At 58.8% G+C, this 56,015-nt stretch carries 54 protein-coding genes and 3 pseudogenes (2 of these 57 running past the window's edge); 27 read left to right on the top strand and 30 right to left on the bottom strand.

Going from position 1 to position 56,015, the window contains the following annotated elements; translation table 11 throughout:
* Positions 1-116: the 5' portion of a type II toxin-antitoxin system RelE/ParE family toxin gene (locus tag AMC88_RS32885; RefSeq protein WP_037113455.1), read on the bottom strand. It extends 166 nt beyond the left edge of the window; the window shows 116 of its 282 coding nt (coding positions 1-116); the start codon lies at positions 114-116; its stop codon lies off the left edge, out of view.
* Between the two features lie 508 nt (positions 117-624).
* Here AMC88_RS32885 and AMC88_RS31130 point away from each other — a divergent pair.
* Positions 625-915, top strand: a complete 291-nt coding sequence (locus AMC88_RS31130) for a hypothetical protein (protein WP_037113457.1) — start codon at positions 625-627, stop codon at positions 913-915.
* 471 nt (positions 916-1,386) lie between these two features.
* Here the strand turns inward: AMC88_RS31130 and AMC88_RS31125 are convergent, their stop codons facing one another.
* On the bottom strand, positions 1,387-1,854 hold the full coding sequence (locus AMC88_RS31125; RefSeq protein ID WP_004670133.1) for an Lrp/AsnC family transcriptional regulator: 468 nt from the start codon (positions 1,852-1,854) through the stop codon (positions 1,387-1,389).
* Positions 1,855-2,087: 233 nt separating this feature from the next.
* On the opposite strand from AMC88_RS31125, the gene AMC88_RS31120 reads away from it, so the two are divergent.
* From AMC88_RS31120 to AMC88_RS31075, 10 genes are all read left to right on the top strand, one after another.
* The gene (locus AMC88_RS31120; protein ID WP_064820401.1) at positions 2,088-3,152 is read left to right on the top strand and encodes a homoserine dehydrogenase; all 1,065 of its coding nucleotides are present in this window, start codon (positions 2,088-2,090) and stop codon (positions 3,150-3,152) included.
* Positions 3,149-4,558 carry an aldehyde dehydrogenase family protein gene (locus AMC88_RS31115; RefSeq protein WP_064820400.1) on the top strand — a complete coding sequence of 470 codons (1,410 nt, stop codon included), beginning with the start codon at positions 3,149-3,151 and terminating at the stop codon, positions 4,556-4,558. Before AMC88_RS31120 ends, AMC88_RS31115 begins: the two co-directional genes overlap by 4 nt.
* Before the next feature lie 135 nt (positions 4,559-4,693).
* Positions 4,694-5,473 (top strand): ABC transporter ATP-binding protein, encoded by a 780-nt coding sequence (locus tag AMC88_RS31110; protein ID WP_004670142.1) that lies wholly within the window; start codon positions 4,694-4,696, stop codon positions 5,471-5,473.
* A 29-nt stretch (positions 5,474-5,502) separates the two neighbouring features.
* Positions 5,503-6,279 carry a transporter substrate-binding domain-containing protein gene (locus AMC88_RS31105; RefSeq protein ID WP_004670144.1) on the top strand — a complete coding sequence of 259 codons (777 nt, stop codon included), beginning with the start codon at positions 5,503-5,505 and terminating at the stop codon, positions 6,277-6,279.
* 104 nt (positions 6,280-6,383) lie between these two features.
* Entirely contained in the window at positions 6,384-7,106 is a 723-nt protein-coding gene (locus tag AMC88_RS31100; RefSeq protein WP_064820399.1) for an ABC transporter permease, read from the top strand.
* Between the two features lie 10 nt (positions 7,107-7,116).
* On the top strand, positions 7,117-7,806 hold the full coding sequence (locus AMC88_RS31095; RefSeq protein WP_064820578.1) for an ABC transporter permease: 690 nt from the start codon (positions 7,117-7,119) through the stop codon (positions 7,804-7,806).
* Positions 7,807-7,995: 189 nt separating this feature from the next.
* Positions 7,996-9,267, top strand: a complete 1,272-nt coding sequence (locus AMC88_RS31090; RefSeq protein ID WP_064820398.1) for a trans-sulfuration enzyme family protein — start codon at positions 7,996-7,998, stop codon at positions 9,265-9,267.
* Positions 9,268-9,291: 24 nt separating this feature from the next.
* A complete protein-coding gene (locus AMC88_RS31085; protein WP_037113458.1) occupies positions 9,292-10,701 on the top strand; it encodes an aspartate ammonia-lyase in 1,410 nt (469 codons plus the stop codon).
* A 13-nt stretch (positions 10,702-10,714) separates the two neighbouring features.
* Positions 10,715-11,509 carry a phosphotransferase gene (locus AMC88_RS31080; RefSeq protein WP_037113459.1) on the top strand — a complete coding sequence of 265 codons (795 nt, stop codon included), beginning with the start codon at positions 10,715-10,717 and terminating at the stop codon, positions 11,507-11,509.
* Positions 11,506-11,949, top strand: coding sequence for an Lrp/AsnC family transcriptional regulator (locus AMC88_RS31075; protein ID WP_004670157.1), 444 nt, complete (start codon positions 11,506-11,508; stop codon positions 11,947-11,949). The genes AMC88_RS31080 and AMC88_RS31075 overlap by 4 nt, the downstream gene beginning before the upstream one ends.
* 266 nt (positions 11,950-12,215) lie before the next feature.
* On the opposite strand, the gene AMC88_RS31070 is transcribed toward AMC88_RS31075, so the two are convergent.
* The 14 genes from AMC88_RS31070 to AMC88_RS31005 form a co-directional block, all read right to left on the bottom strand.
* Positions 12,216-14,435, bottom strand: coding sequence for a methyl-accepting chemotaxis protein (locus tag AMC88_RS31070; protein WP_004670160.1), 2,220 nt, complete (start codon positions 14,433-14,435; stop codon positions 12,216-12,218).
* Positions 14,436-14,646: 211 nt separating this feature from the next.
* Positions 14,647-15,555: an alpha/beta hydrolase gene (locus AMC88_RS31065; protein WP_037113460.1), complete on the bottom strand. Its 909-nt coding sequence runs from the start codon at positions 15,553-15,555 to the stop codon at positions 14,647-14,649.
* 53 nt (positions 15,556-15,608) lie between these two features.
* Positions 15,609-16,541, bottom strand: a complete 933-nt coding sequence (locus tag AMC88_RS31060; RefSeq protein WP_037113461.1) for an electron transfer flavoprotein subunit alpha/FixB family protein — start codon at positions 16,539-16,541, stop codon at positions 15,609-15,611.
* Between the two features lie 22 nt (positions 16,542-16,563).
* Positions 16,564-17,325, bottom strand: coding sequence for an electron transfer flavoprotein subunit beta/FixA family protein (locus AMC88_RS31055; RefSeq protein WP_037113462.1), 762 nt, complete (start codon positions 17,323-17,325; stop codon positions 16,564-16,566).
* A gap of 96 nt (positions 17,326-17,421) precedes the next feature.
* A complete protein-coding gene (locus AMC88_RS31050; protein ID WP_050981280.1) occupies positions 17,422-18,237 on the bottom strand; it encodes an SDR family NAD(P)-dependent oxidoreductase in 816 nt (271 codons plus the stop codon).
* Positions 18,204-19,037 carry an SDR family NAD(P)-dependent oxidoreductase gene (locus AMC88_RS31045; RefSeq protein WP_004670170.1) on the bottom strand — a complete coding sequence of 278 codons (834 nt, stop codon included), beginning with the start codon at positions 19,035-19,037 and terminating at the stop codon, positions 18,204-18,206. Before AMC88_RS31045 ends, AMC88_RS31050 begins: the two co-directional genes overlap by 34 nt.
* On the bottom strand, positions 19,034-19,888 hold the full coding sequence (gene surE, locus AMC88_RS31040; RefSeq protein WP_050981281.1) for a 5'/3'-nucleotidase SurE: 855 nt from the start codon (positions 19,886-19,888) through the stop codon (positions 19,034-19,036). Before surE ends, AMC88_RS31045 begins: the two co-directional genes overlap by 4 nt.
* Positions 19,889-19,916: 28 nt before the next feature.
* Positions 19,917-21,071, bottom strand: a complete 1,155-nt coding sequence (locus AMC88_RS31035; RefSeq protein WP_004670172.1) for an NAD(P)/FAD-dependent oxidoreductase — start codon at positions 21,069-21,071, stop codon at positions 19,917-19,919.
* A 12-nt stretch (positions 21,072-21,083) separates the two neighbouring features.
* A complete protein-coding gene (locus tag AMC88_RS31030; RefSeq protein WP_037113463.1) occupies positions 21,084-21,878 on the bottom strand; it encodes an SDR family NAD(P)-dependent oxidoreductase in 795 nt (264 codons plus the stop codon).
* Positions 21,875-23,050 carry a saccharopine dehydrogenase family protein gene (locus AMC88_RS31025; protein WP_064820396.1) on the bottom strand — a complete coding sequence of 392 codons (1,176 nt, stop codon included), beginning with the start codon at positions 23,048-23,050 and terminating at the stop codon, positions 21,875-21,877. The genes AMC88_RS31030 and AMC88_RS31025 overlap by 4 nt, the downstream gene beginning before the upstream one ends.
* Before the next feature lie 190 nt (positions 23,051-23,240).
* A complete protein-coding gene (locus tag AMC88_RS31020) occupies positions 23,241-24,269 on the bottom strand; it encodes a phosphotransferase (RefSeq protein WP_004670179.1) in 1,029 nt (342 codons plus the stop codon).
* Positions 24,269-25,708, bottom strand: a complete 1,440-nt coding sequence (locus AMC88_RS31015; RefSeq protein ID WP_004670181.1) for an aldehyde dehydrogenase family protein — start codon at positions 25,706-25,708, stop codon at positions 24,269-24,271. Before AMC88_RS31015 ends, AMC88_RS31020 begins: the two co-directional genes overlap by 1 nt.
* A 342-nt stretch (positions 25,709-26,050) precedes the next feature.
* On the bottom strand, positions 26,051-27,526 hold the full coding sequence (locus tag AMC88_RS31010; protein ID WP_004670189.1) for a cytosine permease: 1,476 nt from the start codon (positions 27,524-27,526) through the stop codon (positions 26,051-26,053).
* 12 nt (positions 27,527-27,538) lie between these two features.
* Positions 27,539-27,838 (bottom strand): hypothetical protein, encoded by a 300-nt coding sequence (locus AMC88_RS31005; RefSeq protein ID WP_037113464.1) that lies wholly within the window; start codon positions 27,836-27,838, stop codon positions 27,539-27,541.
* A gap of 243 nt (positions 27,839-28,081) precedes the next feature.
* Between AMC88_RS31005 and AMC88_RS31000 the strand changes: the two genes are divergently transcribed.
* Complete coding sequence (locus AMC88_RS31000) at positions 28,082-28,780, top strand: TetR/AcrR family transcriptional regulator (RefSeq protein ID WP_158000494.1); 699 nt, start codon at positions 28,082-28,084, stop codon at positions 28,778-28,780.
* A gap of 67 nt (positions 28,781-28,847) precedes the next feature.
* On the opposite strand, the gene AMC88_RS30995 is transcribed toward AMC88_RS31000, so the two are convergent.
* From AMC88_RS30995 to AMC88_RS30985, 3 genes are all read right to left on the bottom strand, one after another.
* Positions 28,848-29,201 (bottom strand): cupin domain-containing protein, encoded by a 354-nt coding sequence (locus AMC88_RS30995; protein WP_225881215.1) that lies wholly within the window; start codon positions 29,199-29,201, stop codon positions 28,848-28,850.
* A 58-nt stretch (positions 29,202-29,259) separates the two neighbouring features.
* Complete coding sequence (locus AMC88_RS30990; protein ID WP_037113466.1) at positions 29,260-30,777, bottom strand: class I adenylate-forming enzyme family protein; 1,518 nt, start codon at positions 30,775-30,777, stop codon at positions 29,260-29,262.
* A 173-nt stretch (positions 30,778-30,950) separates the two neighbouring features.
* The gene (locus tag AMC88_RS30985) at positions 30,951-32,075 is read right to left on the bottom strand and encodes a beta-keto acid cleavage family enzyme (RefSeq protein WP_237353196.1); all 1,125 of its coding nucleotides are present in this window, start codon (positions 32,073-32,075) and stop codon (positions 30,951-30,953) included.
* Between the two features lie 61 nt (positions 32,076-32,136).
* Between AMC88_RS30985 and AMC88_RS30980 the strand changes: the two genes are divergently transcribed.
* The 3 genes from AMC88_RS30980 (at position 32,137) to AMC88_RS30970 (ending at position 34,733) form a co-directional block, all read left to right on the top strand.
* Entirely contained in the window at positions 32,137-33,273 is a 1,137-nt protein-coding gene (locus AMC88_RS30980; RefSeq protein WP_225881216.1) for a saccharopine dehydrogenase family protein, read from the top strand.
* A 126-nt stretch (positions 33,274-33,399) separates the two neighbouring features.
* Positions 33,400-34,104, top strand: coding sequence for a CoA transferase subunit A (locus AMC88_RS30975; RefSeq protein WP_004670211.1), 705 nt, complete (start codon positions 33,400-33,402; stop codon positions 34,102-34,104).
* A complete protein-coding gene (locus AMC88_RS30970) occupies positions 34,104-34,733 on the top strand; it encodes a CoA transferase subunit B (RefSeq protein WP_004670214.1) in 630 nt (209 codons plus the stop codon). The genes AMC88_RS30975 and AMC88_RS30970 overlap by 1 nt, the downstream gene beginning before the upstream one ends.
* 176 nt (positions 34,734-34,909) lie before the next feature.
* Here AMC88_RS30970 and AMC88_RS30965 read toward each other — a convergent pair whose 3' ends face one another.
* The 4 genes from AMC88_RS30965 to tnpA are packed head-to-tail and all read right to left on the bottom strand — an operon-like array spanning position 34,910 to position 38,268.
* On the bottom strand, positions 34,910-35,773 hold the full coding sequence (locus AMC88_RS30965) for a LysR family transcriptional regulator (protein ID WP_037113494.1): 864 nt from the start codon (positions 35,771-35,773) through the stop codon (positions 34,910-34,912).
* A 42-nt stretch (positions 35,774-35,815) separates the two neighbouring features.
* Positions 35,816-37,471 (bottom strand): IS66 family transposase, encoded by a 1,656-nt coding sequence (gene tnpC / locus AMC88_RS30960; protein WP_064823799.1) that lies wholly within the window; start codon positions 37,469-37,471, stop codon positions 35,816-35,818.
* Positions 37,472-37,516: 45 nt separating this feature from the next.
* Complete coding sequence (gene tnpB, locus AMC88_RS30955) at positions 37,517-37,864, bottom strand: IS66 family insertion sequence element accessory protein TnpB (protein WP_008536653.1); 348 nt, start codon at positions 37,862-37,864, stop codon at positions 37,517-37,519.
* Positions 37,861-38,268: an IS66-like element accessory protein TnpA gene (gene tnpA / locus AMC88_RS32880; protein ID WP_004675073.1), complete on the bottom strand. Its 408-nt coding sequence runs from the start codon at positions 38,266-38,268 to the stop codon at positions 37,861-37,863. Before tnpA ends, tnpB begins: the two co-directional genes overlap by 4 nt.
* Positions 38,269-38,444: 176 nt before the next feature.
* On the opposite strand from tnpA, the gene AMC88_RS30950 reads away from it, so the two are divergent.
* From AMC88_RS30950 to AMC88_RS34765, 5 genes and pseudogenes are all read left to right on the top strand, one after another.
* Positions 38,445-39,269 carry an oxidoreductase gene (locus AMC88_RS30950; RefSeq protein WP_004678471.1) on the top strand — a complete coding sequence of 275 codons (825 nt, stop codon included), beginning with the start codon at positions 38,445-38,447 and terminating at the stop codon, positions 39,267-39,269.
* 49 nt (positions 39,270-39,318) lie between these two features.
* Positions 39,319-40,167 carry an alpha/beta fold hydrolase gene (locus AMC88_RS30945; protein WP_004678473.1) on the top strand — a complete coding sequence of 283 codons (849 nt, stop codon included), beginning with the start codon at positions 39,319-39,321 and terminating at the stop codon, positions 40,165-40,167.
* Positions 40,168-40,266: 99 nt separating this feature from the next.
* The gene (locus AMC88_RS30940) at positions 40,267-40,797 is read left to right on the top strand and encodes a VOC family protein (RefSeq protein ID WP_004678476.1); all 531 of its coding nucleotides are present in this window, start codon (positions 40,267-40,269) and stop codon (positions 40,795-40,797) included.
* Positions 40,798-41,034: 237 nt separating this feature from the next.
* Positions 41,035-41,790, top strand: a pseudogene (locus tag AMC88_RS30935) (alpha/beta fold hydrolase).
* A 249-nt stretch (positions 41,791-42,039) separates the two neighbouring features.
* Positions 42,040-42,124, top strand: a pseudogene (locus AMC88_RS34765) (RidA family protein); the annotation flags it as partial.
* Between the two features lie 254 nt (positions 42,125-42,378).
* Here the strand turns inward: AMC88_RS34765 and AMC88_RS30930 are convergent.
* On the bottom strand, positions 42,379-42,834 hold the full coding sequence (locus tag AMC88_RS30930) for a hypothetical protein (RefSeq protein WP_004678481.1): 456 nt from the start codon (positions 42,832-42,834) through the stop codon (positions 42,379-42,381).
* 253 nt (positions 42,835-43,087) lie between these two features.
* On the opposite strand from AMC88_RS30930, the gene AMC88_RS30925 reads away from it, so the two are divergent.
* The 4 genes from AMC88_RS30925 to AMC88_RS30910 all read left to right on the top strand — a co-directional run bounded on the left by AMC88_RS30925 (position 43,088) and on the right by AMC88_RS30910 (position 46,462).
* Complete coding sequence (locus AMC88_RS30925) at positions 43,088-43,405, top strand: sunset domain-containing protein (protein WP_004678483.1); 318 nt, start codon at positions 43,088-43,090, stop codon at positions 43,403-43,405.
* Between the two features lie 349 nt (positions 43,406-43,754).
* The gene (locus tag AMC88_RS30920; protein ID WP_037117676.1) at positions 43,755-44,429 is read left to right on the top strand and encodes an MreC domain-containing protein; all 675 of its coding nucleotides are present in this window, start codon (positions 43,755-43,757) and stop codon (positions 44,427-44,429) included.
* A gap of 129 nt (positions 44,430-44,558) precedes the next feature.
* Positions 44,559-45,107, top strand: a complete 549-nt coding sequence (locus AMC88_RS30915; RefSeq protein ID WP_037146458.1) for a hypothetical protein — start codon at positions 44,559-44,561, stop codon at positions 45,105-45,107.
* A 173-nt stretch (positions 45,108-45,280) separates the two neighbouring features.
* Positions 45,281-46,462: a Fic family protein gene (locus AMC88_RS30910; RefSeq protein ID WP_037146451.1), complete on the top strand. Its 1,182-nt coding sequence runs from the start codon at positions 45,281-45,283 to the stop codon at positions 46,460-46,462.
* Positions 46,463-47,107: 645 nt separating this feature from the next.
* Here AMC88_RS30910 and AMC88_RS30905 read toward each other — a convergent pair.
* The 3 genes from AMC88_RS30905 to AMC88_RS30895 form a co-directional block, all read right to left on the bottom strand.
* Entirely contained in the window at positions 47,108-49,636 is a 2,529-nt protein-coding gene (locus tag AMC88_RS30905; RefSeq protein WP_064820395.1) for a methyl-accepting chemotaxis protein, read from the bottom strand.
* 802 nt (positions 49,637-50,438) lie between these two features.
* Complete coding sequence (locus AMC88_RS30900) at positions 50,439-50,735, bottom strand: type II toxin-antitoxin system RelE/ParE family toxin (RefSeq protein ID WP_064820394.1); 297 nt, start codon at positions 50,733-50,735, stop codon at positions 50,439-50,441.
* Positions 50,732-50,998 (bottom strand): type II toxin-antitoxin system ParD family antitoxin, encoded by a 267-nt coding sequence (locus AMC88_RS30895; protein ID WP_010007827.1) that lies wholly within the window; start codon positions 50,996-50,998, stop codon positions 50,732-50,734. The genes AMC88_RS30900 and AMC88_RS30895 overlap by 4 nt, the downstream gene beginning before the upstream one ends.
* A gap of 55 nt (positions 50,999-51,053) precedes the next feature.
* Between AMC88_RS30895 and AMC88_RS30890 the strand changes: the two are divergent.
* The 3 genes and pseudogenes from AMC88_RS30890 to AMC88_RS30880 form a co-directional block, all read left to right on the top strand.
* Positions 51,054-51,334: pseudogene (locus tag AMC88_RS30890) on the top strand (helix-turn-helix domain-containing protein); the annotation flags it as partial.
* A 330-nt stretch (positions 51,335-51,664) separates the two neighbouring features.
* Entirely contained in the window at positions 51,665-51,919 is a 255-nt protein-coding gene (locus AMC88_RS30885) for a type II toxin-antitoxin system Phd/YefM family antitoxin (RefSeq protein ID WP_012490196.1), read from the top strand.
* Entirely contained in the window at positions 51,919-52,347 is a 429-nt protein-coding gene (locus tag AMC88_RS30880; RefSeq protein WP_016736056.1) for a type II toxin-antitoxin system VapC family toxin, read from the top strand. The genes AMC88_RS30885 and AMC88_RS30880 overlap by 1 nt, the downstream gene beginning before the upstream one ends.
* A gap of 189 nt (positions 52,348-52,536) precedes the next feature.
* Here the strand turns inward: AMC88_RS30880 and AMC88_RS30875 are convergent, their stop codons facing one another.
* The 3 genes from AMC88_RS30875 to AMC88_RS30865 form a co-directional block, all read right to left on the bottom strand.
* Entirely contained in the window at positions 52,537-52,752 is a 216-nt protein-coding gene (locus tag AMC88_RS30875) for a hypothetical protein (protein ID WP_010004393.1), read from the bottom strand.
* 270 nt (positions 52,753-53,022) lie between these two features.
* The gene (locus tag AMC88_RS30870; protein WP_010004392.1) at positions 53,023-53,649 is read right to left on the bottom strand and encodes a response regulator transcription factor; all 627 of its coding nucleotides are present in this window, start codon (positions 53,647-53,649) and stop codon (positions 53,023-53,025) included.
* 51 nt (positions 53,650-53,700) lie between these two features.
* Positions 53,701-56,015, bottom strand: partial view of an AAA family ATPase gene (locus tag AMC88_RS30865; protein WP_064824089.1) — the end only. The gene runs 3,634 nt beyond the window's last position; only the last 2,315 of its 5,949 coding nucleotides appear in the window; its start codon lies beyond the right edge, outside the window — the gene reads right to left on this strand; it ends in the stop codon at positions 53,701-53,703.

The raw sequence follows: 56,015 nt of genomic DNA, 5'->3' as shown, positions 1-56,015 counted from the left end.
CTGTTCAGGATCGTCAATTTCCGAATGGCAGACCTCACGATGTCAGAAGGAAATCCTTTTGGTGCTTTGCCCCGCGCGACGGCTTCGGTTTTGGCGTCCTTGAATGACCTGATCACGTCTGGCTCTTAATAATTGTATCATATGGTGATACTGGTGAATGTCAATCAATATGTATCATTGCACGATACGGAGTCGCAACCGTGATCCTATCTACGCCATCCGGAAGTGGTCGATCGTCGGTTCGATTCTTCTCAAGGCGAAAAGCTCGTCCGCTGGTGGGCCGACATTGCGATTAACGCGCTCAACGGCGGCTTCGCACCCCCATGTCGGCCATTGAAACTAGCTCTGCCAATTCCTGAAAGCAGACGTTGCAGGCACGACGTTTTGGGGGTCGCGGTGGCACTAGAAGGGGGCGTTGGCGGCTTTCCCTAGGCAGATGTATTTCGTGGTCGACAAGCTGGCTCGTCTCCACTTTCGCGCGTTCCGCGCTCCCGTGGAAACACACCAACGTCACTTTGCCCATGGTGCCTATCGCTCTCGATGACTCGTGGATATGAGGAGTCGCTAAAACACTTACGATGGGCTATAGAAAGGCACCACTCAAACGTCACAATGGAGGAAGAGATGCCTTACGGGATAGTTCACCATTTTGCGGGTGGGACGAAGTCACAATACGAGGCTTCGATCGCTGCAGTGCACCCGGCGGGCGGCGCTCTGCCGAAGGGGCAGACCTTCCATGCCGCGGGACCGTCCGCGGGGGGCTGGACGATCGTTGCTATTCACGACTCTAAGGCGAGCTGGGAGGCGTTTCGCGATGGAATCTTGATGCCCGCGATGAGCAAGGGCATCAAGGGCGGCTTCACCTCGCCACCCCAGGAGACGGCGTTCGAAGTCGATAGCGTTCACAAGAGCTAACCAGGGTCTCTCGCCATCCCGAACTCAGATGCCCAACCTCGACGCAATCGCGAATTGGGCGATCTCTAACGATTGCGATCGCCGACCCGGTTCAATGGTCAGTCGGCGCTCACGTCGCGGACATGCATGGATCGCCGACCTTCGAACAGTCGAGCGTAGCGTTGCTGACATCGCGCAGGCCTACACTCGCTCTCAATAATGTCTGCCTTTCGTGAGAGGGACCACGCGCCGAGAGTCTGCTCTGGGTCAGATCGAGACCAAAAGTGTGTCGACCAAACACCCGCTTCTGCCATGCGGACGCCGAAATCTGCCCGACCGCTTCCGGCCCCAATCCCACCACGCTAAATATTTGGCTTGTCTAACGAATTTTGTCGCAATGAAAGCTTGTAATAGCAGGGTCGCCGGTTCTTATCCCTTCAAGGCGAGCCAATTCGCCGCGTTCAACCATGTAGCCGCGCCCGTTCGTCTGAACTATTCTGAAACCGGAACGAACATGCCGAGCTTAAGGTCCTTCAGGACAACATTGGTATGAATGCGCTTGATCTGGGGATTCTCGGACATCAGATTGGCCGTGAGCTCGTCATAGTGCTCGACATCGCGCGCGGTGATGATGGCGACCAAGTCGACCGCGCCGGTCACATAGTAGACCTGTTGGATATGCTCCTGCTTGGCCAGCCAGACCCGGAACTTGGATAGTGCGTCGTAGTTCTCGCGTTCAATCTCCATGCCTGCGATGAATGTCATGGGATTACCGACAGCCTTGCGGTCGACAAGTGCAATCTCGGCGGTGATGATGCCGCAATCACGCAACCGCTTGAGGCGCCGCTGCACCGCTGACGCGGAGAGTCCCATAAGGTCGCCGATCGCCTCAGCCTTTATCTGGCAATCGAGCTGGATGATGCCGAGAATTTTGCGGTCATAAGAGTCAATTGGTTCCATGGTGTCATTCCTTCGCCCTAGTTCGGACGCATCATATGCATAGTTTGCGCGGCGAAGCCGCAGAATCCCGGCGATCTATGCGGCCATTATTTTCAATCTGCCGATTTCGGATGGATGCTGCGCAATTGTGGCCGGCGCAGTGCAGACCGGCCAATCTTTTGGTCGTTCTGCGGGCTTCCGGCTGACTCTCTGCGCCTTCATGCTGTTCCCATCACTCAAGATGAGGAACCGACATGGTACAATACAACATCGCGCTTATCGGATTTGGTGGAGTCAACCGCGCTCTTGCCCAGCTTGTCGCCGAGCGGAACGAGCAATGGCAGGCGGAGCTTGGCTTTCGGCTCAACATCGTTGCCGTCACCGACCTCGATCTCGGTTCGGTCGTCTCGGCTAACGGTATCGATGCGCGCATGCTCGTCGAGACGAAATTCGAAAGAGGCGGCTTCGCCAAGCTGTCTGGCGGATCAGCCGAGGCCGACAATGAGAAGGTCATCCGGCACGCACCTGCCGACATCATTGCGGAAGCCACCTTCACTAACCCCGATGATGGTGAACCGGCCGTTTCCCATTGCCGCTGGGCGCTTGAGAGCGGCAAGCACGTCGTGACAACGAACAAGGGGCCGGCTGCGCTTGCGGCGGCCGAACTGAAAATGCTCGCTCGGCGCCACCATGTCGCTTTCGAATACGAAGGAGCGGTGATGAGCGGAACACCGGTCATCCGCATGGCGAAAACCACACTTGCCGGCGCGTGCCTCACTGGTTTCGAAGGTATCCTCAACGGCACCTCGAATTACGTTTTGGGTCGCACGGAGGCGGGGCTTGGCTTTTCCGCAGCTGTGAGCGAGGCGCAGGCGATGGGTTATGCCGAGGCCGATCCGACTGCAGACGTCGAGGGTTACGATGTGCGGCTCAAGGTGGTCATCCTGGCGAATGAACTGCTGGGTGGCGCGCTCAAGCCGGCCGATGTGTCTTGCAAGGGAATCTCGTCGCTTACCGCATCCGACATCGAGGCCGCCGCTAAGGACGGCTGCCGCTGGAAGTTGATCGGCTCAGCCTCCCGCAATGAGAACGGCCGGATCGAAGCCTCCGTGGCACCGCGCCGCCTCGCCCTCGACCATCCGCTCGCAGGGGTAAGCGGGGCCACCAATGCGATTTCATTCCGGACCGATTTGCTTGGCGCCGTTACCGTTACCGGTCCGGGAGCCGGGCGCGTCGAGACGGCCTATGCGCTTCTCTCGGATATTATCGCCATCCACCGTGCCGAACCGGCCTACACGACGAAGGAAGCCGCAGAATGACCGCAGCGAAGCACCTGATCGCTCAGCGTGAGGACGGGATCGACGTTCTGAACCCCTATGACGGCTCGCTTGTCGGGCGCGTAATGGTGAGCGACCCCGACGATGTCGACGCACTTCTAACCCGCGCGAGACAGGGAACGGCGCTGTCGCGCGCACTGCCCCGGCATCGCAGGGCGGCCATTCTGGAAAAGGCTGCAAGGCTAGTCGACGAGCAAAGCGAGGACTTCGCCCGCACCATTGTCCGCGAGGCGGGCAAGACGATCGTACAGGCACGTAAGGAGACGTTGCGCTGCGTCAATACACTGAAGCTCTCTGCGGAGGAGGCCAAGCGCAATGCCGGAGAGATCGTTCCGTTCGATGCCTACGCGGGCTCGGAGGCGCGTCAGGGTTGGTTTACCAGGGAACCACTCGGGATCATCGCCGCAATCACGCCGTACAACGACCCCCTGAACCTCGTCGCGCACAAACTCGGCCCCGCAATTGCCGGGGGCAATGCGGTCCTTTTGAAGCCTTCCGAGCTTGCGCCGTTTTCGGCCCTCAAGCTGGTCGAGACATTGATTAAAGCAGGCCTGCCGGAAGCAATCGTCACCGTGGCAATCGGTGGTGCGGAGCTAGGGCACGCAATCGTTTCGGCCCGGGATGTTCGGATGGTGTCGTTTACCGGTGGGTTTGCGACAGGGGAGGCGATCTCCCGGTCCGCCGGCTTGAAGAAACTTGCCATGGATCTCGGCGGCAACGCGCCGGTCATCGTGATGGCAGACTGCAATATCGGCAAGGCGGTAGAGGGATGCGTTTCCGGAGCCTACTGGGCGGCTGGCCAAAACTGCATCAGCACACAACGCATCCTCGTTCAGGCCGCCTGCTATGACCGCTTTCGTGACGCCTTCGTGGCCGGAACCGCAAGGGTTGTCGCCGGCGATCCGAGTTCTGAGGGGACGGACGTCGGGCCGATGATTTCGGAGGCTGCGGCCGAGCGGGCGGAGGTTGCTGTCGATGAGGCGATCAGTGGCGGTGCGCGGCTTCTTTGCGGGCACCAGCGCAAGCGCGCAATCTACAGTCCGACAGTCCTCGAGAGTGTTCCGCATGACGGCCGGCTCTGGCGGGAGGAAATCTTTGCGCCGGTGGTTATGCTCGAACGTTTCGAGACGCTTAGGGACGCGATCCGTCTGGCCAACGAGCCCGACTACAGCCTCCACGCGGGAATTTTCACGGACAATCTCGCTGACGCGCTGGAGGCGGCTGCCGGCATAGAAGCCGGCGGAGTCATGATCAACGACTCCTCGGACTATCGTTTCGACGCCATGCCCTTTGGAGGCTTCAAGCATGGCAGCATGGGACGCGAGGGCGTGCGTTTTGCCTACGAGGATATGACGCAGCCGAAAGTAATCTGCATCAACCGCGCCTGACGTGCGGAGACTCTGCAAAAAATCTCGCAATCGTGCAGGCTAAACTCTCAAATGCGACAAACTGCGCGGCCAAGCTGTGCGGGTTAGCGATAAGCTAAGGAAAAACAAGTCGCTCAGACGTGGGGAACGAAGTGAATGATGACCGATGATTCCTACGCGCTACGCGTGGATGACGTGCATAAGAGCTACGGCTCCCATGAAGTGCTGAAGGGAATTTCCCTTGCAGCGAGAAAGGGCGATGTGATCTCGCTGATCGGTTCCTCCGGTTCTGGCAAGAGCACATTTCTGCGCTGCATTAACTTTCTGGAGATTCCCGATCGCGGCCGCTTCGTCATCAATGGTGAGGAAGTGCTGATGAAGGCCGAAAGGGAGGGCAAGGTCCATCCCGCCAACTGGCGGCAGGTGGAGCGCATTCGCACCGGCCTAGGCATGGTCTTTCAAAGTTTCAACCTCTGGGCCCACATGACCGTGCTGGAGAATGTGATCGAAGCGCCAGTGCATGTCCTGGGCACCAGTCGCAGGGAAGCCATAGAGAAGGCGGAGGCCCTACTGCACAAGGTCGGCCTTTACGAAAAGCGCGACGCCTATCCGGCTTTCCTGTCAGGCGGCCAGCAGCAGCGCGCTTCCATCGCGCGAGCGCTCTGTATCGAGCCCTCGGTGATGCTGTTCGACGAACCGACATCGGCGCTTGATCCCGAACTTGTCGGGGAGGTGCTCAAGGTTATCCGCAATCTGGCCGAAGAGGGCCGCACGATGCTGCTGGTCACGCATGAGATGAAATTTGCCCGCGACGTTTCGAATAACGTGATGTTCCTCCATCGCGGCCGCGTGGAGGAAGAGGGCACGCCAGAACAGATTTTCGGCAATCCGTCTAGCGAGCGTTGCCGTGAGTTCACCAGTGCATCGCGTCACTAACGCTACACGCTTCAATATAAAAAAGGGGAATGAACGTGAAAACTGCAATCTATCTCGCTGCCGGAGTTGCGCTCCTTGTCTCTGCCGTGGCCGCACATGCTGAGGTTCGCTTCGGCATCATGAATGAAGCCTATCCGCCGTTCTTTGCCAAGGACGCAAGCGGCAAATGGGTCGGCTGGGAAGTCGATATGATGAATGCCGTCTGCGCCGAGATGAAGGAGAGCTGCTCCATCGTCGACATGTCCTGGGATGGCCTAATTCCCGGTCTTCAATCCAAGAAGTTCGACGTCATCTGGTCATCGATGTCAATCACCGACGAACGCGAGAAGACCATCGCATTCACGGACAAATATTACAATACGCCAAGCAAGCTGATCGGCGCCGAAGGTGCCAAGCCTGGTACGACTGTCGCCGATGTTAGCGGCAAGACGATCGGCATACAGGTCTCTACGATCCAGTCGGATTACTATAAGAAGTACTATGCGGGCGCGGCATCCGAGAAGACCTACGCCACGCTCGACGAGGCATTCCAGGATCTTGCTGTCGGCCGCATCGACTATGTTTTCGGCGATTCCATTCCGCTGATGGCGTTCATCCATTCCGACTTCGGCAAAGGCTGCTGCTCCGACATGGGTAACGTCAAAGACGATCCGGCTATTCTTGGACGGGGGATCGGTGGTGGCTTGCGCAAGGAAGATACGGAACTCCTCGCCAAGCTGAACTCAGCCATCGCCGCTGCTAGGGCTAGTGGAAAATACGCCGAGATCTCCAAGAAGTATTTCGACTTCGACCCCTACGGCGAGTGATCGCGATGAGGCGGGAGCCACCGCAGCCTCCCGCTTCATCCATCCCTCAAGATCCTAATGTCGAGTCGACGCGGCCTTGATGGGTCGCTCAGGAGCATTTCTCCATGCAGACAAATCCATCCATCGTGGAACTGCTTTCCCCCTATCCGCCAGGATGGGGCGGGGCGCTGCTTTCAGGCGCGCTATCAACCATCCTGATCTCACTGGGTGCCTATTTCCTTGGCATTGTCATCGGACTCGCAGGTTCGGCCGGAAAGCTCAAAGGCGGCCGTGCCATCCTCGTGATTTTGGACTTCTATACAACCGCCATGCGCGCCGTGCCGGAGCTGATCTTGATCATCGGCCTCTATTATGCGGGCACCGATGGCATCAACAGACTGCTTTCGGCGCTGGGCTTCCCGCCGGTCGAGGTCAATGGGTTCCTTGCCGCCGTCGCGGTGCTAGGGATCGTGCAGGGCGCTTATGTGACGGAAGTGCTGCGCGGCGCTATTCTCGCAATCCCCGTCGGTCAGATCGAGGCTGCCAGTGCTATCGGTATGGGGCCCTGGCTCCGGTTCCGGCGCATCGTGCTGCCGGCGCTGATGCCGAATGCCTTGCCGGGCCTAACCAATCTGTGGATGTCGGTGACAAAGGACAGCGCACTGATTGCCGTCGTAGGTTACCAGGAACTGGCACTCGCCACGCGGCTCGCCGCCGGCAACACCAAGCACTATTTCCTGTTCTTTTTTGCTGCCGCCGTCATCTACCTGATGATCACCCTCTTCTCCAATGTCGTGTTCGGCAGTCTTGAGGCCTATTTCCGGCGCGGACAGCCGAAAGCAGCTTGAGGAGCGAATGATGGATTTTTCGTGGATTTTCAACTCCTGGCCGCTGATCGTCGCTGGTGCAATCCAGACCTTGCTCCTACTCGTCATTTCAGTGGTCTTCGGCTTCATCCTGGCGATCGGTCTTGCGCTCGCGCAAGTGAATGGCCCCGTGTGGTTGCGGGGCTGTGCAAAGGCTTATTGCACCAGTTTTCGCGGTACGCCGCTACTGATTCAGCTTTGGCTGCTCTACTACGGTGTCGGATCGCTGCTGCCAATGATTCCCGGTCTGCGCACCAGCTTTCTCTGGCCAATCGTGCGCGAAGGCTTCTTCTTCGCCGCGGTCAGCTTCACGCTCAATTATGCGGCTTATGAAGCCGAGGTGCTGCGCGGCGCGCTGCTTGCCGTGCCGAAAGGTGAACTGGAGGCGGGACGCGCCTTCGGCATGAGCCGCTGGACGCTTCTGCGCCGCATCTGGCTGCCGCGGGCGATCCGCATCGCACTACCGACCATCGGGGGTGAAGTGGTGCTGCAGCTGAAAGCGACACCGCTTGCTTTCACAGTCACGGTGATGGATCTCTACGCGGTCGCCTACAAGGTCAGACAGGACACGTTGCTCGTCTACGAGCCCCTGATCATCGTCACCGTTTTCTATGTCTGTCTCACCCTCGTCATCACGCGCGCATTCCGCCTCGTCGAATTGCAAGTGCCGATACGACGCTAAGGGTAACCCCCGTAATTTTCTGGAGATTGCAATGTTCAAAGGATCAATCACGGCGCTGGTCACGCCGGCCTTATGGCCTGACAGGCTCAATCGCCCGCAAATTGACCCTTCTCCGCCAGGTTTCTGCGTCGATTACGCGGAGCGGCACCATGTTTTTAGAATTCTGATGAACCAAATGCAGAGGACCCTATGACCGCAGCCAACCTCTCACATCTTCCGGTCCAAGACTCCGACGTCAGCAAGAGAGCTCCCGTGGCTAGCCAATGTCTGAGCCGCGACACTCTGGCACTCAGCGGCGGGCTCCTGGTCGATCCCGCGACGAAAGCGATCGCGCCGAATATCTCCATGTCCGTCAACAACGTGCTGATGCCGGGCGAAGGCTCCTTTTCGGCGGATGGCGTGGATGACCTCACGGCGCTTCCCTTTCTATATGCGCGCTGGACCAATCCCACTGTGCGTCAGCTGGAACAGCGGATGGCCGCGCTCGAGGGCGCCGACGATGCGGTGGCCACATCGACCGGCGTCGCTGCGATCGGCGCCACATTCCTGACGTTCCTTAAGACCGGCGATCATCTGATCATCAGCGATGTCTGCTATGCCGGCGCCAACGAACTTGCGCGGCGAATATTGCCGGATTACGGCATCGAGGTGACACCGGTAAACATGTCCAGGCCGCACGAGGTAGCGGCCGCCTTCAGGCCCAACACAAAGCTGGTCCATTGCGAAAGTCCCTGCAATCCGATCCTGCGCCTCACCGATCTTTCTGCCATTGCTGGACTTGTTCGCAGCCACGGTGCGTTGATGTCGGTCGACTCGACGCTGGCCACGCCCGTCGCCACACAGCCACTATCGTTGGGCGCAGACCTCGTCATTCATTCGCTGACCAAGTTCATCAACGGCCATGGCGATGCGCTCGGCGGCGTTGTCTGTGGGCGCAAGGATCTCGTGGAGAAGATCCGCTCGCGCGCTGGTGTCTATCTCGGGGCGTCCATGCCTGCCATGAATGCCTGGCTCATCATGCGTGGCATCGACACGCTATTTCCCCGCCTGCGGACAATCTCTGCGACAGGTACAAAGGTGGCGACCTTTTTGGAAGGTCATCCGGCTGTAACGGCCGTGACCTATCCGGGCCTAGCCTCTCACCCCCAGCACGATCTGGCGAAACGGCAGATGGAGGTGTTCGGCGGCATCGTGACCTTCCAGGTAAAGGAGCCAGGTAGAATGGCTTTGCAGCTTGCCGAGCGCCTCAAGGTGGCCCATTACGCCTTTTCGCTTGGCCACCAGCGCTCGATCGTGGTGCTGCTCGATACAGACGAAATGATGTCCACGACCTATCAGCTCGCCAGCGACCAACTCGAGGACTATCGACGCTTTGCCGGCGACGGCGTGTTCCGCCTTTCGGTGGGGCTAGAGGCGCCCGGCGATCTGATCCGCGATCTCGATCAGGCCCTTACGGGCTGAATGGCGGCGCAAGAGGAGGAATCTATGGCAAAATTGCGCGTTGAGACCGATCTTCTGGGGCAGCGGCAATTGCCGGCCGATGCATTGATAGGGATCCATACGCTGCGGGCGGCGGAAAATTTCGATGTCTCGGGCATCACACTCCAGGATTTTCCGGCATTTGTGCAGTCCCTGGCGATGGTGAAGAAAGCGGCAGCCGCGACCAATCTGGAGCTCGGGTTGATCGAGCCCATTATAGCCCAGGCAATCGGCCGGGCTTGCGACAGGCTGATCGGCGGCGAGATCCTGGTGCCGCATTTTCCTGTAGACATGATGCAGGGCGGCGCGGGAACCTCGACCAACATGAATGTCAACGAGGTGATTGCCAATTTGGCGCTCCTTGAATTTGGCCAGCCGGCCGGCAAGTACGACACGGTCAATCCCAACGACCACGTAAACCTCTCTCAGTCGACCAACGACGTCTACCCGACGGCGATCCGCCTAGCCGTGCTGCGGGAGGCAGAAACACTGCTTGGTGCGCTGCGTGCTCTCGTCGCCGCTTTTCGACGGAAGGGCGCTGCTTTTTCGGATATAGTAAAGGTTGGCAGGACACAACTTCAGGACGCTGTGCCAATGTCTCTTGGCCAGGAGTTCGAAGCTTTCGCCGAAACGCTGGAGGAGGATGTTGCCCAAATCCTCGGCGCAGCCGAACTGATGCGAGAGGTCAATCTCGGCGGCACGGCGATCGGCACCGGCTTGAACGCACCAGCGGGTTTTTCCGCTGCCGCCTGCGCGCACCTATCCGAAATTTCCGGCATCATGGTCCGTCCTGCGCGCAACCTCGTTGAGGCCACGGCGGATACAGGCGCTTTCGTCTCGGTCTCGGGTACGCTCAAGCGTATGTCAGTAAAGCTGTCGAAGGTGTGCAACGACCTTCGCCTCCTGTCGAGTGGCCCGCGCGCGGGCTTCGGCGAAATTCGTCTTCCGGCTATGCAGGCAGGTTCGTCCATCATGCCGGGCAAGGTCAATCCGGTGATCCCGGAGATGATGAACCAGATCGGCTTTCAGGTGATCGGCAATGATCTGACGGTCACGCTCGCTGCCGGTGCCGGCCAGCTCCAATTGAACGCGATGGAACCTGTGATCGCGCTCAATCTACTGCAATCCATGCAAATGCTAGCGAAAGGCATGGATACGCTTCGCACACGCTGCATCGACAATATCGAGGCGGATGCGGAACGCTGCCGAACGCTTCACAACGGCTCTCTTGTTCTCGCTGCCTCACTCAACCCTTTCGTCGGCTATGCCAGGGCTGCGACGCTCGCGCGCAATGCGCTCGCAGAGGGTATCGGGTTGCGCGAGGCGGTCGAGCGCGATGGCGCTCTCACCCCTGAACAGATCGATGCGATCTTCGGCACGAGCACGGTCAGCGTTCTCGGCACAGTGCAAGGCTGACGGGGAGGGCGCCATGGCAGTTTTTACGGACCTTTCGGAAATCGATTGCGCGCGGATCGCGACGACCTATCGACTTGGCCGATTGACATCGGTGATCGGCATTGCCGATGGCGATGCCGAAACCACCTTCCTTTTCCGTGCTGACCGCGGCGAGTTCATCGTGACGGTGTTCGAAGGTGCCCCCGACCCGTGTGATCTCGAGAGTGCCTTCCGCACGATGGAGACGCTCGCGGCCGCTGGCGTTCCTTGTCCCGCGACCTTCCGTACTGACGCTGGCGCTGCGACGATGACGTTATCAGGCAAACTGGTGGCGGTCGTCGGCTTTGTGCCGGGCTCCCGGCCAAGCGAGCTAACGTCAGCAAAAAGCCGCGCGCTCGGAAACTGCACTGCACGCATTCACCGAACGCTGGCGGCTTCCGTGGCCGGCAGCCGGCGCGGCCTACCAAAGGGGGCAGTGCATGGTGCTCTCAATCGCGACAATGTCTTCTTCCTCGGCGAGGAAGTCAGCGGCGTGATCAATTTCCGCCTGCGTCATGATGACCTTCTGATCGCGGAACTGGCGCAAGTACTACTGCATTGGACCGCCCGCGCGGACGGAACGCTCGATGGTGGGCTCGCGGGCGCATTGCTCGCCGGATATGAAGACGTTCGCTCTCTGAGTGAGAACGAACGGCAGGCTCTGCCGGCCTTCGTCATGGCCGCGACCGCAACCTCACTTGCGCAGGATGACAGGATTGCCGATCTAGAAGCTTCGGCACATCGGGCATTCGCCTCCGCCATGGCTTTTGCCAAGGGGACGCACTCATGAAGCGCGTTCTCGACCGGTCTGATGAGCGCATTCTCGCGGAGTTGACCCGCAATAGCCGCATCCCGTACGCGGAACTGGCCGAGAAAATCAGCCTGTCCCGCAATGCCGTGCGCCAGCGCATCGAGCGGCTAGAGCGCGATGGCCTCATCCAGGGCTACACGATTGTCGCGGGCGAGGGAAAGCCACGCGCCTCGAACATTGCAGCGATGATCTTCATCTATCGCCACGATCGCATGCGCGGTGGCGACGTCATCCAAGCGCTGAAGCGCGTGCCGGAAGTCGTCTCCTGCGACGTTATGAGCGGGGAATTCGACCTTGTCGTCCGGGTGGAGGCGAGTGCGGCGGACCGCGTCCGCGAAATCTGGCAGGACGTGTCGACCTTGCCCGGTGTACGCGACACGCTGACGGCATTCGCGCTGTCTTCGATGATCAAGCGCTGACCAAGAAAAAAAGATAGTTTATGAGATGGTCAGAACTCTCAGCGGCGAAAGTCGCGAACGCGTCCGATTCGGCGGGAAGACCAGGTTTTTTCAGCATTTGAGGACGGCGCCGGTTCAGATCCCATCAAGGCGAACGAGACCAGCCCCATTCGACGGCGCATATTGCAGCTAGCAAGATCGCCTCGATGCGATGCGCCGCGGGGATTAAAAACACAGTACTCCCATCTTGCGATACTCACCTTCGTTCCACATCGTTCCGGCGACAGCTAAGCTGCCGCTACAGTCCGATCGCGCTCCCTGAACTGGGGCGCTCGTGAAGATACCCTAAAGCGGCCAACGACTTCGCTTAGGAGACGCACCTCGTCCCACAAAGAGGCGCTCGCCGCAGTCATTTCTTCCACCATCACGGTATTTGCCTGAGTGAAGTGCTCCATCTGGTTCAACGCAGCACTTATTCCTTTCAAGCCTGAAGACTGTTCTTGAGCGGATGTCGAGATTTGCTGAACGCTGGCGTTGATATCCAAGATCTGAGTGGTGATGCGCGCCAGCGCGTCTCCGGCGCCTGCCACCCGTTCGACACCCTCTTTGACCTCGACGGCGGAAGCACCAATCAGCGCTTTGATTTCCTTTGCGGCGATCGCTGAGCGCTGAGCAAGCTCGCGCACCTCCTGAGCGACTACGGCAAATCCTTTGCCGGCCTCACCGGCTCGAGCTGCCTCTACACCGGCGTTCAAAGCCAAAAGATTTGTCTGGAAGGCAATTTCATCGATCACACCAGTAATCCGGGTGATCTCCAGCGATGAGCGGCTGATATTTTCCATAGACGAGATCGCTTGCCCTACGATCTCACCAGTGTTCTTGGCATTTTCGGTTGCGGCTCGGACACTTGTTGACGCGGAGCGTGCGTTGGTTGCGCTTGCCTGAACTTGCTCTGTCAGTTCCGTCATTCCCGCGGCGGTTTCCTCAAGTCCGGAGGCCTGCATTTCGGTTCGGCGAGAAAGGTTGTCGGAGCTGCTGCTGATCGTGTCGACGCCAGCGCTGATGTGGCACACGCTATTATTTACGGTTGCGATCGTTTGCTCCAGACTTTCCAGCGCGGCATTGAAATCGAGCTGCAATTTCCGGTATTCCCCGGGAAACTCCTCGGTGATCCGGCAAGTCAGGTTGCCGGCCGACAGATCGCCAAGAGCTCGGCCAACCGTGCCGACGATCCTGCGCTGCAGGTTTATTGCATCGATGCGCGCCGCCTCGGCGTCGGACCGTTCTTTTGCTGCGATTTGGCGCGTAGCTTCTGACTCGGCCTCAGTGGTCTTGGCATTGATCAGAGCTTTTCGAAGTTTCTCGAGCGCCGTCGCAGCTCCACCAATCTCGTCAGATCGTGATTGATCACTTGGCGATGCACTGAAATCTTCAATGGCCAATCTCTCGATTGTGCCAATCAAGCGGCCAAGCGGACGCTGAATCATTGCTCTAATCGTAAGATAAAGAGTTCCGGCGATGGCCATCAACACGACTATGCCGGCGCCTACCAGCAGCGTGATTTGCTGACGCGCTGCTGAAGTTATCACTGTGGTGGGAACGTCGACGCACACCACCCAACTGGTATTGAGGCCTGGAACATGAAAAGGAAACAAGATGCGGCTGTACGATGTTTCGTCAAGTTCAACGTCCGCCACTACGACGAGTTCTTGATTAGACAACACCTGTTGTACGTCTTCCGAACCGGGACCATCGTAACCTTTGGTGATGAGATCGGGATTTGGGGCAACGATCCATTTCCCTGACTGAGAAATCAATCGAACGCGGCCAGAACCAAACGGCCGCAAGTCGGAGAGCTTTTTCGACAGCGCCGTAAGGTCGATGTCCGTGCCGGTAACACCGATCAACTTACCTGAAGACAGGACCGGATAAGAGATGCTGGCAAGCAAGAAGGAGCCATTCTTGTCGGTCCACACATATGGTTCCGTTAGATATCCTTTGCGCGATTTTGCTGCCACCCGATAATATTCGCCGGTGTAGTCGAGTGAGACCGGCGCCATCGATAGGCTATCTCCGCTTCGGGTCCAGGTTGGCGAAAACGCACCATCTTCGGCAGTGCCAAGCTTGGCGTCGCCCTTATGCTCAGATGCTTTGCCGTCGAAGGCATTCGGCTCTTCCATGAACCAACTGCTCAGTACGATTTTGGATCGCGCGTTCGCACGAAGTATGTCGATCACCGCCGATCGATTCAGATAGTCCTTTTCTCGTCCTTGACCGATGACTTCCGCCATCGTGGCGGTGGGCGCCGCAAGCTGTCCTAGCTCGGCTGATATCTCATTTGCGACCTTGGAAGCTTCAAGCCTCGCCTGCTGAAGCGTCAGTTCCGCAATGCGGTTGCCGATTGCGTAGACCAGCAGCGTATTTGCAAGCACGAGAACCACCGTGATCGAAATGACGGTGACCCCAATGACCTTGAAGATAAGTGATTTCCTCGCGCTCTGTTTCATGTCCCCGACTCCCCGCGATACCAGACTGTCGGATCATAACGCGGCTGTATTAACGAACGATTGTTAATGTCGGCACCGACCGAACGCACATTTTGGGGGGCAACGAGTTGGAAGCATGTTATGAGCAATCGTTCATGATGTTCTGATCAATGACTTGTGCGCTGGGTCATCTACTCTCGGGATAGCTAGGCTATCGCAGGATGACGCGCCGTCAGGGAACCTTCGGTCTTCCGGTGAGCTGTTCAACAAACCATTCGGCTGCGACGCGACTGGAGCGCTCGAAAAGGTCGGTGTACGGCGCGAAATGACCGCCAGCCAGAACCTCCAAAGCTTTCGGCTCCCCGGCCCGGTCAAACGCGTCCAATGCCAGGTCGGTTGGGGTGAGGTGGTCGTTTTCCGCAACGATCATCAGCAGTGGCGTCGGGCTGATTAGTCTGACAAAAGCACCGGGCTCGTTTGCCCTTGCCAATTCAAGACTCCGCAGCGTCACCTGGGGGTTCCAATTTTCCGCCATTGTCCGAGAACGGCTAAAATACTCGTAGCTGTCGGCCCCGGGTAAAGCGCACGGTCGTTCGGGATCGCTCGTCACGACGTCAACATATGCGCTCCCCTTACCAAGCACCCGAGCTATACGATCGTCCGCGAGACTTTTCCTCAGTTGCACAGCTTGCGGGGATGTCGCGCGGCGAACGGCAACTTTTGATCCACTGATTGTCGGAACCTGGGCGACCACTGCTTTTACACGCCGATCCTGAGCCGCGACCACCAGAACATGTCCGCCGCTGTAGCTCGTACCCCATAGGCCGACACGCTCTGGGTCTGGGCCGTCCAGAGTTTGGACAAAGGTTATGGCGTCGCGATAGCCCCGCCGCTGTCGTTCCGGATCAACTTCGTATCGCGGTTCACCTTCGCTCTCGCCGAAGCATCCGTGATCATAAACCAGCGCCCCCAACCCGTGTGCGGCAAATACCTCGGCGTATCTGTCGAGATATTGCTCTTTCACGGCCGAAAACCCGTGACTTAAGATGACCGTCGGAAAGGAAAAGGCGTCTTTCGTTGGCCTATAGAACCAGCCCCGTAGTCTGTCTCCCTCTGACCAGAAAGTCACGTCCTCACGCATTCTTCACTCCATTCATGCAGATCTTGGTCCGTTGGATGGTCATCCGCAGGTACCTAAAGCGCACGCTCGAGTTCCGGCAGGGAGTCGAACAGATCGGCGACGAGGCCGTAGTCGGCGACCTGGAAGATCGGCGCCTCCTCGTCCTTGTTGATGGCGACGATCACCTTCGAATCCTTCATGCCGGCCAGATGCTGGATGGCACCGGAGATACCGCAGGCGATATAGAGATCGGGTGCCACCACCTTGCCGGTCTGGCCGACCTGCCAATCGTTGGGGGCATAGCCGGCATCGACGGCGGCGCGCGAGGCGCCGACGGCGGCACCGAGCTTGTCGGCGACCGGCAGGATGACTTCCTGGAACTTCTCGGCAGAGCCGAGCGCACGGCCGCCGGAGATGATGATCTTGGCCGAGGTGAGCTCTGGCCGGTCGGAGGCCGAGAGCGCATCCGTGACGAAGGTCGAGAGACCGGACGAAAGAGCTGCCGTCGAGATCTCCTCGACGGCAGCAGATGGGCCTTGGGAGGCCGGGGAAAAGGAAGCAGTACGCACCGTGATGACTCGTCTGGCATCAGTAGCCTGAACGGTCTGGATGGCATTGCCGGCATAGATCGGCCGCTTGAAAGTGTCGGCGGAGACAACTTCGATGATCTCCGACACCTGTGCGACATCGAGGAGGGCGGCGACGCGCGGCATGACGTTCTTGCCGGTCGAGGTCGCAGCCGCAATGATCGTGTCATAGCTGCCCGCCAGCGAAACGATCAGGTCGGCGAGCGGCTCGGCGAGATTGTTGGCCAGCGCATCGCTTTCGGCGAGCAGAACGTTGGAGACGCCTGCGAGCTTGGCAGCGGCATCGGCAGCCGGCTTGGCGCCCTTGCCGGCGACCAGCACGTGCACGTCGCCGCCAATCTTGGAAGCGGCCGTCAGTGCCTTGGCGGTCTGGTCGGAAAGGGTTGCGTTGTCGTGGTCAGCCAGAAGAAGAATGGCCATGGTCGTTATCCTTTCTCGAACCTTAGAGGACGCCGGCTTCGGTCTTGAGCTTCTCGACGAGCTCGGCAACCGACTTGACCTTGACGCCAGCCTTGCGGCCGGACGGCTCCTCGGTCTTCAGCACCTTGAGGCGCGGCTCGGTGGAGACGCCGAAGTCAGCCGGGCTCTTCTTGTCGAGCGCCTTCTTCTTTGCCTTCATGATGTTCGGCAGCGAGGCGTAGCGCGGCTCGTTGAGGCGCAGGTCGGTGGTGACGACTGCCGGGAGCTTGACGTCGATCGTCTGCAGGCCGCCGTCGACTTCGCGGGTCACGGTTGCCTTGCCCCCAGGGCCACTACCTTCAATCTCGATCTTCGAGGCGAAGGTCGCCTGTGCCGTGCCGAGCAGGGCTGCCAGCATCTGGCCGGTCTGGTTCGAGTCGTCGTCGATTGCCTGCTTGCCGACAATCACGAGGCCCGGCTGTTCGGCGTCTGCGACGCCCTTGAGGATCTTGGCGACGGCGAGTGGCTCGACGGCATCGTCGGTCTCGACGAGAATGGCGCGATCCGCACCCATGGCGAGCGCCGTGCGCAGCGTTTCTTCAGCCTTGGCCGGCCCGATCGACACGACCACCACTTCCTCGGCCTTGCCGGCTTCCTTCAGACGCAGCGCCTCTTCGACCGAAATCTCGTCGAACGGGTTCATCGACATCTTCACATTGGCGAGCTCAACACCCGTGCCATCCGGCTTCACACGGATCTTCACGTTGTAGTCGACGACGCGCTTTACTGTGACGAGAACTTTCACCTTCGCAGTCTCCGTTTCGAATGGTTTGGGGAAATGGTGAGCAATGGGCCTGCTTGGCAGGGTTGGCAAACCGCGGTGCAACGCCTATTGCACGGTTCAAGCGGCGCTGAAATATCCCGCTGTGGAGCCTCCATCCAGCGCGATGACCGCCCCGTTCAGATAGGCGCCAGCTTGCGATGCAATGAAACCCGCCAGTTCGGCAACATCCTCGGGTCGCGCAAATCGTCCCAACGGGACGCTTTTTTCGTAGAAGCCGCGATCGGAAGGGCTGTCGGCAAACAGTTGATCCAGCATCGGAGTTTGAACGAAACCCGGGCAGATCGCGTTGCACCGGACACCCTGCGGCCCGTGGTCCAATGCCATCGACTTGATCAAGCCCACGACGCCGTGCTTGCTTGCGCAATATGCGGCATAGCCCGATGCTCCCTGTGTGCCCGCGTCGGATGCGATCGCGGTGAAGCTTCCTTTTCGGCTCACGAGACAGGGCATCGCACGCTTGGCCAGCAAGAAAGTACCCTTGAGATTGACGTTCATCACGAGGTCAAAGGTCGCCTCATCCATTTCGGTGACGGTTCCGAGCCGCGCAACGCCGGCACAATGAACGACGTGGTCGATGCCCCCGAGGCGGTGAATCTCAGCAAAGATATCTCCGAGCCTTGCGCCGTCGGTGACATCCGCTTGGAATGTGTTCACGGTTCCGCCGCAGCCATCCGCATCTGACAGCACGTTTCGAAGGCCGTCGACGTTGCGGTCGAGCATGAAAACGTTCGCCCCGCGTTCCCAAAACCGCCGCGCCACCGCCGCGCCAATCCCCGACGCGGCCCCCGTGACGAGAGCGGTTTCGCGTGGCATGGGGGTTTTCATATTCTGGCTGTCGATCATGCTGGCGAACCGTTTGCTGTGGACAACCATTTTGGTTCGCCCGGCTTCGAACGATCCTGGCGAACCCATTGCGGTTGGCCATAAATGGATTGCCCGCCGTCAACGAGCAGCGATGCCCCCGTTATGAAACCAGCGGCTGGGCTTGCCAGAAACGCGACGGCCTCCGCAACGTCTTCCGGTCTACCGAGGCGCCCTGCCGGCGTCTCCTGCAGCAATGTTTCCCGGCAGCCGGGAACATCCAGCATCGGACGGGTCATCGCGGTTTCCACGACGCCGGGAAGGACGGAGTTCGTCCTGATGCGGTAGATCCCGAGCTCCGCTGCCATGGTTCTGGTCAACATCAGGAGCGCAGCCTTGGTCGCGCTGTATGCGCCGGTCTGGTCCGCGTGGAACTGAGCAAGGCAGGACGAAATCAGAGTTATGCTTCCTCCCTTGCCCCCTGCGACCATGTTTCGTGCGACTGACTGGCAGAGATGAAAGGTGCCGTTGAGATTGATGTCGACATGGAGATCCCACACCTTTCTGGATGTTTCGAGGAACCCGCCAAATCTCGCGAAGCCGGCATTTGCGACAAAGGTTCCGATCGCGCCGAAGCGATCGCCGATCTCAGAGACGGCTTTTTCGAGCGCGTCCGGATCCGTCTGATCGGCAGCCAAGGAAAACACGCTTCCGGCGCCGGCTCGACGCAACTCCTCCTCGATGTGACCAAATTCGGCAACATCACGATCGAGCAAGACGATATCGTGTCCGTCGCGAGCAAATCGGCTGGCCAGCGCCCGGCCCATCTCGCCGCCGGCACCGCTGATCACCACGCAGGAATTGCCATTCATGATCCCAACTCCTTTCCCGATAGCTCGGAAGCGAGTGCGTCATTGAGCTCGGCAACAGCGGAGCGCGTCCATCTGGCGAACCCGCGTCGCGCGCCGGGCAAGGTCCATTCGAAGTTGAGGGGCGTGAGCGCCGCATGGCCCTGTGACAGCACCCAGGAATCGGATCCTGGTCGATGCTCAAAAATCGGATCGCGTTCAGGATGCGTGCCGAAAAGCAGCCATCCGGGGCCGTTCTCTGTCTCGATCGAGTGGATGCGAGACGGATCCCAGACGCGGCGATCGAGACTTGCGATCTTGATCTCGCCGGCGGGTAGGGCAGGCGCATTGAAGTTCAGAACCGACCGGGGCGGGAGCTTTGACCGGTCCCGGATCATCAGCCTGGTAAGCTCCGCCATGATCCGGGCACCGCGGCCGAAATCGTAGTCGGTCAGATCGACCAGCCGGAAACGGCCGTCCCGGGACTGCTGAGATGCGGCAAGGGCCGGAAAGCCCAGCAAGGCGCCTTCGATCGCTGATCCGAGCGTACTGGAATAAGTGGCGTCATCGCCGAGGTTCGCACCTTCGTTGATGCCGGACACAACGGCGTCGACCTCCGAAGCAAGACCGGAAAGAACGGCAACACGGACGCAATCGGTCGGGGTGCCATTGGTGACATAAATCGGATTGACATCGTCACCGCCGGCCTTGGTCATCGTAATCGCCTTGCGAAACGAGGCGGATCTCGACGTACCGCTCCGCGGGCCGTCGGGCGCAACCGTCAGCACCTGAAGGCCGCAGGCGATCAGCGCGTCGCGTGCCGCTGCAACTCCGGGGGATTGGTAACCATCGTCATTTGTAAGCAGGATTTTCACGTCGGCGCCTTTCTTGGAATGATCTGTTTCAAGCGGCCCGCGACAGCCTGTCGGGCAGAAGCTTCACGGCATTTGGAACGGTGGCCGGCTTGCCGAGTATCGCCCACTCGGCAGCAAGGGCTCCGGTCAGCGCACCGCTCGTTACTCCCGTGCCGCCCATGCCGGCGACGACGATAACGGAAGGATCAGCCGCGTAGGGGCCGATTTGGAACTCCCCGTCGGCGCTTAATGGATAGAGGCCATGCCAGCCGTTCTTGAAGCCGAGGTCATCGATTTGCAGCCGATCGCTGACGAGTTGCGCTACCTCGAGAAAATAGTCGTCGCCATCCGGCGGGCTATAGGAGTCGGGATTGCTGACTTCGTGGCCTTCGACCGAATAGTAGGTGTGAAGCCCGGCGATCAGCGAATCCTCGCCGTCTTGTCTGAAATAGATTCCGGCGCCGTTCTGGCCAGGCATATAGAAGTTGCACATTGGAACGACATAATCGAGCTTACGCGGCAGCTTGACGATGATCACCTCGTGCACTTCGGGCTTGATAGGTGCAGCATGTCCCAGCAAGTTGCCAACGTGCCCCGCCCAGGCGCCTGCGGCATTGATCACCACGTCGCATTCGATCTTCCCGCGCGTGGTTGACAGTACATGGGTCGATCCACGCTTTTCGTAGGCAAGCACCTCCGCATTGTTCATTACCTTCGCGCCGAGATCGCGTGCTTCATCGATCAGCGCAGAGCAAAGGAGATGTCCGTCGAGGTGACCGTCGTTGACGCCGTAAAGGCCGGCGACAACATCATCGCAGCGCAGGTCGGGAACGAGAGCCTGCAGCTCCTTTTGCGACAAAATCCGTGTATCGTCCGCTCCGAAGCTCTTGATCGTCGCGAGTGCGGATTCGAGTTTGGGAATGTCGGCCTCCGTCGTCGCAATGCGGATATTGCCGATGCGGGCAAGCGGCAGACCGCGGCTGCGTTCGAGCTGGAACAGAATTTCCCGCGAACGGATGCGGATCTCGATCTGCAATGGATCGAGGGTCTGCGTGTTATAAACTCCTGCCGAGCGGCCGGAAGATCCGGAGGCCGGCGTGCCCTTTTCCAGAACGACGACGTCCTTGGCATGCAATTGCGCGGCTCTCAGCGCGACACCGCAGCCTGCGACCCCCGCTCCGATAATGGCGATACGTGGCGACATCGTCGTCCTCCTTCAGAACAAGGGCCGGATGGTTTCGTAGACGTAGAGCGTCGCCAGCGTTCCGCAGTCGACCGGCAAGTCGATTCCGGTAATCGCGGAAGCCTTGTCAGAGACAAGAAAGACGACCGCGTTGGCGAGTTCAGGGATCTCGACAAGCCGCTTCATGGGCACGCGCTGAAAGTCGGTCATCATGTGCTGAAGTGCCTTCTCGGACACGAATTCCTCGACCATTGGCGTGCGCGTCCAGCCCGGGCTGACTGAATTCACCCGGATACCGTGTTGCGCGAGCTCGACGGCAGCGTTCTTCGTCAAGCCGATTAGGCCCGCCTTTGCGGCGACATACGAACCCTGGGGACCGTCGTAGCCATTGGCGTCAATCGAGGCGATGTTGACCACGGAGCCGCCGCCTGTGTCGCGCATCCTGCGTGCGGCCCGCTGGGTCACGAGGAACGCTCCAGTCAGATCTGTGCCGATGGTCTTGTTCCAGCCCTCGAGCGAGATATCGAGGAAATTCGCTTCGTCAACGATGCCGGCATTGTTGACAATGATCTCCAGCCTACCATGTGCGGCCAGTACATCATCAAGCACGCTTTCGACTTCGTCGGGATTACTGACGCTTCCGATATGAACGGAAGCTCTCCCGCCGCCCGCCTGAATACGCGCGGCAGTCTCCTCAAGCGGAGCTCGGGTGCGTCCCATAAGGGCCACTGTTGCACCGGCCTGAGCCAAGCCCTCCGCAATGCCGGCGCCGATTCCGCGCCCGCCACCCGTGACGAGGGCAACCTTTTCTTCAAGCTCTTGCATCATGCCACCTCCCTTTGGTCAATTTCTCCCGCCACCAGATCGCGGATTCTCAACCGTTCCGTCGGGGCGCCGCCTTCAAGTCTGAACAGAGACAAGCCACCGCCGCCCGTGCTCACGCGTCGCAGCACCTCAAAAAAGTCGGCGGGCTTCACCACTTCCGGCGCGAACGCGCCTTGGCGGTTGATCTTGCCATCGAGCATCAACAACGCGCCGGCTGCGGCCGGAATTCCGGTGGAATCGTCCATCCCACCGTCGCTGCCGGCTGCAAACCTCAGACCGGAGCCTGCTGTGTGCACGTCAATGATCATGCCGCTGCCAATCCGGGGCGCTCCAACGCGCCTTTCCCTGTAATGGCGGAAAAGGCTGGCCGCGGGATCGGTAAGTTCTCCATTTGAGCGTTGTTCATCGGCGATATGCGCGAGTGCCCAGGCGGTGACGAGCGCCTCTTCCGGATTGAGCCCACCGAAATTGGAGGCACGCTTGACCGGAAGAAAACGCGGCACCGTCAAGGGCTCCGGATGGGCGAGCCTGACGACCGTCTGCAGGCCGACCGGCGCCGGGAACTCCACCTGCCGGCGCTCCAGGCCATCCCAGCCAGTCACTTCATGTATTGTGCCGTCCGCATCGACCAGATTGAAGCAATGCCAGAAGTGCCGGATTGCGGCCTCGGTCAGATCCGCGACGTCCACGGTCCAATAGATGTCAACGTCGTCGACCGGGCCGAGATGGTCGACAGCACTTCGGATCAGGATATTCGTCGTTCCGGGGGAGGAGCCCATTCCGATGAGGGCGGAAATGCCGGCCTGTTTGGCGCGGGCGTCCCGCTCGAGCATCGGAAGGGTGATGTCCGCATCGTCGCAGATATCGAGATAGTCGGTCCTCGTTTCGATGGCGGCGTCGAGGATGGCAAAGCCGGTCTTGTAATAAGGGCCAGCCATGTTCACCACGAGGTGGGTCGTTTCCAACAGCCTGTGCAGAGTTTCCGGTTGTTCGAGCGGGTTCAGTTCCTGAACGGCGAAGCCCATCTCTTCCGTTGCAGCACGTGTCTGCGGCCGCCAGGCGCGATCAATCGCAAGCCAACCCTCAGTCGCGCCGGCACGCGCGATACCGCGCAACATCGCTTGTGCCTGCGACCCGCCTGCACCGATTACAATTGTCGTCCACTGCCGGGCCATTAGCGGCACTCCTTCATTTTAGCGGCTTTGACAAAAGCCGTTGCAGTTGGGTGAACGCCCTCTTCAATGAGCAAGGGCAATTGAGTGGCAGGCGACCAGTGTCCAGCACCCCGTTCCCACCTTGACGCGGGGTGCATCTGATGCGGGTCGGCGACCCTCGGGAAAGGAACAGAAGACATTGGTCCCTCCGTCAGAACAAAGCCCCGGGCCTGACAAATCCTGCCTTGGAAGCAAGTTCGTCGGCGGGGTTTTCGCGAATGAGAGCCTCGGCCAAGCGAATGTTCACATCCGCATGGGAGCGATAGCTCCAACCGTCCAGCAGGGTCGTCTTCGCTGCCATGAACGGCTCCGCCATCGCGGCCCAGGCCACTTCGCGCAACGCGTTCACAAAACGAAGGACCTGTACGCGGGCGATCTGGTTCCTATCGAGGTTCGGGTCATAGAGCCGCAGAAACGTCGTGGTTTCGTCGTCGGACATTTCCGCTTGCGAAGTGACGCTTGCTAGATCTATCGCGAGCAGGGCTTCGCCAGCGTAGTCAAAATCGACCATCTTCACGCTGTCCGAGCATGCGATAAAGTTCTGCGGTACGAGATCGTTGTGGCCAAAGCCGACAGGCGCGTTCGCTCCAGCGAGGATGGATTCGAAGCGTTGGGCAATTTCCCAAAGCGCTGCGTAGGACGTTGGGTAGGAGCCTCCCAGTTTGGCGGCTCCCGCCATGAAGCCTCGCAGATCGTCGAAAATGTCAAATTTTCTGGGCGAGAAGTGATGCGCGTGCAGTTGCTTCAGCGTATCGACGATCCTGGGCGCCATGGAAGGATGTCGGATGTGCTGCGGGCGCAACGTTTCCCCCTCCACGAATTCGGACATGAAATGCCCTTCGGGTAGACACTTGGCGATGACGGCGGGTGCCAGCCCGAAACTCGCCGCCATGGCTTGGGCCTCGATAGCGGCCGTCACCGATGTGCCAGCAAACGATGCATCGGGCTCACGAATCTTCAGGGCCCATTTCCCGTCGTCGTGTCTGAGTACGAGGTTGATATTGTTTGCGCCGCCCGGCAGGATCGAGAAACGTATGTCGCGTTCGCCGGGCAGGAAGTGCCACTGATCCAATAGATTGACAGCGGTGTTCCGCACAAGGTCGGGCACGTCGTCCTCGAATACACATCGAGCCTGAGTGTCACCGGATCCTGGGTTCGTCGAGCTTGCAGCCGGGGTCATCAGATTCGCTCCCGGTGCGTGATGGCAATGTGTTTCAGTTCGGTGTGCGCTTCGATCGCGTAAATCGACAGATCGCGGCCGATTCCGGACTGCTTGTAGCCCCCGAATGGCATTTCGGCCGCCGTCGGTCCGTGATCATTGATCCAAACGCTGCCGGCCTTGACCCGGCCCGCGGCGACGATCGCCCGCTCGATATCGGACGTCCAGATCGAAGCGGCCAACCCGACCTCAAGGTCGTTTGCCTTGGCAATGGCATCAGCCTCGTCTTCAAACGTGGTGACGGCTACAACAGGCCCGAAAATCTCCTTCTGGATAATCTCGGCGCCGTGCTCGACTCCGTCGACAACAGTCGGTGCGTAGAAGTATCCCGGTCCAGCGATAGGTCCACCAGCAACGACGCGCCCCGAAGCGTTCTTCACAGCTCGATCGACGAAGCCCGACACAAATTCATGATGTTTTGCCGAGACGACGGGACCCATGTCGATCCCGCGTTCAGCATAACCATTGCCGACCTTGATCCCGTTGGCCATTGATGCCAATGCGTCGACGACGTCCTTTTCGCGCTTCTTCGAGACGTAGACGCGGCAAGCGGCCGTGCAGTCCTGTCCCGAGTTTCCGAAGGCAGCGCTTCTCAGCGTTGTCGCCAAGCGGTCGATATTCGCATCGTCGAAGACAATAACCGGCGCCTTGCCGCCGAGTTCGAGATGAACGACCTTGATGCTCTCAGCGGCGTCCCGCATCACGGAGCGCCCGGTGTCCGTGCCACCGGTGAGCGAAACCATGGCAACATCCGGGTGGCGAACCAGATGCGTGCCGGTCGTGCTACCGAAACCGGTGACAATATTGACGACGCCCGGCGGAAAGAACTTTTGCGCTACTTCGCCAAGGAGGAGGGCGGTTAGCGGCGTCACCTGGGTGGGCTTCAAAACGACAGTGTTGCCGGCTGCCAACGCAGGCCCGATACGCCAGGCGGTCATGCCCATCGGGTAGTTCCAGGGAGCAATTGCGCCGACGACGCCGATTGGCTCGCGTCGCACCATGCTCGTGATACCGGGTTTGTACTCACCCATGGCCGGCACCAGCATGGTCCGGCATGCGCCAGCGAAGAAGCGATACTTGTCTGCGGCGGAGGCCATCTCGGCGCGCGCTTTTTCGAGCGGCTTGCCAACGTCACGTGCTTCGAGTTCGGCAAACTCGTCGACGCGGGCCATGATTTCATCGGTAAACGCAAGCAACGCGGCAGCCCGATCCTTGGGCGGCGTCGACGACCAGTTTCCAAAGGCTTCCTTGGCGGCGGCTACGGCGGCATCCACCCCTTCTGCTCCGACATCCGGCACCCGAGCGATCACATTTCCGGTCGCCGGCTCGAAAACGTCAAAGTCGTTTCCCTTCGACCAGAAAGACCCACCGATAAGCGGACGTAGTTCCCTGATTGTCATTTTTTCCCTCCTGTTTAATCGCTTGGAGCCGGTTGTGGCTTGGTCACCGCTGGTTCTGTCGCTTCTCCGCGCGGTCCGCTGGATCTCGGCAAAACCGTGGTTCGTCGTGCTCGGCGGCTTGGTCGGTTCCCGGCATTCAGGAGCGCCAGATAACTGGTCGTCATCCCGATATTAATTAACGCTCATTAATCCACGTATTCAGGCGATAGTCAATGAATCTTTTTGGATTGCGTCATCAAACTGATGGAATGGCAAATCTGCGTTCGCCGATTTAGAGCGCGAACGGTAACGGCGCCGATGGATGCTCCACCGCCGCCGCGATTTCTCGTCAGAGCTGTCTGATCAGAGGGTAGGGATGACTTCCGGCGAAGTAGTCGCGGAACCCGCCTGCTTATATCCGCCCTTGCCGCTGGGAATGACGAACATCCTCATAATCAGGTAATATGCGATACCGGAAACGACCACAGTTGGAATGCCGGCGCCCAGCGTGTGAGCCAACGGATGCATCGCAGTCGTGACGGGATTGTACAGGTAAAGGTATAGCGCGACCGAAAGCACCGATATGATCACTGCGACCCAATTAACGCCGCCCCAGAACCAGTACTTGCTCGACGGATCACGCGAGAACAAATGTGCCGGCGCGAGCGTCTCTTTGCGAAGGATGAAGTAGTCGACAAAGGTAACGCCCGTGATCCCGACGAACATGACGCCGTTATAGGAAAGCCAGCTCATAACGATCGAGAGAGTCCACTCGGTTCGAAATGCCACATAGACACCGGGCAGCAGCATCAGAGCGATCAGGATATCCCAGCGAACGCGCGTCAGCGGTTTGATTTGTTGAATCGAAACCCCTGCCAGATAGAGCATGATAACCATCGTCGCGATGTTAGCCGCGAGAACGAAGGTCATGATCAGCGAACCCAATGCGGGGCCAGCGAGTTTGATCATCCAAATCGTCGGATCGGGGGTTCCCGCAGACAGAGCGGCAAACGCTGCGACCATCGATATGAACGCGGCGCCCAGCACACCGACGCCGACGACGGACGGACCGACGATATGCGAACGGCGTTTCACCAATCGTGTCAGGCCACCCATAATGGGCCACCAAGTCAGCGAGTTCGAGATGCCGAATTCGACTGCCAACGCGAAACCCTGTCCTGGCGTGGAAGCCAGGCGCTGATCGACCGGCACCTGCAGTGTCCAGAGGCCGGCGCCATAGTGATAGAGCAGAATGGCGAACATCACGACGGTCACAAGAATGTGGCCCGGCGCAATGTAATTGCTGATGCGTTCGAACAGCCAGGGCCCTTTGCTCGCGACCAACCAGACGGCGAACATTGTAAACAGCGCCAAGCCGATTACCACAGGCTCGGCTGTCGCCACGTCCGATTGCTCCACTGTCTGCAAGACGTTGGCTGCTCCTCGGGCAGTCAGCGCCACCACCACATATGTCCAGCCGACACAGGTTGCCAGCAATCCAAACAGTGGCAGGACGATGCCATAGGGACCAAACGACGCCTTGGCCGCATCGATCGGCTCCACGCCATATTTGAAAGACGGCAGGCCCGACGCCAAGACGACGACGGCCATGCCGATCAGCATGCCGGCCAGGTAGCCGAGCACACCTACCCGAACATCGCCCACATAAGGGAGGAACCCTCCGATAAGGAACGCCCAGGTGGCGGCGCTGAATGCTGTGCATGTCCACAGAAACGAGCCATAGCCGTTGTAGACGCGTTCGCTGCTGCGCAACGGAAGTCGCCCTGATAGAGCCTCCTCCGTGACGCGTGATTGGGTGAGTTTGATATCGCTGCTCATGGGTTCTCCTCCTTAACCGAAATAGAATAGCGTCGCGATCCAGATGGCGACTCCGAGAAGTCCCCAGCTCGTGGCTTCGACGAAGCAGGCGCGCGTCGGCGCGTAGCATTCGGAGTCGATATGCGGAGGCTCTTGCAGGGATTGGATTCGTTTGGCGAGCTCCGCATCCAGTGCAACTTCGAACCCGCGGGCTTCGGGCGCATGGGCCCGTTCAAATTCAATTGACATTGTCGTTCCCTTTTCTGGACGTTCCGGCCGGTTGCCGGCTCCTTTTGTCGGCCCGCAGCCGCGGCGCCCCTCGTTCTCCATCATGCCCATTTCTAAAGAAGGAACAACAATGAATGAACGATCATTAATACTCCTCCCATATTGCCGATATGTCAAGCTCTCCCGCGAGCGCCGTAGTGGGAAGGGAAACCCCGGCAATACCATTGAATTGGCTTTAAATGCCTCGCAGTAGCAATCCTGAGCGAGGCGCAAATTTTGATCATGTTCCTTTGACAGATCGCCTTTGCTGACGCATTATGTGAACAACTATTCATGAGGATCAATATTGTGAACGAACTCGCCCGCAGCTATCGGGAGGCCGCTCCTGATGAGGAAGAGCGCACGCCCCGTCGAACCAAGCAGACCAGCAAGGCGTCAGCGAGTCGCTCGGACACGCGAGAGCGACTGCTCGGCGCGGCAATCGAGCTTTTTGGGTCGAGAGGATTCGACGCGACCTCGATGAAGGACATTGCCAACGAGGTCGGGATCAAGGCCCCGGCCGTCTACAATCACTATAAGTCGAAGGAAGAGCTTCTGGCTGGGGCAGTAACCGAAGCGCTGAGCGCGTTCAACGACGCGATCGCAGCCGCCGATTCCTCCGGGGCCGCTCCACTTGAACGTCTGCAAAGCATCATTACCGCTCACATCCTCTACCAGATCAATCATTCGCGGATAGCGCAGGCGAACGATCGTCTGCTCGAGTCCGGAATTCTGAGCAAGCTGGATCCGAGTGTCAGACACAAGGTGAAGGGCATGATGAGAGAACATCTCGACCGACTGACCAATATCGTCGAGGCAATCCCTTCGCCGGTGACTGGCTCACCACCCGAGGCGCGGCTAACAGCGCTCGCAATCATAACGATGTGCGATAACGTGCTTAATTGGTATCGACCGAGCGGCTCCTATACGCCCGAGAAGATCTGCAAACACTTCTATCGCCTTGCGCAGAGTATGCTGCTCGGTCGGACAAGTGCACTGGAGAGTTAGGAATCGACTTTGCACGACCGTCGCCCGGCATTGATCTCGCTGCCGTTTGCGTCGAGCGTTCCGGCGTTCACATTTGCCCCGCTTCTTGGTGACGTCGGGTGCGCCAGTCCACCGGAGCGATCGCGATGAAGACGAGACTGTCTGCGCCTTCGTAAGCGAGTTCGGTGTCCTTCGGGATCCAAATCACGTCGCCGGGGCGGAGGGCGTGAACCGTCGGACCAACGCGAAGACGGAACTCGCCCTCGATGCAGGTAATAACCTCATCATAGCGCACTGTCCAAGGCACAGACCGGCCGTTGAAGCGGGCGAGATAGGCGCCCATCGTCTCACTTTCCCGGGGCCCGACGAGGCGCGCAATCGATGCTTCACCAGACCCTTCACCGTATGCGGCAAATTCAGTCGTATCCTTGCGGAATACCATTGGTTCTCTATGCATGGCTTGTTCCTGCTGCTGTCGCCGAGAAGAGGCGGCGGCTCTCCTAGTGACCTTGCGCGGATGAGAGGTAGGCGGCGCGCACGGCACGTCTGTCAAGCTTTCCTGAGGCCGTGCGCGGAAGGTCGTTGCCGACGATAATCGTTTCCGGCACGGCATAGCCCGGAAGTTGCGTACGCAGGAAATCCAGGAGCGCTGGAACATTTACCTTTGTGTCTGGACGAGGTTCGAGCGCAGCGACGATGCTGTTCTGCAGCACTGGGTGAGGAATGCCGAATACCACAGCTTGAGCGACTTCGGGGATCTTAGCCATTGCCGCCTCGATAAAGGAGGGAAGAATCTTTTCCCCACCCCTGTTGATCACGTCATCCCGGCGGCCGACGTGATATAGAAGGCCAAGCTCGCGACGTTCCCCGAGATCGCCGGTTCGAAGCCATTCGCCTTGGATTTTCTCGGCGGTGACGTCGGGGCGGCGCCAGTATTCGCGCATGCGCGTTTCGCCACGCACCCAAATCTCCCCCGGAACCCCGTCCGGCACATCATGACCATCCTCATCCACCAGCCGCAACTCCACGCCTTTGGCCGGATAGCCGATCGAGTCACCGTGGCTTAGGATGAATTCAGGCGGAAGAAGAGTGCAACACGACGTGAATTCGGTCAGGCCATAGCCATGCACCAACCGCAGGTTTGGCCAGCGCTGATGCATTTCCAGGGACCATGGCGCCGGCATCGGTGAACCACCGAACAGAACCAACCGCGCCGACCCGTAAATCGCCTCGGCACCTTCGGCTGTCATCATCATCCGCAAAACGCTCGGGACCGCCGTGACGAAGCTCACGGGACGGCGCTGGCATGCCTCAATGGCCCCTTGCGTCCGATATCGTGACAGAAGATCGGAGCGGCCGCCGAGAAAGAGCATGGTGCAGAGTTGATCGACAAAGCCGGTATTGTGAAACAAGGGGGCAACAATCAACGTCGAGGGTGACGGGTCATCGCCTATTAGGTCAGCGAATACCTCCGCGTTCTGCCGCAGGGCCTTATGAGTGATGACTGCACCCTTTGGAACTCCTGTGGTGCCGGACGTAAAGCTTATCAAAGCGTCTTCCGATGCCTCCGGCAGGGCAGGGAATTCCGTGGCTGTTTCAAGCGAGAAGAAGGACCTGCCGGCAGAGCCGGTGATCGAGAACACGTCGACTCCGGCGCATTCCTTAAACATGCCCAAATGGAGGTCGTCCGCTAGAACAATACGTGCCTCGAGTATCTCCAGCAATTCGCCGACTTGCGCGGGCGCCAGCCGATTGTTCATTGGCACGGAGATTGCGCCGATGCGCATCGTAGCCAGATAGCATACGACCCACTGCCAGGTATTGTTACCGACAAGCACCACCCGGTCCTGCCTTTGTACACCGAGTGAGACCAGCCGCCTGGACGCTGCTTCCACCAGGGAAGCCAATGACGCGTACGAAATCTCCGTATCCCCATCGGTGACTGCGGCAGCGTCGGGTGTGCGCTCGCCCCAGTCGAGCAAGGCATGAAGAATCGTCCGATAGTTACGGTAAGCCACTGACTTCTCTCCTGGTTCGAAATAAATCCGATCGCTGGCCGGATTGAGAGATCGTCGCTTCCAGACAGCTGGTCCGTTCGGCTAAGCGGTCCTGCGATCGATGCTACCACACAACGCGTGTCGAGACCGCGCCTTTGCGGGAGGCGACACCGTGTCAGTGTCGCCTCAGAGGGTCACGCGCGCAGCGTCATAAGATCGCGATATTCATCGGCGGTCATCACATCGCGGCCTAGTGCAGCCGCTATTCCAGAAATCTGCTGGAATACCTCGACGTTCGACTGAATCTTGTCGTCACGGTGAGGCCACTTCCAAACCGTGTCTTCCATGCCGACCCGCACATGAACGCCGAGCAGGATTGCCAGGGTCGCAAGGTAACTGCTGGTACGACCGCCGGTGCAGGCGATGATGGTAGAGTCTGCGTCGATGTGGCGGATGAGCCGAACGAGCCGAAGAAAGCCGTCGACCATCGTTTCGGGCGAGTACATCGGGCTGCAGCCCGGAAGACCGGGCAGAACCAGCCAGTTCAGAGGGCCCTGAATGAGGCCACTGTCGATCAGGTACCGGCGGGCATTGTCGATGTCGGCATCGGAGTAAACCGCAATCTGCGGCGTGAGGCCGGCGTCGAGGGCGCGCTTGGTTTTCTCGATGATTGTCGCGGGAGATTTGACGAAGTGATTGTCCCCGAGAATGAGGGCCGTCGTGTTGACCGGAACGCCTTCCATGAGGCCGAGCTTCATCATTTCGGCCATCATTCGCTCTTCATCCGCGTTCACTGCAACGAGGCAGGCGTCCAGTGCGACATGCTGATGGTTGGTGCGCAGATGCGTAAGCGTTTCGCGGAAAAGGCCAGTGTCGAGCACGTTGTAGCCGCGTTCGTCTCTCGCGTGAATATGGATGATCTGCGCTCCTGCGGCGATGCATTCCTCAGCGGAGCGGATGATCTCCTCAGGCGTAATCGCCTGGTTGGGGTTCTCGTTCTTCGTATAGAAGGCGCCATTGATCGCGGTCGACAGGATGAGCTTGGGCGGAGCCTCCCATTTCGGCATCGGCTCCGCGTCCGAAAAGGCAGTTCGGTCGATCGACATAATCGACGGGAAACCGAAAACTTTCCAACTCGCCTGGGCTCCCTCCCGGGATACCCATTTGTTTACCTGCTCCCAATTTACCGTGTTTGGTCTGCGTGACATTAGAGCCTCCCTTTCAATATGAATGAACGTTAATGCATATTGATCACTGTGTAAAGGACTTGCGGAAGAATCGCAAGTCGGCTTGAAGTTGCCTTCAAAACGGGTCGGCACTCTTGACGAACGAAAAAATCAAGCGTTTAGTGAATTAACGTTCATTCTTATGGAGGCGGCGATGAGTCCAGTTATAATGCTCGTGGGCGCGGGCCACATGGGAAGGAGTGCCCTCGCAATCCTCGCGCGGTCGCTGCCGAGTGCAAGCTTCGTCGTCGTCGATCGGTCCACAGAAAGCTTGCGACTGGGTGAAGCGATCGCCCCTGAAAGAATAGCAACCCGTCAAGTCGATATTTCGAGTGACGGCCTCGACGCATCAGGCATGGACCTGGTGGTGAACTTGGCCGGCCCTTTTTTTCTCGGCTCGGATGGAGCGGCACGCGCGGCAATCGCAGCAGGTGCGGCCTACATCGATGTAGGGGACGATGCCGAAGGCACGACGACAATCCTCGCTCTGGACGAGTCGGCCAAATCCGGAAATGTGCCGGTGATAACGGGTGCCGGACTCTCGCCGGGCGTATCAAATTGGCTTGCCTGCAGCTTGCTTGAAAGTCACCCGGACCTCGACGGCGTCAAAATTGTCTGGATCACGCGCGAGCCGGATCCGGGTGGCCTCGCTGTATTGCGGCACATGTTGCACATGGCGGTAGCGCCGTGTCCGACGTGGCGCAACGGCCGTATGGAATTCACCAAGGGCTTTGTTCCGGAAACCGCCGAAAGCTTCGATGTACCGCCCCCCTTTCATCGGATCGAGGCCTACGACACTGCCCATCCGGAGCCAGTCACGTTAGGGCGCTTTCGTCCCGATCTTTCGCTGGTTCAGTGCAAGGGCTCGCTCTTCCCGAATTGGGCGAATGCCGCCTTCTCGACAATAGGACGAATTGGTTTCGGCCATTCCAACATGGTGGTCGAAATTGACGGCAAGGACGTACAGCCGATCGAAGTTTTGTGGAAGTTGCTCTGGAAGAGACATGAATTGAAGCCGAGCGCCCAACGAATCTCGGCGACCCAGGTCAACGTCATCGGCACGCGAGGGAACAAGCCAATCGTCATGAAGTCGATCACGGACGCGGGAGACATGAGCCGTGGCACAGGGCTCGGCATCTCCGCCGCGGCGCTCTCGCTTCTTCAGGGCGGTGTTCCAGCGGGAGCCAACGGAGTGGAGGCGATTCCTTATCAGAGCGGCATCGACCGCTTCCTGCGTCTTGCCAGCGACGCCGGGTGCTTCGCAGATGGTGTCGTGACCACCCGCTTCTGAATGTTGCGCTGGGCTTGGTCACGAGCCATACGCGTCGAGTGGCCCCGACGGGGCAACCGTCATGCGATGAGCCTGGGCGAGAGGATGCCAGCCAATGCAGGTCAGAGCACTAATTAAGGGAGAGCTATGAACAAGACCTATCCAACAGCTGAGGCCGCACTCGCCGGTCTCCTTTTCGATGGCATGACGATTGCGTCGGGCGGCTTTGGGCTGTGCGGCATCCCGGAACTCTTGATTGCCGCGATAAGAGACGCCGGAACGAAGAATATGACCATCGCCTCCAACAATTGCGGCGTCGATGATTTCGGGCTCGGTGTTCTCCTGAAGACGAGACAGATCAGCAAGATGATCTCGTCCTACGTCGGTGAAAACGCTGAGTTCATGCGGCAGTTTCTGAGCGGGGAGTTGGAGCTTGAGTTCAATCCGCAAGGCACTCTTGCCGAGCGCATGCGCGCCGGTGGCGCGGGCATTCCCGCTTTCTACACCCCCACTGGCGTGGGCACAGTCATCGCCGAAGGCAAAGAGCATAAGGAATTCGACGGCAGGACCTTTGTCCTCGAACGTGCGATCGTCGCAGACGTTTCCATCGTGAAGGCTTGGAAGGCCGACCCCGCAGGCAATCTCGTGTTCCGAAAGACGGCGCGCAACTTCAATCCCCCGGCAGCCACATGCGGAAGGGTTTGCGTTGCCGAGGTTGAAGAGATTGTCCCTCTAGGCTCGCTCGATCCTGACCACATTCACCTTCCGGGAATCTATGTTCATCGCCTGATACAAGGGCAGCAAATGAAACAGATCGAGCAACGAACAGTTCGTAAACGGGAGGCTCATTAATGGCTTGGGACCGCAATCAGATGGCCGCCCGCGCAGCGCTGGAACTACAGAACGGCTGGTATGTAAATCTTGGCATTGGCATTCCGACCCTCGTATCGAACTATATTCCGGACGGGGTCGAAGTCACCTTGCAATCTGAAAACGGGATGCTCGGCATGGGCCCCTTCCCCTATGAAGGTGAGGAAGACCCGGATCTCATCAACGCCGGGAAACAGACGATCACGGAACTACCGCAGACGGCCTATTTCGATAGCGCGACTTCCTTTGCAATGATCCGTGGTGGAAAGATCGCAATGGCCATCCTCGGCGCGATGGAGGTGTCCGAGGAAGGAGATCTCGCCAACTGGATGATCCCCGGTAAGCTTGTGAAGGGGATGGGCGGGGCTATGGATCTAGTCGCCGGGGTTGGACGTGTGGTTGTCCTCATGGAGCATACGAACAAAGCAGGCGAATCGAAGATTCTAAAGAAATGCAGTCTACCCTTGACTGGAAAGGGCGTAGCGAACCGGGTCATCACCAATCTCTGTGTATTTGATGTGGTCCCAGGCGGATTGAAGGTAGTGGAATTGGCACCGGGAACTTCAGAGAGTGATGTTCTGGCAGCGACCGAGGCCCGTATTGTTGGGTGAGTAATTGCAGCGGGAATCCATTGGCGACTGTTACGACGAAGGGCTGATGAGAATGATCGTGGGTGCTGTGGTGGAGCGGCACAGGAAAATTGCGGCCGAGAAGTAAATTGTCCGCCGCGCCTGTCTCCTACCGCAGCCGTCGGTCGGCAGGGAAAATTAGATCTTCTTCGGACGGTTTACCATGCGGGCGCATTCGCGAGATGGTCAGATACGGTCGCGATAAACGCACGAAGACGCTGAAGACGTCGTAGGTCCCGGTGATATCCCATCCAGATGTCTCGCGTCGGCGGGGGCTTGGGCAGTTCCAGTCTGCGGATGCCCGGGATCTGATTGCCCACCACGCGGGGCAGGACGGCGATCCCTACGCCCTGCTTGCACATTCGCCCCTGGACGTTGCGGTTGTTTGATCGCAGCACGGGTCTCGCGTTCGGGAAACTCTCGACGAGCCAGGCGATGTCGGGGAACTGCCCGGTTGACGTATCGTGGGTGATCAGCCGGAAACCGGTTCCGTCGCCAAATTTGGGGTCAGGCGACTCCTCGGCGATGTAGACGCCGTACTCGAGCCTGAAGAGCCGCCGCTGAATGACATCGGCATTGTTGAACGGAATGATACGAAAAGCGACGTCGGCCTCCCGTTGGGCGAGGTTGAACAAGCGAGTGCCGGTCAGGATCTCGACGTCGACATTAGGGTAGTCTTTCGAGAAATCTGCCAAGATGGGAGGCAGGACATAGGCCCCGAACCAGTCCGCTGATGAGATGCGCAGATTGCCCTTGAGGTTTTGCTCCTGCCCTGCAAGCCGACGCTCCATGGCCAGCGCGCCCTCTTCCATCTGCTCTGCCAGCGCGATGATCCCATGGCCCTCCTCGGTCAGCACGAGACCGTCCGCGGTCCGCTGGAATAATGTGTGGCCGATCGCCTCCTCAAGGGTGCGCAGCCGTCTGCCGACCGTCGGATGGCTTGTATGAAGGGCACGCGCAGCGCCGCCGAGCGTGCCGGATCGCGCGACAGCAAGGAAGATTTTTACGTCACTCCATTCCACAGCCATGCCCTTACAAAGTAAGCCTCCGGTGAAGGCCGCAGGTCAGGCCGCTTGAGCGTTGACGGTCGGCGGCGTCCAATTCCACGGAAGCAACTGCTCCAGCCTGGTAATCGACGTATCAGCGATGCGGGCAAGAACGTCGGCCAGCCACACCTGCGGATCGATGTCGTTGAGTTTTGCCGTCATAATCAATGTGGCCATGAAGGCCGCACGATCTGCACCGCGGTCTGATCCGGCGAAGAGCCAGGATTTTCTGCCGAGCGCAAAGCCTCTGAGCGCTCGCTCTGCCGCATTATTCGTCAGGCAAATCCGGCCGTCCTGCAGAAATGATGTGAAGCCATCCCAGCGCTTGAGCATGTAGTCGATCGCCTCCGCCACCGGCGAACTGCGTGAGAGCTTTGCCCGCTCGGTTTGAAGCCAGACCTGCAGATCATCGACGAGTGGCAGACAGTCTCTCCGGCGACGCTCCAGGCGTTGATCGGCCGTAAGCCCGTTGATCTCGCGCTCAATATCGAACAGGCCGTCGATCCGTTTGACGGCTTCGAGGGCCATAGGCGAGATCGGCGCAGCGTTCTTTCCACGCTTGGCGTTTGCAGCAATGTCCGCGAGCACGAAGAATTTGCGACGCGAGTGCGCCCAGCACAGTGCCTGCGTCAGGGGATCGGGATCACGATCAACCTTGAACAGCGGATTGTAGCCGCCGTAGGCGTCCGCCTGCAAAATGCCGGTGAAGGTCTTCAGGTGGCGCTCCGGATGCTCCTGCCGTCGATCCCGTGAGGCATAGTAAAGGGCGGCAGGCGGAGAGAGGCTTCCAAATGGCCGATCATCCCGGACATAGGTCCAGATGCGGCCCGTATCCGTCTTTCCCTTCGCCAGGATAGGCACGGTCGTGTCGTCGCCATGCAGACGTTCGGCGGCAAGGACATGCGCTTCGATCAGAGAGTGAAGCGGCTTCAACGCCGCGGCACATGCTCCAACCTGATCGGCCAGCGTCGACAAGCTGAGGTCGACGCCCTCGCGGGCGTAGCGCTCGCTCTGGCGATTGAGCGGCTGGTGCTGGGCGAACTTCTCAAACAGGATCATCGCCAGCAGGTTCGGCCCGGCAAAACCGCGGGGTGTCACATGGAAGGGTGCGGGTGACTGCGTGATCTTCTCACACTCGCGGCAGGTGAACTTCTCCCGCACCGTCTGGATGACCTTCCACTGACGCGGGATGACTTCCAAGGTCTCGGTAATGTCTTCGCCAAGCTTCGACAGTTTAACCGATCCACAACAGGCGCAATTCGTGGGAGCGGCGATTACGACGCGCTCACGCGGCAGGTGTTCGGGAAAGGGCTTGCGTGACGGACGCTTGCGCTCGAAGGCTTTGACGGCTGAAGCTTTGGCTGCGATCTCCGCCGCCAGTTCATCTTCACCGGCGTCCGCTTCCAACTCCTCGAGCTGCAGTTCCATCTGCTCCAGGAGCCGCGCCTTGCGCTCGGACCGGCTGCCGTAGAGTGCACGGCGAACCTTGTCGATCTCCAGCTTCAGCCGCGCGATCAGCGCCTCGGAATGCGATACGAGTGCCTTTGCGCTGGCGGCTTCTGCCTTGGAGGTCGCTGCTTCTGCTTCGGCTGCGACACGTCGAGCGCGTTCCTGGGCCAGCAGTGCAAGCGCACTGGCAAGGTCGTCCGGAAGCTCTTCGGTCGCATTGCTCATGACAGGATGGAATCATATTCGACCCTGTCATTCCAGTGTTTTTGCTTATCCGGCCGACGTCGGCCGCCAGGTCTTTTGCGGCATCCGCCAGTCGATACCTTCCAGCAGATAACCGAGCTGCGCAGGCGTGATCACCACCGTGCCATCGGCCGCTGATGGCCAGATGAAGCGGCCGCGCTCCAGCTTCTTCGTGAACAGGCAAGCGCCCTGGCCGTCATGCCAGATCACCTTGATCAGACCGCCACCGCGGCCGCGGAATACGAACAGGTGTCCACACATCGGGTCGCGCTTCAGCGCCTCCTGCACCATCAACGACAAACCGGGGAAGCCCTTTCGCATATCGGTGTGGCCTGTCGCCAGCCAGACCTTCACGCCACTCGGAACCGGAATCATCGCAGCCCCAGCACGCAATCGAGAATCCGGCCAAGGGCATCCGTATCGATGTCGCTATCCACGCGCACGCGCCGACCCCGTCCAAGCTCGATTGTCACATCGCTACGCTTCCGACGAGGGTGGGATGTGGTGGGCGATTCCGGTTGAACGGGAGAGACTGTCGAAGCGGCCTCGGATACGATCACCGGCACCAAAGTCGCCGTATCAGACCTTGGCTCCTCGATCCGGCAAAGCTCTTTGCGCCAACGGAACAACTGGCTGACATGGATGCCGGCCGCGCGGGCAATCTCGGAGATGACCGCGTCTGGCTCAAAGCATGCAGCGACAAGGCGCTCTTTATCTTCGCGTGACCAGCGCCGACGGCGCTCTACAGACGTGATCACCTCAATTGGATGCTTCGTCATATGACTACTCCTAGTGTTACCACTAGGACTGGCAGTCAGAAGCCCTCTATCGCAAGACGGCCTTCACCGTGGGCTTACCTTACAAAAATGAACATCAAAAATACAATAATGTCACTTCAAGTACAAATATAAACATCTAGATTCAAGTCATCTTCTGAAAACAAGCGGAGAAACTCATGAAAACCTGGCTCATCACAGGCTGCTCAAGTGGCTTCGGACAACGGCTCGCGCTCGCCGCGGCGCAGCGGGGCAATCGCGTTGTCGCGACTGCCCGCGACGTCAAATCGATCGAAGAAATGGCTCGGCCATTCGACGGCCGCATGATCACCTTGCCGCTCGACGTTACTGATGCGGCGGCAGCCAAAGCCGCAGTCGCAAAGGCGGTCGAGACATTCGGCGGCTTTGACGTGCTTGTGAACAATGCCGGCTACGGACTGTTTGGCGCAATCGAGGAAGCTACGTCCGAAGCGTACCGGCCGATGTTCGAGGTGAACGTCTTTGGTCTGATCGAAACCACCAGAGCAGCGCTGCCGGTCCTGAGACGTTCGGGCGGAACGATCGTCAACATGTCGTCCGGCGCGGGCATAGCGGGCAGCGGCGGCGCTGGATATTACAATGCGGCCAAGTTTGCCGTGGAAGGGATTTCCGAGGCGCTCGCCGGCGAGCTGAAGCCGTTCGGCATCCGGGTTCTGATCGTCGAGCCTGGACCGTTTCGCACCGATTTTCTCGGTCGCTCGATCACGATGGCGGCCAACGAGATGCCTGAATACGCTGCGAGCTCGCGCAGGCACTATCGGGAAACCAACAACGGCAATCAGGCGGGCGATCCCGACAAGGCGGTCGCGGTAATCCTGCAGGCAGTCGATGCCGATGACGCTCCGCTTCACCTCCCGCTCGGCCCGGCCGCCCATGCGATCGCCGAGCGAAAGCTGGCGTCGTTCCGTAGCGATATCGACGCCTGGCGGCACATCTCGATCGTCACCGACTTCGATCATTCCTAAGCGCTGGTCGCTATCTCAGTTTCAACGTCAACATCGACTGGAAGTAGTCATGATTCCAACTTTGGAAGGGTTTACCCAGCACATGGTGCCGGCAAACGGCATCAAGATCAACGCCGTCACGGGAGGCTTCGGCCCGCCGATCCTTCTGCTTCACGGTTGGCCGGAAACGTGGTGGGAATGGCACCATGTGATGCCGCTGTTGGCCGAGCAGTTCAGCGTGGTGGCTATAGATTTGCGCGGCGCGGGTTTTTCCGACTGCCCGCTTGACGGCTATGAAAAGGCGACGATGGCGCGCGATGCGCACGAGGTTATGGTTGCGCTCGGGCATCAACGCTACGCCGTATGCGGCCATGACATTGGCGGAATGGTAGCGTTGCCGCAGGCCGCTATCTATCGGGACGCAGTTACTCACCTGGCCGTCCTCGACGTCCCGCTTCCCGGCTGGACGCAATGGGAGGCAACAATTGCGAAAATCTGGCACTTCAGCTTCCATATAAATCGGGATCTCCCAGAGCGTCTGATTTATGGCCGTGAATATGACTATGTCTCGGCCTTCATGGCGGAGCGGTTCTACGATCACAGCACGTTCAATCCGGCGGACATCGAGATCTACGCGAAAGCGATGGCCCTTCCTGGCCGCACTCGCGGCGGCATGGAATGGTATCGCACTCTCACATCTGACCATGCGGCGGCACTCGAGTACAAAAAGCTACCGCTCGATATACCGGTATTGGGTCTTGGCGGGGAGCAGCGCTTCGGGGCGCATATGGTCCCGATGCTTCAGGAGTTTGCCAGCAATGTAACTGGCGGCTCGATTGCGCGGTGCAGCCACTATGTCGCGGACGAACGGCCGGATGAGGTGGCGGCCGCTCTGATCGATTTTCTCAAGGCAAATTGAGAACCTGCGACCGCCCCGTCTTGAGGAGGGCGGAGCTCGATACATCCGGGCCGATACGCCCGCTCGCGTTCAGTTCACTAAATGAGAAGGAACACTGTCATGACCGCACCTGTCATTCGCGGCGTCAATCACATCGGCATTACGGTGCCCGACATCGAAGTTGCAAAATCGTTCCTGGTGGAAGCATTTGGCGGACAGGTGATCTATCAGTCCTTCGGACCGCATGATCCGCCGCGGCAAGGACCCGAATTCGAGCGCGCCACCGGCGCTTTTCCCGGAACGGCCGTCCGCGCGCAGGCGATGGTCAAAATCGGAACCGGACCTGACATAGAACTCTTCGAAATGCTCGGCCCCGAACAAGCGCAGCCGGTTAGGCCGAGCGACTTCGGCATCACGCACTTCGGCGTCTACACCGACAACATCGACGCATCGGTCGCGCGGTTCGAACAGGCCGGAGGCACCGCGCTGACCGCGCCGCGCGCTATTCCCTACGCAACCGAAAAAGGTCCAGGAAACAAGGTCTGTTACTGCCGCATGCCATGGGGCACTACGATTGAGTTTATCACCACGCCTGATCGCATGGGATATCACGACCAGACGGATCTGCGCAGGTGGCAGGACGAGGATTGATCGTGAGCGTTGACCGAAGAACGCTCCACCGTAGCTATTTATCGCTCTCGGCCATCGCTTCGGTCTCGTGGTGGGGAGTTTCGCTCACTCCCAGCCTCGTCGGTGGCGGGGCAGTAACCGACCCCTCTCCAAGGTCAACGCTCTGTCGAGGTGCGCCGGCGCCGACACGTCCCGAGTCCTCGACCCATTCATCGAAGCCTCAGTCATTCGGAATCCAAACTCAAGGAAATACCGATCATGTCGATTTCGCGCAAAACAGCCATCGGTCTTGCAGCCACGCTCTTGTTTTCCGCCGCAGTGACGTCCCCAGCCTTGGCGGACGCAAGCAACATCGTGCTCGTCCATGGCGCGCTTGTGGATGGTTCGGGCTGGCGTGGCGTTTATGACATACTCACTCGCGACGGCTATAATGTCAGTATCGTCCAGCAGCCGCTGACAAGTCTGGAACAAGACGTCGCAGCCACCAGAAGCGTGCTTGACCAGCAGGACGGAGACGTCGTTCTCGTCGGTCCAGCTACGGGGCACGATCATCACGGCAGCAGGTGATGATCCCAAGGTCAAGGCACTTGTCTATGTCGCGGCGCTGCAGCCCGAAAAGGGTGAAAGCACCGCACAATTGCTCCAATCGATGCCGTCACCGACCAACGATATCAAAGCGCCAAAGGATGGCTTCCTACTTGTTGACCCGGCAAAGTTCGCTGCTGATTTCGGACGGATTTGCCCAAGGATCAAGCCGCGTTCATGGCCCGGTCTCAGATGCCGGTCGCAGTCGCCGCCACTGATGCGCAGGTTCCTGTAGCCGCCTGGCACGAGAAGCATAGCTACGCAATCGTTGCGAAGGACGACATGACAATAAACCCCGACTTGGAGCGGTGGATGTACAAGCGTGCCGGTTCGACGGTGACAGATGTCGAGGGCAGCGACGCTATCTACATCTCGCAGGCCGCTGCAGTGGCAAAGGTTATCGAGGAAGCAGCAAAAGCAGCCAAGTAGCCGCGGCCTGCATAGCTTGGGAGCGAGCCTTTCAAAACGAAGCCGTCTCCGCCCTGACGATGAAGAGCGCCATCGACTAAGTTGGCCTGACACCTTGTGAGGTTCCTCACTGTTTTGAGCTACGAGGTGAACCCCTTCCACCTCAACCCAAATGTGCAGATTTCACTTGGGAAAAGTTACGATTGTGACATCGCTGGCCATTTTTGCTTTTTCACACAGCGGCGCAAAGAACGAGGTGTTTCCGAAGGGATTGCGTGGACTCGGATAGGTGTCTCCGAGCTTGCTCACCCTGGGACTCCTAGCTGAGGTGAAATGTGTCGCCGTTAAGCGATAATGAAACCTGTGTTATACTGAACGGCACCTCTTTTCGTTGAAGCGTAAAGATTACAACGTCTTAGAGAATCCGAGATGGCGGACAACGGTTCGATACCGCGTCAAGGCGATAAGGAATGAACGCTGGCCCTCGCTGCTTGCGGACTGTCCGGTTTTGGTTCGGGCTTGCGGCAAGACGACCCGGTCGGTGACAGAGCGGTCATTAACGAGCAAAAGGCCGCTTGCGGCGGCCTTCCGCGTTCTCTAGTGTTACATTCAGCCAGCAGCCTTGATGCTCGTGTTGCAGAGGCTCCAATAGCCGCCGCCCTTCTGGATCCACTTCAGATCTCCAAGCGTTCCGGCATCCTTGGCCGAATGATAGGCATCGACGCAGGTATGGAGGCGAGCCTTTGCGGGTGTCTCGCTCGAATATTTCTTGTCGATCGCCTTCGGGAACTTGACGCTCTTCGGCGCCGCGGTCGTAGCCTTTTCAGGCTCTTTGTCGGTCGTCTTTGCGACGTCCGCCTCGTCTTCTTTATCGGCGGCAGCAGCGTCCGAGCCACAGAATTTGGCGCGGAAATCGTTCCACTTCATGTCTTTAGCGGAGCCATCAACTTTGGCCGCCTGATATTTTGTGCTGCATTCTTTCATCGTCAGCGCGTGCGCCGGCGTCGACATGATAAATGCAGCAAGCAACGATCCGGCAGCGGAGAGAAGCAATTTGTGCGACATGTGATTGGCCTCGGTCGATGATGTTGACGTTTCAGTCTTCTCTTCCGCCCGAGCTATGGCGCCGATGACGGAAGGGCTCCATTGGGGCTCCTGCCCAATGAACCTGCGATGAACAGTCGTCCTGACAAATCATCGCAGCCATACCGCGCTCGCGGGCGGTCCAGCAAGGTCTAAACGTCTAAGCCTTTTGGATAGATGTTCGCGATGTTCTACCGCAGCTACAATCTCCGCGCGAAATGACGAGGATGTGGGCATGCGTCGCAGTTATCGCAATCCGCAGAAGAAATCCGTGCTGTTCAGGGCGCCGGGCTTGCTCATCGGCGCGCTCGCGTTTGGTGCTGCCGGCGGCTGGACCGCGAGCGACTTGCTGGCCTCATGGAGCGCTTCGGGCAGCTCCGGACAAACGTGCAAGATCAAGGGCAATGTCAGCATCAATACCGGCGAGCGCATCTTCCACGTACCGGGGCAGCGATACTACGCACAAACGAAGATCAGTCCCCAGTATGGCGAACGTTGGTTCTGCTCGGAAGCCGAAGCTTGGGCGGCCGGTTGGCGGAAATCGAAATCGTAATGAAGTGAGGATTCGGAATGGCGGATCCTTTGTGGCACCGCGTGATTTCGGGGCCACTGCCTGACTAGTTGCTAGGATGTTCATGTTTTCGGCCAGAAAAATCGCATAATGGATCGTCGGGAACCTTTGAAAATGTCTCGGGACGAACTACTGGTCGTCCCTTCCTTTCAAGAGCTTTGAGCGTATAGACTGCCCTCAGCCCCTATTAGATTGGCCACATATTCTGACCCCGGGGATGCTGCGGTGGATTGGATGTGACGGTGGTATAGACTGGCAGTCCGGTAGGCGCTATTCGTGATGGACCAGCACATCACTAAACCATTCCGTCGATTCTCCAAGGCCTCTTATATTGAAAAAAGTGCAACGCAGTTTTGCCGTCGAGTACAAAGGCGGCAGGCGAAAACTCGATCCCAGGTCAAACTCGATCTGGGGCAACGTGGATTTAAAGTCCGTGGCTCGCGACCTAGACGAAGAGGCAATGCCTTTTCTGTCGGCTAGCTCTCAAAGTGGCAAATCCCATTACGAAATGTCTCTACCAAAAGCAGATCAGGAAGAGTCGTTGTTGACACCGCCTCTCGAGCCGTCGACAACTGCATCAGATACACAGGAGATAAGCATGGCCGACGAGACTGATACTGCAACCAGTGCCGATGTGCCGACCGTGGTCGAAACGCCAATCGCGCCGAAGAAACAGCGCAAGCCCCGGGCCAAGAAAGCCGCGGCACTCGAAACCGCGTCAGCTAACACTACGGTAGAGCCAGCAGCTGCTCTGGCCGTGGCCGGTGGTGCGAAGAGGAGAGGGCGCAAGACAAAGGTGGTCGAAGCTGCGGCGAGCGCCAAACGCGCACCTGTGCGCCGTCCTCCGAAGTCTGTGCAGACAGCGTCGCCCGCGCCGTTTACGGCGATCGACGAGATGGCAGACCTTTTAAAGTTGGAAGAGGAAAATCAGCGGCTGCGCAAGCTGCTGGCTGAAAAACTTCGCGCTGAAAATGCCGATCTCCGCAAACGGCTGAAGCTCGATTGATATAAGCAGCCGGTCAACCGCCGGCCGTATTTCCATGCTCATCGAGACATACAAATTGGCAACGGTAAATGCTGTTGCTGAAGCTAACACTCACTGCCTGCTTGCGGGATAAAACGCGAGGTCGGATAGATGGCGTCTCCCTGGAAACTTCTTGCCCGACTGATCTCACCGGGACGCGAACAAAGGAGAGAAAGCGGCTCGCCCGATAAGGTTACACCGGGGGCGTTGCCTATTTCCGGTCCGAATGAAACGGCTGGCGACGAGAGCCTGATTGGCGGTGATAGGCCGGCAACCTTGGAGCTACCTCCTCACGGTAAAGCCGGTGCCATCGCCGGGGAGCCTGTGCAATCCGAAGAAGCCGTGAACGGTGGCCGCGTCGAGGTCGAGCGCGGAGCCGCCAAGATTGTGGAGACCACCGATCCCACTTTATCCGGCGGTACTGGCATCGCCGTCACCGCTGCACAAAACAAGATCAAGCGAGCTGTCGAGGTGCCACCGCACAAGCAAAGGAGGCGCGGCAAGGAAGCGGTAGCGGTCGCGAATTTTTCCCAAGTTAATGACACTACAGACGAGATGAACCTCGATGAAGAGATCAAGGTGCTCAGGGATCAACTGGCCAGAAAGCTAAAGCTGCAAAATGCACAGTTAAGAAAAATGCTTGAGCGGTTTGAACGGTGAACGTGTCGCGATGCCTTGCCCGGTGAGCCGGTATCGATTGAGCGTCGCAGGTTCATATCCCTTCAAGGCGGTCGAACGTGGCGAGGCTTATTTAAGAGGGCTTACCTTAGTTTTCTCCTTATTTAAATAAAGCCACGCTTGCTTAAATAGCGGCCGAAACCCATACTCGCGTCATGTCTGATTCCGAACCCAATCAGCGGCGCGGCCGCTTTGTCGAAACATCAGTTGCCGGCGAAACAGTGCGGGCGTTCATACCACCTGCGTTGCCGCCGCTACCTGCCATTGACGTGCTTTCACTCTTGGAGCGCCTTAGCTTGGCAGAGCGAGCTCTCGGACGGCTAGATGGCATCACGATGCTGCTTCCTCGTCAGGAACTCTTCCTTTATATGTATGTCAGGAAAGAGGCTGTTCTATCTTCGCAAATCGAAGGGACGCAGTCGACACTGTCCGATCTCCTGCGTTTTGAGACCGAAGCCCAGGCAGGCCAGCCCATCGACGATATTCGCGAAGTTTCTAATTACGTCGATGCCATGATGTATGGTTTGGAGCGACTAGAAGCGCTGCCGATGTCGCTGCGTTTGATCCGCGAAATGCATGCGCGATTGCTGCACAGTGGGCGTGGTGGCACCAAAAATCCGGGAGAATTCCGGCGTTCGCAAAATTGGATTGGCGGGACGCGGCCTGGCAACGCCCTCTTCGTCCCACCGCCTGTCATGGAAATGGACGCCTGCCTGGATGCCCTTGAGCGTTTCATGCATGAAGATCGGTCGAGACTACCGGCACTAATTAAGGCTGGCCTTCTCCACGTCCAATTCGAGACGATTCATCCATTCTTAGATGGCAACGGGCGAATCGGTCGCCTCCTTGTCACGTTGTATCTTTGCACGAACGGGGTTCTGCGTAAGCCGCTGCTCTACCTGAGCCTCTATCTGAAGGCCCATCGGACGGAATATTATCGACTGCTTCAGGAGGTTCGCGAACAAGGCAATTGGGAAGCGTGGCTCGACTTCTTCCTCACTGGCGTTGCCGACACCGCCAACCAGGCGTTTCACGCGGCGACCCAGATCGTCGACGTATTTAAGGAAGACCGCGAGCGCATCACATCCGAAAGCGACCGAGCGGGCTCGGCGCTTCGGATCCACGACCTTTTTCAGCAAAATCCGTTTATGACGGCCAATCAGCTCGTTCAACAGACAGGCCTTTCCGCGCCCACCGTCAATGCGGCACTTACAGACCTGGAGCGTTTCGGTGTAGTTGAGGAGGTCACTGGCCGCAAGCGAGGTCGCGTATTTAGCTACCGGCGGTATCTCGCGATCCTTAGCGAAGGCACTGATCCTTTGCCCCCAACCGCGTGAACATACCAATAATCTATGGGTCGACGGTTCGAACCCCATCAAGGCGTAGGAAGGTTGGCCCAATGGTGGGTGCGAGCGGTGTCACTTGGGGATAGTCCCATGCTGTGCAACGGCTGATGCGTGTCGCCTGCCAGATGACGGAGCCACACGAGATCATTGAATGGAAACGCTGTCGCGCAGGCCGGAGGCGGCGGACAATGCCGACGCCGACCATCTCATTTCAAGTTACCGGATCACTCTGCGCTTTGATCATGTCCTCCAGGAAATGGTGTTGTCCTTGGGTCATGGGGCACTTCGCCGAGGGTGTCCTCGGACCCAACCGATTTGCGGTTGCGATCGGCATCACCTGCCGCTCGCATCCTCGGTCGGATTAAAATGCCTGTTGGGCGCCTTTCCTGTCGGGTGCCCGCCTCACACCCTTGGCTCCGCCTTGCCACGTCTCTCGCGATGCGCAGGAGCCCAGCGATCATTCTATAGCCCTGTGCGTTCAGTAGATTGACTGCAATACTTAAAGGCCGTGCCAAATCGTGATCGCCCGCCACCATGGGGCATTATTGGAAATCTCCGCACACCGTGCTCACGCGGAGACGACTGCCGCAGGCGCTCATGACATCAAGTTACCAGTTCTGCGAATGTATGATGCCATCATGCCGCGGTCTCGTAGCGTGCTGAAGCCGGGCTCTCTCGGCCTTCAAGCCGAAAGCGTGCGATCATGTCAGTAAGTGCGAGCGTCTCTGACGAGAGCTGTTGGGTGGCAGCATTCGTCTCTTCCACCATCGCCGCATTTTGCTGCGTCATACGATCAATATCGTTCACCGACGCGTTGATTGACTGGAGTGTTGTTGCCTGTTCGCGGCTTGAGGAGGCGATCAGTTCAATATGGTCAACGATGTGGACGATCTCGCTAGAAATCCCAATCAGCGCATCGCCCGTGCGGCCGACGAACTCGGAGCCAGACGCAACCTCTCGGACGGAATTGTTGATGAGTTCGCCGATTTCCTTGGCTGCGCGAGCAGATCGCTGCGCCAGTTCCCGCACTTCCTGCGCCACGACAGCAAAGCCCTTACCGGCCTCACCCGCTCTCGCCGCTTCAACCCCCGCATTCAGGGCCAAGAGATTGGTCTGGAAAGCGATGGAGTCAATCGCGCTGACAATCTGAACGATCTTGCCCGACGCGTCCTCAATCCGCCCCATGGCCGAGACCGCGTTTCGGACCACTGAAGCCGAGGCGTCCGCGCCCTGTTTGGCGCGTTGGACAAGCGCAAGCGCTGCTGCTGCCCGTCCTGAAGAGGTGTTGACGGCGGAAGAAATCTCCTGCACTGCCGCTGCGGTTTCCTCAAGGGCAGCCGCCTGCTTCTCCGTTCGACTGGCCAGGTCATCAACGGCTTCCGCCATCTGGCGGCCATTGTCGCTGATGAGGGAAGACGTCTCGCGGATCTCGCAGAGCGTCTCTCTGAGACCCGCCACAGACATGTTGAAATCGATGCGGATCCGGTCGAGTTCGGGGGCAAAGGGCGTATCGATCGCAAAATTCAGGTCCCCGCGCGACAGCCGCGTGAGCCCTTCTGCAAGCGCCTCGATTGCAGCGTCAACCTGGACCTTCGCGCTACGCCGCTCGAGTTCGTTGCGGGCGCGCTCGGATTCCGCGTCGCTACGCGCGATCTCGGCTTGTTGTTCCATTTCGACCTTCGATAGAGCATTTTTTCTGAAGACGGAAAGCGCGCGGGCCATTTCCCCGATTTCGTCGCCCCGTTTCTCGCCGGTGATTGCTGTGTCGAGCCTTCCCTCTGCGATCTTGCGCATCGCTGCGGTAATCTGGGTGATCGGTCCCTTCAAGGTAACGACCAGCGCGGCACCCGCGGTCATAGCAATCAGAATGCCGATCACAATGGCGCCGCCAGATATCCTGTTGGCCTGTTGACGATCCTGGCCAGCATTTTGCTTCTGCGTGTCGGCGAATTGCGCAAGGAGGTTCCAAGTGTTGTCGATCTGCCCCGCAGCTCTGTCGAACTCAGCCAGCTTGCGCGCCGCACCTTCAGAGAGCGCTGCAGCGTTCGCCGCAAGCAGATCGAGGACGGGCTGAGCCTTCTTCGGAATTTCGGCAAAAACCGGATCGTCGGTGACCACGCCGGCGAGACGGCCGAGCTCGGTGTGATACATGTAGATCGATTGCTGGACTTTTTTCACCCGCGTGTCGTCTGGTTTGCCGGCGAGTTCGGCAAAGCCGACGCGGATCTCGTTATTGCTGTTAACGATAGCACGCAGTTCGTTGCCGACATTCGTCGCTTGAGAGATATCCTTATCAGACGCGGCAAGCGCGAGTACGGAGGCCCGCATCAGATCGTCCCCAATCGTCTTGAGACTGTCGCCAGTTGCAGCAAGATTGGAGACAGCGGCATCCGTTGTCGAGACATCCAAAGTGCCCGGCGGCGCCTTCGAAGCGTTGGCGATGGCATCTACAGCAGCGGCATACTGAGTGGCGAGGGCTTGTCGGTCGGTCCCTATCGCAGGCGAAAGCTGCTCCTTTGCGTTCTGCAAATCGGGCGCATATTTGGCTAGAAGGCTAAGCTTGTCAGGCGGCGTTGTAGCGTTTGTATAATCATTGCGAAATTTCGTCGCAACACTGGCGGCCGCGATGATGGAGACGGAATTACTCAGGCCACTCTTGTTGGCATTTTCCATCTTTTTCGCACTGGCCATCAGCATGAACGAGCGCTTGCCAACCTCCCCTTGCAGGTCAAGAAGTGCCGCGGAAGCAGCGTCCACATCACTGAGAATTTTCTGCTGTCCCGATTCGATTTGCCAGATCGCTTCGATCTTTTGCGGGATGATTTGCGACTGATCGAGCGCCCGTTCGAGAAGCTCCACATCGGTTGTCGGCCTTAGAGTCTCAATCGTCTCGTTCAGGTTTGCCAATTGCTGTTGGGCGTCCGCAAGCGCGGTATCACGAGCTTCCTGCGACGGCTTCATCAGAAAACCTGTCATGCTTGAAGAAACATGTTTGAACCCGTTCAGGGATTGCAAAACATGGTTGGAGATCTCCATCCGTCCTTCGAGAAGGCTCGACGCGTAGTATCCCGTCAATCCCACTGCGCACAAGCTAATGACGAATGGCGCCAAAAGCACGAGCACCTTCGTCTGAATGCGAACCCGCGACATCAAACCATGTATCATGAATGCACTCCCAAATCTGAAGTGAAGCTGCCATCATTTTCTTAAGGACGCATGAAGCGACTCCCATGGACCTGGACCGCGCAGAACAACACCCGTGACTGACTCTGTTGCGCGGATCAGGTCGTATTCAGGATTCAAAGTCTACGAATCAGCCCCTGACGCGTTCGCAGTTTGCCCGCCCGAAGGCTGACATTCGGTCCAGCGCTGGCGGCTGTGCTTTTCGATGGTTTGCTTTTCGGTGTTCTTGGCATGCCGCCAGTCGCTGATGACGGGCTTCCGGCGCCCTATCTGAGTTTCGACCCGGATCTCTGGTTGTCGCCGACCGCAGCCTGCCAGGCTATGCGGCAATGTTCGGCAACAGGCTCGATAAGCTGGTTCCGTTGACAAACCTGACATGGACTTCGGATGCGAAAGCAGCCGTCCGGCGATCTGAAATCCGTGGACCAACCGGTGCGTCGACACGTTCGAGAAGACCTGGCAGCGACGGTCTCGTCGCCGACGTGCTCGGTCGTCGGTTCGGATGTGAGAATGTTGCCGCGGGAAAGGTGGAGCTTTCGCCAGGTCTTACGAAACCATTGCGTCGTGCCTGTGCCCGTTCCAGGCAAGCCCGAACGCATCGATGAGCCTCTCAAAATCAATCGCGCGTTGTGCTTCGGGCGTCAATTCAGAATGGCAATGGCGTGGAATCCATTGACCTCGTGAGAGGGCGCAAAACACCAGGCTAACGGGGAGGTCAAACTACGTGACCGCAAAGCGTGGAAGCGAAAGCCGAATTGACAATCCACCAGGCGTCCACATCCGATTAATACGGCAACAGGATTGCGCCATAGTCCGTGGCGCCGTGCAGGACATGGATGATGATCACCTTCGCGTTCTCGACGCGGTAGAAGATCAGGTAGTTGCCATGAACGCGTCGTCGGATACCATGGTGCTCGTAGCGGGGAACGAGGGCGAAACCGTTGGGGCTGTCGACGAGGTCTTCGCACTTGCTGCGGAGCTCCCGGACGAATGAAAGGGCGCGGCGTGGATTGTCCCATGCGATGTAATCGGCGACCTGCTCAAGATCGTTCTCCGCCTCGTCGGAAAATTCAAGGATCATACCGATTTTTCGGCCTGATCAGCCATCACACTGTACTTTGCCTCGAGCCGGTCGAAGACATCGCTCGCCGGCTTAGTCCGGCCCGCCTCGGCATCGGCAATGCCGCGCAGGATGGAAGCGTCCAGTGCGGCAAGCCGGGTCTCCCGGTCCTGAACCAGTCGAACACCTTCGCGGAGGACTTCGCTTTTCGAGCCATAGCGGCCCGTGTCGACAAGTTGCTGGATATAGGTTTCGAGCTGCTTTCCCAGATCGGCACTAATCATTCTGCTCTCCATCGGTTCTGATGGAGGCAAGATATGGCGTTTATCAACTATTATCAAGCGTGGTTGGCCGGTCAGAACCTACGTGACCCTGCTTGCGACCACGCCGCATCTTCTCGACAAGGCTGCCCGCGAGTTCTTCGGGCGGTCTGTCAAGGAGCTGCTGTTGGAACGGAGGCTACTGGAGGCCAAGCGCCTGCTGATGTTCACCGTCCGCTCGGTGGAAGATATTGCCGACGAGATCGGCTTCGAAGATCCGGCCTATTTCTCCCGCTTCTCCGCAAACCCACTGGCGACGCGCCGGCCGCCTGGCGCCGTCATCGTCTACAGGGAAAATGACGATTCAGCTGTGCAGAAGGCGCGCAAACGTAAGCTTCTCGACAGCGACTACGTTGAGGGCGGCTTCGGCTCCAACCTCGGTCTGTTGAAGCCGTGGACCGCGGATGGCGCTGACCATCCTGACCCGAGGGGTCTAACCGATAAAAATGTTCGGCTTCATCACGCAGCCAATCACAACAGACTGGATTGCGATTGCAACGCGGGCGGGGCAGGGCAACATATTCGTGTCCCCTTTCGAGGAACCAGAAAGGGGACGAGCTGCTGCATCTTGCAATTCCGGTCTATGCGGACTAAATGTGGTTACGTAACCACGAATGTTGGAGACTTGTCATGACCGTCACCACGCTGTCAGGCCGGGAGCTCAATCAGGATCTTGGCCGCGCAAAGCGAGCCACCAAGGACGGACCAGTTATCATCACCGACAGGGGTCGGCCTGCGCATGTCCTTTTGTCGTTCGACGAGTACAAGCGGCTGACAGGCAAAATGCGGACGCTTGGTGATATGCTCGCCGCGCCGGGGGCGGAAGATATCGACTTGCCGCTGCCGCAGCGCACGGAACATGCCCAGCCCGTCGACCTGTCCTGATGTTGTTGCTCGATACCAATGTCGTGTCCGAACTGCGCAAGGTCGCGAGCGGAAGGGCTGATCCCAACGTTGTGGTCTGGAATGAAACCGTCGATCCGGCCGAGACCTTCATTTCCTCCGTCGTCTTGCATGAGCTGGAGATTGGCGTCCGGCTGGTGGAGCATAATGATGTCGCCGCCGGCAAGGTGCTGCGCAACTGGTTGGAGAATATTGTTCTCACCGCGTTTTCCGGCCGCATCCTGCCTCTGGACGAGGGGGCCGCCGTCCAGGCGGCCCGATGGCATGTGCCAAATCCGAAGCCGATTAATGACGCCTATATTGCGGCGACAGCCTTCACCCGTCGCATGACGCTGGTGACGCGCAATATCAAGGATTTCGAGGGCATGGGAGTTGCACTCGTAAATCCGTGGGATGTGCCGCATGGTTAGTCCGGAGTTGATGGGTCGGATCGTTTCAGTCTCGATCCGCCCATCAATTCCCGGACTAACTATGTAGAAGAGCAGTTCCGCCCGTGTGCTCAACATCATTTCGCTGCGAGGGACCTTAAGAGTGCGAGCGCCCTCTAACTCTCGTCACAGTCTATAGGACGAGCGGTCGGCTGGATGGCGATCGAAGAGTTACTGTCGTCTTTGATCGTGGTGCTCCCTCTGGGCGGGCGCAAGGATAGCATGGGATTCTGCACGGTTCAGCGTGTTGACCAATTCTTCGCCCTCATCGGCGGTAAGCATGTCCATAACGAAGCCATTGACGAGAGCTTTTCGGTCTGAAACCGTATCGATTACCGTCCAGTAGATGTTGAGGTTCTTCTGCAGGGCGTATCTCTGGTTTTGCATGAATGATACCTTTCCTCGGTCTTTCGGTTACTCGCGTTGCGTCAACATGATGAGCGTCTGTCCAATGGTAGGGACCCGCGGACCGGTGCAGATTCTTGCACCGAGACCCGAGAACGTCCGTCCTGTCTCTGCAAGTTTTTCAGCTGGTAAGAGGATAAAGCCGACGGCCTTCGGAGCGTATTGCCCAATGAGATAAGCGACTCGCCGAATTGGCGCCCCGACTATCCCATTCGAGGCGGATGCCCGATACTTTGGTCTAGATGCGTGAGCCTACCTGACCCACGACGGCTTCGTCGACAATCCGAGGCCGTCCGCCATCCGGACGAGGTCAACGAGAGACCTCGCCTGCATCTTCTGCATGACATGGCCGCGATGAACCTTGACGGTCACCTCGCTCAGGCCCACTTGAGCAGCGATTTGCTTGTTGACGCTGCCCGCGACCACCAGGTTCATGATCTCGCGCTCGCGCGGCGTCAAGGAATCATAGCGGGACCGAAGCTCGGCAATGAGCGCGACTTCCTGCCTCCGAGCGCAATCGCGCTCGATCCCGGCATAGGCGGCATCGAGCAATTCCTGCTCGCGCAGCGGCTTCGTCAGGAATTCGATGGCACCGGCTTTCATCGCCCGCACAGAGATCGGAATGTCGCTATGGGCACTGATAAAAATGACCGGAAGCTCAATTCCAAGGGAAGTGAGCATGCTCTGAAATTCCAGGCCGCTTCGCCCCGGCAGCCTTACATCGAGAATGATGCAGCCCGGAACGTCAGGGCGCTTGCTATCCAAAAACTCCTGACTGGAAGCGAATGTCAGTACCTCAAGTCCAACCGAGCGCAGGAGATCGCCGAGGCCTTCGCGCACAGATGCGTCATCATCAATGATGTAGACAATCTCCTTCATCCATGTCCCCAATGTTTGCGCCGGTCAGGCGGCGCCCCGGACATGGATCCATTATTTCTCCGTGGTTGGTAATGTAAACTGAAAAATGGCACCGTGGGGCGCGTTTGGCGTGGCCCAGAGTTGGCCTTTGTGAGCCTCTACGATCGAACGACTGATCGTCAGGCCCATGCCCATTCCCTTGGGTTTGGTACTGAAAAACGCCTCAAATATATCGCCGATCTTCGCCGGGTCGAGGATAGGGCCGCTATCGCGGACTGCCACCAAAACGGTATTGGATGCTGCCTTTTCAGTGCTTACGATGAGTTCGCGCGCTCCCTTTGGCATCGCCGCCATCGCGTCGTTGGCGTTCATGATAAGGTTCAGGATCACCTGCTGGATCTGCACCTGGTCCCCAACGATCGGGGGCAAGCCGTGGGAGAGGTTTGTGCGGAGCGACACCGCACTGCGTTCGAGGTCCGTGGACACCAGCGCTATCGTCTCGGACACGACATCGTTGATGTTCAGCCGGTCCCTGCGTTCGGGTGATTTCTTCGCCATTGCCCGAATCCGGTCGATGACCTCGGATGCGCGAAAAGCGTCGCTGATCATGCGCTCGATGGCGCGACGGGCGGAGACGACGTCGCGGGGATCCGCGTCGAGATAGCGAAGGCAGGCATTGCCGCTGCTGACTAGCCCGGTGAGCGGCTGTCTGACCTCGTGGGCGATGGAGGCCACAAGTTCTCCCATAGTGGTCAACCTGCTCACATGGGCAAGTTCTGCTCGCGCAAGCTGAATAGCATCCTCGGCCTGCCTGCGGTCGGTGATGTCACGCGCCAGCGAAAGACGAAACCATTGCTCTTCCTGTCGGAATTTACCGACGCGAACCTCGACCGGAAACGTTGTTCCGTCCTTACGCCGGTGGACCGTTTCGAAAGTCATTGGCTGTCCTGCGTCGACGCGATCCACCAATGTCGCAAGCGACTTTTCGTCGATGGCTCCGTCAAAGTCGCGCGGGTGCATGCCAATCAATTCTTCCCGGCTGTAACCGAGGCTTTCACAGGCTTGGCGGTTGACGTCTATGACGGTCAGATCGTCGGTATGGAGAAAAAAGGCATCGGTGGCATGGTCGACGAAGGTGCGAAAACGAGTTTCGCTTGCGCGCAGCCTCTCCTCTGCTCGCTTGCTCTCGGACAGGTCGAGCACGAAGGCCACAGCCTGGCTCCCGGCCCCCTCGAAACTTGCCTCACCGATCATCACGGGTACGTGACCGCCGCCCTTTCGCTGGTACACCTTTTCAAAGGGGCGGACGCTGCCGGTCACTCTCAGTTCGGCCTCGGCTTCGGCGTCACGCTCGCGCCACTCCGGCGGTGTCAGCTCTTTATCGAGCAACTGACCCGCCAAGAGTTCGTCACGGCTGTAGCCCACCATTTGCAGGAACGCCTCGTTGGCCTCGATAATCCGACCTCCGATATCCCGGATAAAAATTCCGATGATGTTCGCTTCGACAAGCCGGCCTATTCGCGCTTCACGTTCTGCCAGGTCGCGGTAAAGTCCGGTGATTTCGAGCGTGCTGGCGGCTTGCGAGGCGATCAGCTTCAACACCGGAATGCGCCCCGGCGCGAAGACACGGCCCGTCAGAGTGTTTTCCAGATACAGCGCACCGATCAGCTTCGCGTGGTTGATCAGCGGCAAACAGAGAATGGATCTGGCCGCGCGATGGCGGATATAGGGATCGGCCGCAAAGGCGTTTTCAGCCGACGCATCGTCGAGGCTTACGATTTCCCGCATACGCAGGACGTAATTGAGAACTGATTCCGGCATCACGCCGGCGATGGCCTCATTACGCAACTCTATGAGGACCGCTTCGCCGCGGATCGTCGCCTCAGCGGCAATCCGCGGTTCGCCGCCACGCGACAGGATCAGAAGCCCACGTTCGGCTCCCGCCTGCTCGACAGCCATTCGCAACACCGTGTCGATCAGCTTCTCGACGACGATTTCGCTGGAGACTGCTTGCGACACCTTGATGACGGTGGCGAGCTCGAGATGCTCGATCGGCGCTTCGATCGTGCTTGTTGCAGCCGGCGCCGATTGTCCATCCCGCAGTTGGGGATAGGCTTCTTCGAGCTGCCGCGCCTTGCCGTCGGCTCCCCAACTGAGATAACAGCGACGGGCGTTTTGAAGATAGAGGCGAGCGATCTGATCGAAGCCGCGCGCCCGGTAAAAGGCGGAAGCGCGCTCATACGCGATCGCTTCATCGTGTGGGAGCGCGTGTGCATGTGCCAACTGGATCGCCTGTTCATAGAGGCGCTCGGCATGCAATTCACGGCCTGCCAAGCGGGCGATCTCTGCGCCAAGCAATGTTGCGCGGCTTGCGAAATTCTCCGGGC

It is taken from the genome of Rhizobium phaseoli (assembly GCF_001664385.1).
In the GTDB taxonomy this organism is placed as follows: Bacteria; Pseudomonadota; Alphaproteobacteria; order Rhizobiales; family Rhizobiaceae; genus Rhizobium; species Rhizobium phaseoli.
This window is presented reverse-complemented; position numbering and strand designations above follow the sequence as displayed.

Excerpts from the sequence above, each read along its gene's own strand:
- AMC88_RS31080 (WP_037113459.1), top strand. The coding sequence starts at position 10,715 with ATGGCAGTTTTTACGGACCTTTCGGAAATCGATTGCGCGCGGATCGCG.
- AMC88_RS30900 (WP_064820394.1), bottom strand. The coding sequence starts at position 50,735 with ATGATCCTTGAATTTTCCGACGAGGCGGAGAACGATCTTGAGCAGGTC.
- AMC88_RS31130 (WP_037113457.1), top strand. The coding sequence starts at position 625 with ATGCCTTACGGGATAGTTCACCATTTTGCGGGTGGGACGAAGTCACAA.
- AMC88_RS31070 (WP_004670160.1), bottom strand. The coding sequence starts at position 14,435 with ATGAAACAGAGCGCGAGGAAATCACTTATCTTCAAGGTCATTGGGGTC.
- AMC88_RS31095 (WP_064820578.1), top strand. The coding sequence starts at position 7,117 with ATGGATTTTTCGTGGATTTTCAACTCCTGGCCGCTGATCGTCGCTGGT.
- AMC88_RS31065 (WP_037113460.1), bottom strand. The coding sequence starts at position 15,555 with ATGCGTGAGGACGTGACTTTCTGGTCAGAGGGAGACAGACTACGGGGC.
- AMC88_RS31105 (WP_004670144.1), top strand. The coding sequence starts at position 5,503 with ATGAACGTGAAAACTGCAATCTATCTCGCTGCCGGAGTTGCGCTCCTT.
- AMC88_RS31050 (WP_050981280.1), bottom strand. The coding sequence starts at position 18,237 with ATGGTTGTCCACAGCAAACGGTTCGCCAGCATGATCGACAGCCAGAAT.
- AMC88_RS31045 (WP_004670170.1), bottom strand. The coding sequence starts at position 19,037 with ATGAATGGCAATTCCTGCGTGGTGATCAGCGGTGCCGGCGGCGAGATG.
- AMC88_RS31060 (WP_037113461.1), bottom strand. The coding sequence starts at position 16,541 with ATGGCCATTCTTCTTCTGGCTGACCACGACAACGCAACCCTTTCCGAC.
- tnpB (WP_008536653.1), bottom strand. The coding sequence starts at position 37,864 with ATGATTCCGGTTCCGAGTGGCGTGAAGGTCTGGCTGGCGACAGGCCAC.
- AMC88_RS30980 (WP_225881216.1), top strand. The coding sequence starts at position 32,137 with ATGAGTCCAGTTATAATGCTCGTGGGCGCGGGCCACATGGGAAGGAGT.
- AMC88_RS31090 (WP_064820398.1), top strand. The coding sequence starts at position 7,996 with ATGACCGCAGCCAACCTCTCACATCTTCCGGTCCAAGACTCCGACGTC.
- AMC88_RS31030 (WP_037113463.1), bottom strand. The coding sequence starts at position 21,878 with ATGATGCAAGAGCTTGAAGAAAAGGTTGCCCTCGTCACGGGTGGCGGG.
- AMC88_RS31100 (WP_064820399.1), top strand. The coding sequence starts at position 6,384 with ATGCAGACAAATCCATCCATCGTGGAACTGCTTTCCCCCTATCCGCCA.
- AMC88_RS31020 (WP_004670179.1), bottom strand. The coding sequence starts at position 24,269 with ATGACCCCGGCTGCAAGCTCGACGAACCCAGGATCCGGTGACACTCAG.
- tnpA (WP_004675073.1), bottom strand. The coding sequence starts at position 38,268 with ATGACGAAGCATCCAATTGAGGTGATCACGTCTGTAGAGCGCCGTCGG.
- AMC88_RS31075 (WP_004670157.1), top strand. The coding sequence starts at position 11,506 with ATGAAGCGCGTTCTCGACCGGTCTGATGAGCGCATTCTCGCGGAGTTG.
- AMC88_RS30930 (WP_004678481.1), bottom strand. The coding sequence starts at position 42,834 with ATGTCGCACAAATTGCTTCTCTCCGCTGCCGGATCGTTGCTTGCTGCA.
- AMC88_RS30975 (WP_004670211.1), top strand. The coding sequence starts at position 33,400 with ATGAACAAGACCTATCCAACAGCTGAGGCCGCACTCGCCGGTCTCCTT.
- AMC88_RS30945 (WP_004678473.1), top strand. The coding sequence starts at position 39,319 with ATGATTCCAACTTTGGAAGGGTTTACCCAGCACATGGTGCCGGCAAAC.
- tnpC (WP_064823799.1), bottom strand. The coding sequence starts at position 37,471 with ATGAGCAATGCGACCGAAGAGCTTCCGGACGACCTTGCCAGTGCGCTT.
- AMC88_RS30970 (WP_004670214.1), top strand. The coding sequence starts at position 34,104 with ATGGCTTGGGACCGCAATCAGATGGCCGCCCGCGCAGCGCTGGAACTA.
- AMC88_RS30905 (WP_064820395.1), bottom strand. The coding sequence starts at position 49,636 with ATGATACATGGTTTGATGTCGCGGGTTCGCATTCAGACGAAGGTGCTC.
- AMC88_RS30885 (WP_012490196.1), top strand. The coding sequence starts at position 51,665 with ATGACCGTCACCACGCTGTCAGGCCGGGAGCTCAATCAGGATCTTGGC.
- AMC88_RS30915 (WP_037146458.1), top strand. The coding sequence starts at position 44,559 with ATGGCGTCTCCCTGGAAACTTCTTGCCCGACTGATCTCACCGGGACGC.
- AMC88_RS30875 (WP_010004393.1), bottom strand. The coding sequence starts at position 52,752 with ATGCAAAACCAGAGATACGCCCTGCAGAAGAACCTCAACATCTACTGG.
- AMC88_RS31005 (WP_037113464.1), bottom strand. The coding sequence starts at position 27,838 with ATGATGGAGAACGAGGGGCGCCGCGGCTGCGGGCCGACAAAAGGAGCC.
- AMC88_RS31110 (WP_004670142.1), top strand. The coding sequence starts at position 4,694 with ATGATGACCGATGATTCCTACGCGCTACGCGTGGATGACGTGCATAAG.
- AMC88_RS30995 (WP_225881215.1), bottom strand. The coding sequence starts at position 29,201 with ATGGTATTCCGCAAGGATACGACTGAATTTGCCGCATACGGTGAAGGG.
- AMC88_RS31125 (WP_004670133.1), bottom strand. The coding sequence starts at position 1,854 with ATGGAACCAATTGACTCTTATGACCGCAAAATTCTCGGCATCATCCAG.
- AMC88_RS30880 (WP_016736056.1), top strand. The coding sequence starts at position 51,919 with ATGTTGTTGCTCGATACCAATGTCGTGTCCGAACTGCGCAAGGTCGCG.
- AMC88_RS30895 (WP_010007827.1), bottom strand. The coding sequence starts at position 50,998 with ATGATTAGTGCCGATCTGGGAAAGCAGCTCGAAACCTATATCCAGCAA.
- AMC88_RS30940 (WP_004678476.1), top strand. The coding sequence starts at position 40,267 with ATGACCGCACCTGTCATTCGCGGCGTCAATCACATCGGCATTACGGTG.
- AMC88_RS31085 (WP_037113458.1), top strand. The coding sequence starts at position 9,292 with ATGGCAAAATTGCGCGTTGAGACCGATCTTCTGGGGCAGCGGCAATTG.
- AMC88_RS31120 (WP_064820401.1), top strand. The coding sequence starts at position 2,088 with ATGGTACAATACAACATCGCGCTTATCGGATTTGGTGGAGTCAACCGC.
- AMC88_RS31010 (WP_004670189.1), bottom strand. The coding sequence starts at position 27,526 with ATGAGCAGCGATATCAAACTCACCCAATCACGCGTCACGGAGGAGGCT.
- AMC88_RS31025 (WP_064820396.1), bottom strand. The coding sequence starts at position 23,050 with ATGGCCCGGCAGTGGACGACAATTGTAATCGGTGCAGGCGGGTCGCAG.
- AMC88_RS31115 (WP_064820400.1), top strand. The coding sequence starts at position 3,149 with ATGACCGCAGCGAAGCACCTGATCGCTCAGCGTGAGGACGGGATCGAC.
- AMC88_RS30910 (WP_037146451.1), top strand. The coding sequence starts at position 45,281 with ATGTCTGATTCCGAACCCAATCAGCGGCGCGGCCGCTTTGTCGAAACA.
- AMC88_RS30870 (WP_010004392.1), bottom strand. The coding sequence starts at position 53,649 with ATGAAGGAGATTGTCTACATCATTGATGATGACGCATCTGTGCGCGAA.
- AMC88_RS31015 (WP_004670181.1), bottom strand. The coding sequence starts at position 25,708 with ATGACAATCAGGGAACTACGTCCGCTTATCGGTGGGTCTTTCTGGTCG.
- AMC88_RS30950 (WP_004678471.1), top strand. The coding sequence starts at position 38,445 with ATGAAAACCTGGCTCATCACAGGCTGCTCAAGTGGCTTCGGACAACGG.
- AMC88_RS31035 (WP_004670172.1), bottom strand. The coding sequence starts at position 21,071 with ATGTCGCCACGTATCGCCATTATCGGAGCGGGGGTCGCAGGCTGCGGT.
- AMC88_RS30925 (WP_004678483.1), top strand. The coding sequence starts at position 43,088 with ATGCGTCGCAGTTATCGCAATCCGCAGAAGAAATCCGTGCTGTTCAGG.